Raw genomic sequence first — 57,671 nt, forward strand, 5'->3', positions numbered from 1 at the left:
TACTTCATATGAAATCTTATGTTTATCTAGACTCTTCTTAAGTCTCGGTAATGTTGCTTTTTCTTGCTCTCCATGAACAACAATATTTACCTTTCCTTTAAGTTTAAACTCTTCTTGTGATTTATACTCTATCTTCTGAGGCAATGGATATATATCAAGTTTTTTATTAACTATATCCACAGGTTCTTTAGTTGCTGTCATCCCATAAGCTAATGGTGTTGCAAAAGTAGTAATTCCAAGTGATAAAAAGCATGTAGTTGCTACCCCTATCTTCAAAGCTTTTTTCTTTTTATTTCTAAGCATATTATTTCTCCTTAAATTTATTATTTTATAAAACTATAAAATTAACTATTACAATTTATTTATACAATATTTTCCATTAATTTCATATAGAATATTTTTACTTATATTGCACTTTATTTCAAAATTATTATTAATTTAAATTTAGTATTATATATGCTCACAAAAAAAGGTTAAGACTATGTTATCAATAACATAGTCTTAACCTTTAACATCTCTTTAGTTTTTTCTAATTACTTATCAAATAAGCCTCCACCATTACCAGTTTTAACACCCTTAGAAGCTATATTTCCTATACTCTTTTTAGCTTTCATACTATTTTTAGTACTAGAACTTTTCTTCTTCTTTTCTTCTATAAGCTTTTTCATCATTTCTATATTTTTATTCATACTATATATCCTCTTTTATAAATACCTAATACTAGTGAGTATTGCTTGCACCAGCACTTTGCTTTCCGTATCTATCTGGTATTTTCTTTCCTGATTTTTTGGTTACCTTTGCTTTCTTTTCTTCTAAAAGCTTTTTCATCATCTCTACATTTTTATTCATTATAAAATCCTTCTTTCAATGTAGTCTTCTACATCATCTTATTTTACTTGTCTTTTATTTTAAATAAATGATATCATACATTATATTTACTTAAATCAACGAAAATCAATTCATCTAAACACTTCTAATATATTTAGTGGTATCTAAATATATTAATTATAATCATATTACTATAAATGAGTATCAATGTATAGTTTAACCTAAACTAAGAGTTACATATATGAGTAGTTATTCTTATATCTAAATATTTTATATATTATTATTAAGTACTAATGTACCATCATTTATTATTGCTGGTTTGGTATAGAAAAATGATGATGTAATCATATTTTTATTTACTTCTCCATTTGCAGTTATAGTCCATGTACCACCTTCACAAGCACTAAGTATAATCCCTTTAGATTTATTTATTTTTATATCTCCATCATAAAATTGACATCCTACAAACATATATCCAACATCAACATTATTGCATACAAGAGACTCATCTAAATTATGATTAAATTGACATGAAACAGCGCTACCATGTGAATTGTTTGGATAATCAGAACCCCCAACTACATACATACCTGATTTATTTCTATTAAAAGAACAGTTAGAAAACATATTATTTCCTCCAGCATTTACGCATCCTATATTATTCTTAGCTGAAGTTATATTTGTAAACTGAACATATTCAGCTCTTTTATCTAATGTTACTCCATAACTATTCTTTTCAAATCTACAATCTCTAACATGTAGATTCTTATAATACTGTGATATATTATTATATCCTATTTCAGTACAATACAACCCACTTTTATCAAAACCTTCAACTAAAATATTATCTAATAATACTCTTTCACATTTCTTAACATATATCCCTATATGTTCTCCTCTATTTGGACAGTATTCTTCCATATTAAATCCCTTTACTTTTATATTACTTATAATAGCATTTACACCATCTCCTATAAATAGACAATGCTTATTTATAATATCTTCATTTAATATTATAGTTGAACCTAAAGTGCCTACTATATGGGTATTATTCCTTATAATCAAACTTTCAGTTAAAAACTCTCCCTTAGGTATAAATACTATCTCACCCTTATCTGCACATTCATCAATTATTGATTGTAATTTAGTATTTAGTGTGACTCCATCTCCTATACATCCTCTTTCTATTATGTCTACAAAACCCTTTTTTAAATTTTTCATCTTTATTACCTCTCTATCATAAAATTTCTAAGAGACATAGCTCTCATCTTTTATATATGCATGAAGATGAATTTACTAAAAAATAAATAAAGAAAAACCCAAATATATTTTCATACTTGGATTTTTCTTTAATAAGCTAATTATTTATAGCTTAATTTCCTTTACTTTTATTATCCCTTATTTAATCTTTGTTCCACAATAAGGACAATATTTAAAATCTCCTTCTAACGTTCTTCCACATGAAGGACATATATTCTTAGGTGAGTAATAGTGGTTATCAGAATGTCCATTATCTATTTCATTTAAATCCCAATATGTTATATCTACATCCTCACCATTTTCAATTTTCTTTCCTTTATCCTTTGGAATTTCATATATAGTACTACATCTATTACACTTGATATAATACATCTCATTCCATTTAAATATGGGTATAAAGAAAAACTGAAACAAACTAAATGTTTTTATAAGTTGTCCAGTAGTATTAAAATTACAAACCTTACAGGATATATTATTTAATGTTTTTATTTCTTTCTGACCACTCTCTATTCCAAATATGCCTATAAAAAACATAATTTCATCTCCATATTAAAATATTTATATAAAATAATTTTATCATAAAAATAAAAGATATAATAATTTAATATCATACCTCTTATTTCTAAATTCCATTCTATATAATTCTCAATTCAAATTATTATACTCTATATAAAATTACATACCTCTTAGATTCTTCATACTTATATCTAGTACTTTAAATGAATGAGTTAGAGCACCTGTAGATATAAAGTCCAATCCAGTTTCTGCAATATCAGTTATTGTATCTAATGTAATATTCCCTGATGCCTCTATCATAGCTCTATTATTTATAATTTTTACTGATTCTCTTAAAGTTTCTAAATCCATATTATCAAGCATAATAATATCTGCTCCAGCTTCTAGTGCTTCATTAACTTGATCTATAGTTTCTACCTCAACTTCTATCTTCCTAACAAATGGAGCTTTTTCTCTTATTAGATCGACTGCATTTCTAACTCCACCAGCAGCTGCAATATGATTATCTTTTATTAATACTCCATCATTTAGTCCAAATCTATGGTTATTTCCTCCCCCTATTGTTACTGCATATTTTTCAAATATCCTCATATTTGGAGTAGTCTTTCTAGTATCTAAAAGTTTTACTTTACTTCCTTCTAACTTATCCACAAACTCCCTTGTAAGAGTCGCTATCCCACTCATTCTTTGAATAAAGTTTAAAGCTGTTCTCTCTCCAATTAATAGATTTTTAGTGAGTCCTAGAACCTCCCCAAATCTTTCGCCTGATTTAACTCTATCTCCATCCTTTACATACAAGTTCACTTGTACATCCCCAAGAATATTAAAAACCATTTTAAATACTTCAAGTCCAGCTATTATCCCATCTTCCTTAGCTATTAAATCTACTATAGCCCTGTCTTTATCATTCAGTATAGCTTCTGTTGTTATATCTCCATATTGTAAATCTTCATTAAGAGCTCTTTTTACAATATCCTCTACTAATAACCAATTCATCTCTTATATCCCCTCTTAATTCATAAATTGTTTTAGTCAAAATTCTACTATTTAAGCCTCTATAATAATCTATATCAACATACGATTTTTTTACTTTAATTGTTTTAACACCTTTTATTTCATTATTAATTTTTTTAGCACCTCTTCTTGAAAATACTAGAGCTTCTAATAATGAGTTACTAGCTAATCTATTAGCACCATGAACTCCAGTACAACTGACTTCCCCAAAAGCATATAAATTTTTCATAGATGTTTGTCCATATAAATCAACGTCTATTCCCCCCATAAAATAATGCTGAGTTGGAGCTACTGGAATAGGCGCTTTACATATATCTATTCCTCTCTCTAAACATTTCTTATATATATTAGGAAATCTATTTATTATAAAATCCCTATCCATAAAACTAATATCAAGATATACATTTTCTGAATTATTCATTCTCATTTCTTCATATATACACTTAGTCACAACATCCCTTGGAAGTAATTCATCTACAAATCTCTTACCTTTATTATTTATTAATTTTCCTCCTTCACCTCTTAATGACTCTGAAATTAAAAACTTTTTACTTCTAGATTTACCATCGAAAAGTGCTGTAGGATGAAATTGAATATAATCTAATCTGCTAACTTTTATTTCATTTCTTATTGCTACACCTATACTATCTCCTGTAAGTATTCTTTCGTTAGTAGAGTTTTTGAATATACCTCCAATACCTCCAGTAGCTAATATGGTCGTTCTAGCATATATATTTATTACTTCATTATCTTTAACACAAACTATACCAACACAAGTATTATTTACTTTTAATATATCTATCATTTCACAGTTTTCATATAAATTTATATTATCTCTAATTATCACGTTATTTAGAAGTGTATCCTCTACTTTTTTACCTGTTATATCTTCATAATAAACAATCCTATTTATGCTGTGAGCTCCCTCACGAGTAAATAATAACTCTCCATTACTCTTCTCAAACTCCATACCTAATGTTGATAATTTATTTATATTATCTATAGATTCTTCTGCCAATATTCTAACTGAATCAATATTATTTTCATACTTTCCAGCCTTTAAAGTATCATTAATAAATGAATCAATATCATCTTCTCCTCTAGCTACAGCTATCCCCCCCTGAGCTAGAGATGTATTACATTCATCTAATTTTCCTTTTGAAATCATAGTTATATTTAAATTTTGACTTAGATTTAAAGCAGTATATAACCCTGATACTCCAGTCCCAACTATCAAAATATCAGTAACCATATCCATAATAGATTTAACCTCCAAGCTTATGCATATTTTTTAAAGCAGTACTTGCTTTTATTCTTATATCTTCTTTAAGTTCTATTTTATTTTTCATATTTAAAAGACTATTATATACATCCTCTAATCTTGTCTTTTTCATATTAACGCACACCATACTTCCACCTGGCATATAAAACTCCTTATTATCTTTAGAATCCATTTGATGAAGAACTCCTTCCTCTGTTACAATAAGGAATTTCTTATTAGAGCTTGTATTAACAAAATTTATAATCTCTCCAGTACTTCCAATAAAATCTGATTCATCTCTAATTTCCTTTTCGCATTCTGGATGTGTAACTATTACCATATCCTTATGTATATCCTTAGCTTGTATAATTTCTTTATGCCTAACCCTTTTATGAGTTATACAGAATCCGTTCCATATAATAAATTTCTTTTCAGGAACTTGTTCTTGTATATATTCTCCTAAATTTTTATCTGGCAAGAATATTATCTCTTCCTCATCTATATTTCTTATAATATTCAATGCATTAGATGACGTACAACATACATCTGATAGTGCTTTTACTTCTGCTGAAGAATTTATATAACATACAACCTTTGCTTTAGGATGTTTTTTCTTTAATTCCTCTACCTCATGTCCTTCTGCCATATCTGCCATTGGACATCCTGCATCCATTACTGGTAGTATAACTGTTTTTTCTGGTGAAAGTATCTTTGCACTTTCAGCCATAAATTTAACTCCACAAAATACTATTACCTGCTCATTGCAATCTTTAGCTACTTTGCTAAGATAGTAAGAATCTCCAACTGCATCAGCTATATCTTGAATTTCACCCCTTTGATAATAATGAGCTAATATTTTAGCCCCTCTTTTCTTTTTTAGCTGTAATATTTTATCTTTTAAATTATTCTCCATATTATCCCCCATAAGCTAAACACTTTATATATACATTTATTTTTACAAGTGTATATACACCTATTGTATATACTATATCATCAAACTTATGGTATATCAACTCAATAATTCCTAATCTTTCTAATATTCATATCATTTACTTTAAAGTAATCTCTATTAACTATATAAATTTATACAAAATTTAAAAGCACCAATTTATATTAATCGGTGCTTTACTATATATATCAAACATTTTATTCAAAAAATTCTTTAGCATAGATAACTTCTCCACTAACATCCTTCAATCCATTATCTATAAGTTCAATTGCCATAAAGTTTTCATCTGGTACTTCAAAAGGGGCTTTTATTCTCCATTTACTGGCAGCTACATATCCAAAACGTGAATAATAATTAGGATCTCCAAGTATAATTACACTACTATATCCTAAATCCTTTGCTATTTTATGACCTTCTAAAATCAGCTCTCTTCCTATTCCCATTCCATGGTACTTAGGTAATACTGAAAGTGGAGCAAGAGCTAGTGATGTATGTTCACCTATTTTTATTTTAGTAATCATAATATGACCTATTATCTTTTCATCACCTTCTACAACAAGTGATAACTCTTTAATAAAAGCATCACTATTTCTTAATCTATTTACAAGGTTATGCTCATTATGATCTGTATGCTCTGCATTTTCAAATGCTAATCTAACAACATCATAAACCTCATTAAAATCTTTATTATTTTCTTCTCTAATCATTATATCCATTAAATTTACCTCCCATAACTACTTAAGAAATCATTTAATTCTCAATTATGTATTTGGATCCAAAACTATACTGATTATCTTGTTAGGAATTAAATATACAATTTCTCCGTTTTTTCTCCTTTAAACTCTATTCCTTTTGATGTTTCCTTTATTAATTATACTATAATTTAACATAATGATATAAGGAATAAAAATGATGTGAGTTTAATATTACTCTATAATTAGTACTTTTAAATTCTTTAATTAGTAAAAATAGAATAATTAAAGCTGATTTCTGTTTAATACAGAAACCAGCTTTTTAGGCATAAATAAATATATAATTTTATTATTTTTCTTCAATCTTTTCAACTTCTTCAACAACTACATTATTAGTAGTTACTTTTGATTTATTACTATCTAACTTTTGTAGTATGATTCCTAATGAAACTAAAACAATTGCATAGAATCCATATTGAGCACAATTTGTCATATAATAACTTATGATATTAAATGCATTCCCTTCCTTTACCAATGCACCTTGTGCAACCATTTGCGAAATATATTCGTGACAACTTACTATTGCCCAAACCATATAGATAAGTACTATTACAGCTATTATATATAGTATAATGCTTGCTATATTTATTTTTTTCTTCTTCATAATTCCTATCATCCTTTCAAATAATTTATTACTTAATAAAAAAATATATTATGTTTTATATTATTTATTATATCAAAAATATCCTATATTTAGTGTGAATTAAAATTCACATAGACTTTTTTATAAGTTTTAATATAATATTATAAATATTCTAACTTTACTCTAATAATTTTTGAATCTCTTCTTCCATTAAATGCCTATACTTACCTTTTTCTAATGTCTTATCTAATACTACATCACCAATTGCAACTCTTTTTAAGTACATTACATAGCATCCTACTGCCTTTAGCATACGTTTAACTTGATGTTTTCTGCCTTCTGATATAGTAAGATAGCACGCCACAACAGGTTGATTGTATTTACTCTCATCTACGTTACATAAGTTATCAATTTTTTCTTTAAGATCTTTATAAAATCCTGAATTTACAACTTTTATTTTAGCAGGCTTAGTTAATATCTCCCCTTTATTAATGTAAACTCCTTCTTCTAATTTCTTTATTTCTTCTCCACTTAGAGAACCTAAAGCCCAAAAGAAATAAGTCTTTTCCATATGCTTTTCTGGATACATTAATTTATGCTCAAATTCACCATCATTAGTAAATAACAATAATCCCTCTGTATCTTTGTCTAATCTACCAACGTGGAATATACCTTTTTTATCTGACTCATCAAATAAATCAAATACAGTTTTATTCTCTATATCGCTCTTTGCAGTGATATATCCTGCTGGTTTATTAAGCATGTAATATACTTTTTCAGCATAATATACTCTCTCATCAAGATATTCAATAACATCTAATTTCTCATCTATATCTATTGCAGGTATTATTACCACTTCTCCATTAACCTTAACTTTACCTTCTTTAATATAAATCCTAACTTCTTTACGCTTTCCAATAGATGCTTGTGCTAAAAATTTATCTAATCTCATATTTATCACTTCTTTTCCTTTGAATAATAATTTATATCTGACTTTATTAGATATATCCCTGAAATATAAGAAAATATTAGTTATCTATACAGTCTTTACTTAGGCTTCTTCTAACCTTCCAAAAATTCATTTAAAAATTAAACCACAAACTTCCAAAATATTTTCAACCTACAAAAACTCACTAAAAAAGATGAGTGGTAATAATATTAATCACTCATCTTTAAAATAATTATTTTCTAACAAGTCTTGCTACATTTTCTATATGCGCAGTTTGAGGGAACATATCAACCGGTTGAACCTTCTCTGTTCTATATCCAAGCTCATCTAATATCTTTAAATCTCTAGCTAATGTACTTGGATCACAAGATACATATACTACTCTCTCTGGCTTAGTTTCACCTATAGCTTTTAATAACTTAATATCGCAGCCTTTTCTTGGCGGGTCAACAACTATTACGTCAGCCTTAACCCCTTCCTTTATAAGCTTTGGAATAACCTCTTCTGATTTTCCTACAAAGAATTCTGCATTAGATACACAATTCATCTTAGCATTTTCCCTTGCATTTACTATAGCAGGTTCTACAATCTCAACTCCATAAACCTTCTTCGCCTTTTGTGATAGGAATAATGTTATTGAACCTGTTCCGCAATAAGCATCAAATACAGTTTCTTCTCCTGCAAGCTCTGCATATTCTAAAGTCTTTCCATATAACACTTCAGTTTGTTCAGGATTTACTTGGAAGAATGAAAGTGGTGATATATTAAACTTAAACTCTCCAATATAATCTTTTATATAATCTTCTCCCCATAATGTGTAGAATTCTGGTGTAAGTATCACGTTCGTATCTCTAGAGTTAATGTTAAGTATTATGCTCTTTAAACCTTCAATATGGAATTCAAGCTTTCTAATAAGCTCGTTCATATGAGTTAAATCTTTTCTAGTTGCAATTATAACTACCATTACTTCACCAGTTTTAAAGCCTTTTCTAATCATTACATGTCTAAGAAGTCCTTTTTTATTAAATTTACCATCAACAAAAGCTGGCATTATGTTAAATTCTTCAATCCATTCTCTTGTTATCTTGCTTATTTTATTTGCATCTTCCTCTTGGATTAAGCACTCTTCTATATCTATAATATCATGGCTCCTTGGTGCATAGAAACCTAGTGCTGGTTTACCTTTAACCATACCTATAGGCAATTGAACTTTGTTTCTATATTCATATGGCTTCTCTTCCATACCAATTGGATATTCAACTAACTCTTCTGAAAGCCCACCTATCTTCTTAATGCAATCTTTCACTCGCTCCCATTTAAAATCTAATTGAGTTTTATAGTCCATATGTTGCAATTTACATCCACCACATCTTTTAAAATACTCACATTTAGGCTCTACTCTACCCTCTGACTTTTCTATAACCTCTAAAAGTTTTCCATATGCAAAATTTTTATTTACCTTAACTACTTTAACTTTTACCTTTTCGCCCTTTAAAGCACCTTCTATAAAAATAGGATATCCATCAACCTTAGCTATTCCTTCACCTTCATAACCCTGAGATACTATATCTAAAATGTATTCCGTGTTTTTTACAACCATTTTAATCCACCTTTTTCTTACGATTTAATATTGATTAATTATATCATAATTTTAGCATATATTGTGAGTAGCATTTACTTCTTACTTTTTAATTTAAATTTATTATAATAAATAACCTACAATAAGTTTTTAATGTAATAAAAAAGACTACTGATTTAAATCAGTAGTCAAATTTTAAACGATTACTTATGCTTTTCTAACCTTTGATGAAAGTAATATTAATCCTCCAACACTTACAAGTACAGCAGCACCTACTCCTAGTATTTTTGTAGTATTTTTCTTGTTACAAGATACTAAAGCTTTAAAATCTTTCATATTGCTACACCTCACCTTAAAATTATTCTTTCGGTAAATATGTTCTTAGTTTATATTATGATTTTACCCTCTTATTGCTTTCTTAATCTACAATTTTTATAATTTTTAAGGTTAATTTAATATGACTCTATAAAAGTTTCGCACTGAGTCTCTGCACTTTCTCTTGGCATATTACCAACTATTATTAAGTTTCTTGCTTCACACTTTCCATCACCATTATAAAAACACTTTCTAGCGCTGCAAGATACATTAGGTGAGAATTTCACTTCACCCGGTCCACTTAAAATTTGCATTATTTCACCAAAGAAATCTGTATTAGTAACAGCTTTCACTTCATTTGCAATTGTATCTATCCTAAAATTACTACAATATGTTTGGCTGGATGTATATGCACTGTCACCTTCTACTAATATATATTCTGCACCACATAATCCACCTTCATTATTAACACAATTATGTGCTGTGCATCCCAATGTATTCATTAATAATCACACTCCCTTTTACAATATATTATTAACAAAGTAAGTGTGATTATTCATTATTACATTCTATTTCTCATCTGCTGATCTATCATGTACATTCCAAGTGAATGCGAAGAATACTATTGCAAATATACATGAAGCCATAAGCATAACAAATCCACCATTCCAGCTAAATTTATCTACAACTGCTCCCATTGCCACTTCTGCAAATACTTGACCTCCCATATATCCAAAAAGGCCAGTAAATCCTGCCGCTGTTCCTGCTGCTTTCTTTGGAACAAGGTCTAATGCACTTACTCCAATTAACATAACAGGTCCATATATTAATGCTCCAATTGATGCTAAAGCACAATCTATAATAAGTGGATTTGCACTCTTCCAATATACAAAGACTGCTATGAAAACTCCAATCATACAGAAGATTCCAAGAGGGGCTCTTCTTCCATGGAATACCTTATCACTAAGCCATCCAATTATTATTGTTCCTGGTATTGCTGCATATTCAAATAATGCAAATGCAACTGAAGATTCTTTCATACTAAAATTTCTAACTTCTTCTAAATATGTAGGTACCCAATTTATTACTCCATACCTAACTAAGTAAACGAACACATTAGCTAGTGCAATAAACCATAAGTATTTATTGTTAAATACATATTTAAACAATATTTCTTTTCCTGTTAATTCTCTTTCTCTATCATCAACAGCAACCTCTGGATAATCATCCTTATATTCTTCAATTGGTGGTAACCCAACTGATTGAGGTGTATCTTTAGCAAATATCATATATAATATACCGATTATAATTGCAATTATTCCTGGTAAATAGAAAATTCCTTTCCAACTACCAAATATTGATACTCCAAGTACTGCTATTGTAGCTATAAGTCCGCCCCCAACATTGTGAGCTGTGTTCCAAATAGACATCTTTACGCCACGCTCTTTATCAGAAAACCAGTGAGTTATTGTTCTACCACATGGTGGCCATCCCATTCCTTGGAACCATCCATTTAAAAGCATTAATATAAACATTAATGTTATACTACTTGTCAGTGGGAAGAATAAATTAACTACCCCTGATGCTATAAGCCCTATAGCTAAGAAAAATCTAGGATTAGATCTATCTGAAACATTTCCCATAACAAACTTACTAATTCCATAAGCTATTCCTAGTGCTGATGCTACAAATCCAAGCTGCATCTTTGTAAAGCCTTGATCTACAAGATATGCCTTTGCAAGTGAAAAGTTACTTCTTACAAAATAATATGTTAAGTATCCAATGTATATACTTATGAAAACTTGTATTCTATATCTTTTGTATGTAGAGTCTATCTTATCTTTCGGTAGCCTCTCTATATGTTTTGCTGGCTCTAAAAACTTTAACAATTTTTCCATCCCCTTATGTCTTTCTCCTCTAGTGCTTAAAAAAACCACAAAAAGGCATATCTTAAATTATGCTTTTTTGCGGTTATTCTCTATATCTCTACACCTAAGTTTATTCAATTTTCCATTTTTATAAATAGCGCTATTTCCTTTTTTATAATACATTTTTCAGTAAACATTTACAAGAATTTTCACTTTTATACTATCATTTTTTACCATTTGTTCACTTTATTTAATTTTTATTTTTATTTATTGTGAGAAAGAATAAAAAAAATAGCACCACAAAGGGTGCAATAGAATCAGTTGCCAATACTAATCTTTCAAATAAACGTATAAAACGTACATCTTATAATTTTAACACATGTCACAAATAATATACAATATTTTTTTAATTTTTTTAAAATTAATGTTAATATCTAAATCCAAGCAAAAATATATAAAAATAACTCTTAGAGAATACTCTCTAAGAGTTATTATGTATTTAAAGTATTAAACTATTTTACAACACTTACTTTCATTAAGTTAGTTGCTCCAACTTCTCCAACTGGTACTCCAGCAGCTATAACTACAGTGTCTCCGTTTTGAACGAATCCATTTTCTTTAGCTATTTCTACTGATTTATCCATCATTTCATCAGTTGATTCTAATCTGTCTGAAACGATTGAGTATACACCCCATGAGAATGCTAATTGCTTAGCAACTGTTTCATCTGGAGTTACAGCTATGATTGGACACTCTGGTCTACATTGTGATAATCTCTTAGCAGTTGCTCCACTTTGAGTTGATGAAACGATAGCTGATGCATGTAATTCGCTAGCAGCATTACAAGTAGCTCTACTTATTACTCCTGAGATTGCTGGAATATGGCTAGTTGCTTGTGATACAGCAACTTCATATTTTAATTGCTTTTCAGCTTCTTCAGCGATTTTAGCCATTGTTTGAACAGCTTCTACTGGGTAGCTTCCGTTAGCACTTTCACCTGATAACATGATTGCATCTGTTCCATCTAATATAGCGTTAGCTACGTCTGAAACTTCTGCTCTTGTTGGTCTTGGGTTTCTGATCATTGAATCTAACATTTGAGTTGCAGTAACAACTGGGATTCCAGCTTTGTTACATTTTTGTATTATCATCTTTTGAACAGCTGGTACGTTTTCTATTGGAATTTCAACACCAAGGTCTCCTCTAGCTACCATAATAGCATCTGATTCAGCTATTATTGAATCTATGTTATCAACACCTTCTTGGTTTTCTATCTTAGGACAGATAAGTATGTTTTCTCCACCATTTTCATCTAAAACTTTTCTTATAGCTCTTACGTCTTCAACTTTTCTTACGAATGATGCAGCTATCATGTTTACTCCGATTTCACAACCGAATTTTAAGTCTGATTCGTCTTTTGCAGTTAAAGCTGGTAATTTTATTGAAACACCAGGAACGTTAACTCCTTTGTGGCTTCCAACTAATCCTGTGTTCATAACTTCACAGATTACCTTGTTTCCTTCTACTCTTCTAACTTCTAATCCAACTAAACCATCATCTATTAATATAGTGTTTCCTGGTTTAACATCGTTAGCTAATCCATCATAGCTTACTGAACATTTAGTTGCATCTCCAACTACTTCTTCACCAACATATATAGTGAATTCTGAACCCTTTTGTAATTCAAGCTTACTTGGTTCAAAGTTTCCAGTTCTTATTTCTGGTCCTTTTGTATCTAAAACTATAGCAATTTCTTTATTGAATTTCTTTGCTAATTCTTTAACCTTTCTAATTCTTCCACCATGTTCTTCATGGTCACCATGTGAAAAATTATGTCTTGAAGCATTCATTCCTGCTTCTATAATTTTTGATAGTATTTCTTCATTTTCACTTGCTGGTCCGATTGTACAGATCATTTTAGTTTTTTTCATTCGAAATAACACTCCTCTTTATTTATAATTAACCCAAAATCTATATATAAATATTATTTATAGCTACTATTTTGATAAGATTTCTGCTATTCTGTAAGTTTCTTCATCAAACTTTCTTTCAACTGCTAAAGCTTCATCTATATCCATATCAATTATCTTATTATCTACTGTTCCTATAACTCTTGAAGTTTTTCCTTCTTGTAAAACTTCTACAGCTTTTGCTCCCATTTTTGAAGCTAGTACTGTATCAAATGCACTTGGACTTCCACCTCTTTGGATATGTCCTAATACAGTTGCTCTTGTTTCTATTCCAGTAATTTCTTCTACTTCTTCAGCAAGCTCAAATGCTCCGCCTACTCCTTCAGCTAAAAGTACAAGATTATGCATCTTTCCTTTTTGCTTTCCTTCTAAAATAGTTTTACATAATTCGTTTTTATCGAATCCTTTTTCTGGTGTTATGATAGCTTCTGCTCCACCTGCTAAACCTGCATATAAAGCTATATCTCCACAATTTCTTCCCATAACTTCAACTATTGATACTCTTTCATGTGATGTTGAAGTATCTCTAATTTTGTTAATTGCATCTAATACTGTATTTAATGCTGTATCAAATCCTATAGTATAGTCTGTATAAGCTAAATCGTTATCGATAGTTCCTGGTAATCCGACAGTCTTAACTCCTAATTTTGAAAGAAGTTTAGCTCCTGTAAATGATCCATCTCCTCCGATTACAACTAAAGCATCTACTCCATAAGCTTTTAATATTTTAACAGCTTTTTTTCTTACTTCTTCTTGCTTAAACTCTGGACATCTAGCTGTTCTTAAGATTGTTCCACCTCTTTGGATTATATCTGAAACAGAACTTCTATCCATTGTGAATAATTCTCCGTTTATTAATCCGCTGTAACCTCTTTGGACTCCCATTACTTCTATCCCAGCTGCTATAGCAGTTCTAGTTACTGCTCTAAGTGCAGCATTCATTCCTGGTGCATCTCCACCACTAGTTAAAATAGCTATCTTTTTCATGATTACTCCTCCTTCTACCGCCGGGACATGGCTAGTCCCACTGGTAACAAAACTTCCCACGTTTATATGACCGATTATAATTGTACATAAATTGTTGAAATTTATCAACGTAATTTCTTCAACTTTTTTCAATATACTTCTATATATAATAAGTTATTCTTTATTTATCTAAATTTTTCGCTATGTTCTGATAATTTTTAATAATATTACAATTAATATTATACCCTATGAATATTAAAATTATATACAAAATAAATGATTTTTAGGAATTAATTTTTGTAAAAATTTTCATTTACATTTCATTCAATATTATTCATATTTATTAACCATTTTTCATAATTTTAATCACTTTATTGAAAATTTATTAAATAAATATTGCACTAATTAATCATTTATAGGATATTTATATAACTTTTCTTAATTATTCTAATACAATTATCTACTTATTTCGATAAAATTTCAATACTAAATAGTAATTTTTCAGTATTTTTAGATTATTTCCACAAAAAATAAGTATGATGCATTAATTATGCATCATACTTTAATGTTTTAGGAAGATATTACCTTGATATTATCTTCACCATATTTATCTTTAAGCACTGTAATTATATCTGTATCCAGATTAATCCAAGCCTCTCTAGCTAATCTGTAACTTTTGTTATTAGAAGCATTAAATACATATATTGCTGCCTCACCCTTATATTCTTCAAAACCTGTTCTAAGTTCATAATTAGCCTTTTTAACTTCTTCTTCATCATTTACTCTAATATAAATCTTATTAGAATCAACCTTCTCTAAACCTTCAATCTTTTCACATATAAGCTTTGGTGGCTCATCTTCCTTTAGACTAATTCTTCCTTTTATAGTAACTAAAGCATCCTCTGAAATACTCTCTCTTACTCTATCTAATGTTCTTGGAAATACTATAACTTCTATCTCACCACTTAAGTCTTCAAGTTTTAAAAATGCCATAATAGTATTATTTCTAGTAACTTTTTGATTTACTTCTGTAAGTATTCCTCCAAGTATTACTGTCTGATTATCTTTAATAGGCATTTGATCAATTATATCTTCTATATTTATACCTTTTGAAATATTTTCTTCAATTGCTTTATGAACTTTAAAAATACTAATTACTGAAGTGGTTGTTTGCATATCTAAACTTTTTGCATATTCATCTAATGGATGACCTGATAGATACATACCTGTCATTTCCTTTTCCATTGATAAAAGATTCCTTTTATTAAATTCTTTTATATTCGGATAGTTAATTTCCGGCATACTTATCTCTTCTTCAACTGCAAAAAGACTTATTTGTCCATCGATATTTCTCTTTTTGTCTCCAGCTACTCCATCCATTAACTTTTCATATACTGCAAGCAGCTTAGATCTAAATACTTTAAAAGAATCAAAAGTTCCAGCCTTTATTAAGCTTTCGACAGCTCTTTTATTTATTGTTCCAAGATCTAACTTGTTTATAAAATCCATTATTGAGGTAAATTCACCTTTACCTTCTCTAGCTTTAACTATTCCTTCAACTACATTTACTCCAACATTTCTTATTGCAGCTAATCCGAATATTATCTTGTCACCTTCAACTGTAAATTTTGAATAACTTTTATTTATATCTGGTGGAACAACTTGTATACCAAGGCTTTCTGCAAACTTTATATATCCTGCAACTTTTTCATTTATTCCCATTACTGAATTAAGCATGGCTGCAATCATCTCAACTGGATAATACTTCATTAGATATGCAGTTTGATATCCAACTACCCCGTAAGCCGCAGCATGTGATTTATTAAATGCATAGGATGCAAAGTCCATCATCATGTCGTATATTTTATTTGCTATCTCTTCTGATATTCCATTTCTTAAGCATCCAGGTACTTCAATATTTCCATCACTATCTTCTATTCCATATATGAAGTTCTTTCTTTCTTCTTCCATGACCTTATGCTTTTTCTTAGACATAGCTCTTCTAACAAGGTCACTTCTTCCCATAGAGTATCCAGCTAACTTTCTAACTATCTCCATAACCTGTTCCTGGTAGACCATAACTCCATAAGTAACATTTAGTATATCTTCAAGTTCTGGAGTTAAATATTCAACCTTATCTGGATTTTTCTTTCTTTCAATATATCTTGGTATTTCTGCCATTGGACCTGGTCTATATAAAGATATACCCGCAATAATATCTTCTAATGAATCTGGTTTAAGTTCCTTCATGAAAGATACCATTCCAGCTGACTCTAATTGGAATACTCCAGCTGTTTTACCTTCACCAATCATCTTATAAACTTCTCTATCATCAAAATCTATCTTATCTAAATCAATGTCTACCCCTCTATTGTATTTAATCATTCTAAGGGCATCATTCATAACTGTAAGAGTACGAAGTCCTAGGAAGTCCATTTTTAAGAGACCAAGTTCTTCTAATGTATTCATACCAAATTGAGTTACTATCATATCTTCATTCTTTTGAAGTGGTACATACTCAACTAAAGGCTTTGATGCAATAACTACACCAGCAGCATGAGTTGATGAATGTCTTGGAAGACCTTCTAAATCTTTACTAACATCTATAAGATTTTGCACCCTCATATCTGTATCATAAGCTGTCTTAAGTTCTGGATTTAAGTCAAGCGCCTTCTCTATAGTTATTCCAAGCATTGTAGGTATCATCTTAGCTATTCTATCAACCTCTGCATAGGAATAGTTCATCGCTCTACCAACATCTCTTATACATGCTCTTGCAGCCATTGTACCAAAGGTTATAATTTGAGATACATTGTTTTCTCCATACTTTTCAACAACATAATCTATTACCTCTTGTCTTCTTTCATAACAGAAATCAGAATCTATATCAGGCATACTTACTCTCTCTGGATTTAGAAATCTTTCAAAGAGCAAACTATACTTTATAGGATCTATCTTTGTTATTCCTAAAGTAAATGCAACTATTGACCCTGCTGCTGATCCTCTACCTGGTCCTGTTGGTATCCCCTGTTCATTTGAGTATCTTATAAAATCCCAAACTATAAGAAAATAATCAACATATCCCATTTGATTAATTACTCCAAGTTCATAATCAAGTCTATCAATAAGTACTTTAGCTTCCTCATTTTCTTCTCTCATTTTGAATATCTTATCGTAATTATATTCTTCATTCTTTATATCATCAAATACTCTATATCTCTCTAAAAGTCCCTTAAAGCATGTATCTCTTAAATATATATAAGGATCATCTTCATCTGTTGGAAGCGGAAATTTAGGAAGCTTAGATACATGGAATTCATAATCAAAGTTACACTGATCCGCAATTTTTATTGTGTTCTCTAAAGCTTCTTTAACATATGAGAACATATCATACATTTCATCAGCTGATTTTAAGTAGAACTGATCTGATGGATATCTTCTTCTATCTGGATCTTCAACTGTTTTACCAGTTTGAATACACATTAATATATCATGAGACTTTGAATCTCTTTGCTCTATGTAATGAACATCATTTGTTGCAACTAATGGAATTCCTGTTTCTTTAGATAATTTTATATTAAGTTCATTTACTTTTCTTTGTTCTTCCATCCCATGATTTTGAAGCTCTAAATAGAAACCTTCTTTAAATATATCTTTATAAGTTAAAGCAATATCTTTTGCCTTTTCATAGTTTTCGTTAAGAAGAGCCTTCTGCACCTCTCCCCCAAGGCATGCACTTAATGCAATAAGCCCTTCACTATGATCTCTTAAATAGTCATGGTCAACTCTAGGTTTATAATAGAATCCATCAATAGATGCTGCTGACACTATCTTCATAAGATTCTCATATCCAGTTTCATTCTTAACTAAAAGAACTAAATGATTTGTACCATTATCTTTATCTACATTTTTTATAAGCATAGACTTACTGGCTACATAAACTTCACAGCCAAGTATCGGTTTAATTCCCTCTTCCTTAGCTGCCTTATAAAAATCTACACAACCATACATAACTCCATGATCTGTAATAGCCATGCTTTCCATACCTAGCTCTTTTGCCTTTTTTACAAGATTTTTAATTTTACCTGATCCATCTAGAAGGCTATACTCTGTGTGAAGGTGTAAATGACAAAACTTTTTATTTTCCACTTAGTCACACTCCTTTCTATATAAGAGAAAGGCCATTAGTATGTACCTGACCTTACCTCTTCTGCTATCTTTTCAATTTTTCTTAATCTATGATTAACTCCTGACTTTCCAACTGGTGGATCTAGCATTTCTCCTAACTCCTTTAACGATTCTTCTGGATATTGAAGTCTAAGCTCCGCTATCTCCTGAAGATTTTTTGGTAGTCTTTGAAGTCCTATATTATTCTGAATAAGTCTAATACTTTCAACTTGCCTAACAGCTGCATTAACTGTTTTTGAAAGATTAGCTGTTTCGCAGTTAACTAATCTATTAACGTTATTTCTCATTTCTTTTTTTATTCTTATATTTTCTAGTTCAAGTAAGCATGTATGAGCTCCAAGTATATTAAGTAAATCTACTATTTGCTCTCCTTCTTTAATATAAATAATAAAACTATTCTTTCTTTGAATAACTTTAGAATTAAGTCCACAACTATTTATAAGTGCACATAAATCATTTGCATACTCTTCACTATGAGTAACAAACTCTAAATGATAAGTTTTTTCTGGATTACTTATACTTCCTCCACCCAAGAAAGCTCCTCTTATATATGCCTTCTTAGTTTCATCAGTTTTTACCATTTCAGGGTCTATTGTATAATCTAAACTCATTACACCTTCTACTTCCTTAAGTATTCCAGTCTCTTCTAAAAGTCCACGAACTCCCATCTCTTCATCTATAACAACCATATATATGTTATTTTTTTTAAGAGAATTACTTTTCTTAACCATTAATTTAGAGTGAATATTAAAATGCTCTTTTAATAAAGTAAATATAAGTCTTGCACTTGCAGGATTCTCAGTAGTAATCCTAAATGCTAAACCTTTTCCAGTAAATGCAATGGTACCACTTACTTTCATTATTGCTGAAATTTCTGCTAAAGTCTCCTCTTTGCTTATATCACTGTATCTACAGATTTCTCCTTTAACTTTTGATGAAAACGACATTTATTGCTCTCCTTCTATATATATTAATTAAAATATATCTAACTATATACAATACTTAATTATAACATAAAACTCCCTAAATAATTACTTTAATATACGTATATAATATACATTATCCTTAGAATTTTAGGAAATATATTCTGCATTAATCTTAGTAAAATTTCAAACTTTAATCTCATACTTATTATACAAAATATTTATAATATAATATTCATAAATGTTTTGTATATTTCTTATCCTTTTATATACTTACAGGCTTTTTTCTTACATTGTTACCATTAACTTAAATCGATAAACCAATAGTTCTACAATGATAGTATATTAACCTAATTATTGCTTAACTGCCCAATTTTCTTTTACAATATAAATTCAGTCAGATACTTAATATATTAAATAATAAAAACCAGCAAAGTACTTTGCTGGTTTTTATTATTTATTTGAATTATCTTTATTTGAACTATCTCTTTTAAACTTCTTTTCAGTCTTATCTCTTTCCTTTATACGTTGAGAAAGATACATATACTCAATAATCTTTCTTCTATCATAAAGAAGCTTCTTCTCCATAATAGTTTCAACTAAAACTTGAGCTAAATAATCAGAGTCATGCTTAATAGTACCTTTACTTACTCTTACAAGATTCTTTTCTACTATATCAATTCCAAGATCTTTAATATTCTTTCTATCAATGTTAACAATCTCTGATCCTTTATCCTTATACTTTTCTTTCATATCATCACTGATACTTCCAACATTTGCAATTACACAGTTGACTATATCTTTTCCACCATATTTCCTTAATACATTGATATGATCAGTTACTTTGAATCCATCCGTCTCTCCTGGTTGAGTCATAACATTTGAAATATATATTTTAAATGCACTACTCTTTTTTATTTCACCTACAATACCATTAACTAAAAGATTAGGAAGTACACTAGTATAAAGACTACCAGGTCCCATTACTATAGCATCTGCATCTCTTATAGCTTCTAATGCTTCTTCTAATGGTTTTGCATCACTAGGTTCAATAGATAATTTTTTTATTCTAGATTTTTGTCTTAAAGCTTCTTCCGGAATATCTGATTCACCTTCAACAATATTACCATTTTCTAATTTAGCTACTAGTTTCATGTCATCTAGAGTAACTGGAAGTACCTTTCCAGTTACTGCAAGAACAGAACTCATTTGTTGAACTGCATCAACAAAATTTCCAGAAACTCCATCCATAGCAGCTAAAAATAAATTACCAAAGCTTTGCCCCTTAAGCCTTCCGTCAGTAAATCTATATTGAAGTAAGTCTTCCATTAATGGTTCCATATCTGCTAATGCTAAAATACAGTTTCTTATATCTCCAGGTGGAAGCATCCCAAGGTCCTCTCTTAAAGCACCTGATCCTCCACCATCATCGCCCACTGTAACTATTGCAGTTATATTAGATGTATAGTACTTAAGTCCTCTAAGCATAGTAGATAGACCTGTCCCCCCTCCTATAACAACTATTTTAGGACCTTTAACTAAAAGTCTCTTTTCTGTTATAAGAGTCTCTATCTTCTTACTATCTAAGGACATTCTTATATAACCCTTATTCATAAGTGCAATTACCGATTTAATTCCTTCTGTAATTGATATATATATTACAAATACTCCTGTTACATTAAGACATATATAAAATAATTTATAATAAATATCATAAACTCTATGGGTAACAAGTTCATTAAATCCAAATGCAATTAACAAAATCCCAAAAAGTCCAAATGCAATCCACCTCTTAACTTTAATACCCGGTTTAAACCAATCAGAAAGCCTCATAGCTTCTTTTCTCCCTTATTAACGTCTTCAGATATATCTCTATGCTCTATACCTGTTTTATATCCTTCCAATGAAAGAAGTTCATGTATTCTATTTGCTATGGTAACTGATCTGTGTCTTCCTCCTGTACATCCTATTGATATTATAAGTTGTCTCTTTCCTTCTTTAATATAATTTGGAATTAAGAATTTAAGCATATCTTTAAGCTTATCTACAAACTCTACTGTTTCTGTTTGTTCTAAAACATACTTTTTAACAGGTTCATCATTACCTGAGTATTGTTTAAGCTCTGGGATGTAGAATGGATTTGGAATAAATCTTACATCAAATACTAAATCTGAATCTACAGGTATTCCATACTTAAATCCAAAACTTAGTACAGTTACTGATAATTCCTTATCTGGTTCTTCACTTGAACCATAGTAACTATTCATTTTTTCTCTTAAGTCTCTAATTGCATATTTTGATGTGTCTATTATAACATCTGCTCTATCTTTAACTTCTCTTAACTTATTTCTCTCTTCAGTAATTCCTGTAAGAACACGAGATTTTGGTGAAAGAGGATGACTTCTTCTAGCTTCTTTAAATCTCTTAACTAAAACTTCATTTGATGCTTCTAAAAATAATATTTCATACTTAAAATCGTTGCTCTTTAAGTATACTAAGCTTTCAAATAAATCATCAAAGAATACTCCACCTCTTATATCTGTAACAATTGCTACTTTTTCAATGCTTCCATTATTACATGCTTCAGCAAACTTAGGTATTAATTGTGGTGGTAAATTATCTACACAAAAGTACCCTAAATCCTCTAAACTTCTAGTTGCTTCTGTCTTTCCAGCTCCTGATAATCCTGTGACTATTACAAATCTCATAACCTACTCCTCCTTTTACGATTAATTTATCTCATTATATCATATATGCAAATTACGATATACTATTTACAACTTGCAATGATAGATAAAAATCCTTAATAATTTTTAACGTAATCTTTATATTAATTTACTCTCTACTTATTGTCAATTGCAAATTTTACATAACTTTCAATAGATTAAAAAAGCGTTATGTATAACATAACGCCTATATTCATTAATTATTATTTCTATACTCTATTGCCTCCTCTAGAAGTTCAATAAATTCTCTATTATCCCCTTCTAGACCTATTGATACTCTTATCCATCCTGGCATACCAAGTAAAAATCCAGGTCTTATTATAAAACCCTTAGATAATAAGTACTCATGTATCTTTTTGTCATCGCCATTTACATTTACCATAATAAAATTAGCATGAGTATCCAAATATTTAAGCCCTAGTTTTTTAAACTCCCTCTTTAAATATTCTCTTTGAATCTCATTATTATCAATTACATATTTTAAGAATTCTTTATCTTTTAAAGCTTCTGTAGCAGCTTTCTGTCCATATAAATTTGAATCAAATGCATTAATAACTCGATTTAAGTACTGAACAAAGTTAATTTCACCTATTCCATATCCAATTCTTAAAGATGCTAATCCATAAGCTTTAGAAAATGTCTTTAATAAAATAATATTATTATGAGCCTTCATAAGTTCTAATGTATTTGGAAATTTATCTGATTGAACAAACTCTTCATAAGCTTCATCCATAACTATCAATACACTTCTAGGTATTCTATCAATAAGTGTAAGAAATTCTTCTTCTGTAAATATTGTTCCTGTAGGATTATTAGGATTACAAAACCAAATTACCTTTGTCTTATCAGTTATAGCATCTACCATACCTTGTATATCTAACTTATTATCCTTCATTGGAATTTTAATAGGCTTTGCTCCCATTAATAAAGTATTTGATTCATATCTTGGAAAAGTAATTTCACCCATGATACTTTCATCACCTTCATTTAATATAGTAAGACATATATCTTTGATTAAAGAGTCTGATCCTGCCCCACAGAATACCATATCTTTATCTACATTAAATGTTTTAGCTATCTCTTCTTTAAGGTCATGTGATGCTGCATCTGGATATAAACTAGTCTCATCAACTAATTCATTAATCACTCTCTTAACTGCCTGAGAGCATCCATATGGGTTCTCATTTGACGCAAGTTTAACTACTCGCTCAATTCCATATTCCCTTTTAACTTCATCTATAGGTTTCCCTGCTACATATGGTGAAAGGGATTTCACTTCTTTTCTTATTAAATTTTCCATATTTTCCTTCCCTAACTAGGAAGTCCCCCCTTTTTAATATACTTTAGTATATATTTATTTTATCATTTATTCTATTGCTTAATGGCAAATAAACTATTGCTAGAATAGCAATAAATTAAATTCTTATATAATTTTTAATCTTTAATGCGAAATAAATAATAATATTGTAAAAAAATACTAATGCTATAAATATAATATTATACTATTCCCATAAATTTAACAAATCAAACTTACTCTAAGCACTCTCTATCTACTATAATTTCCCCAAAATAAAATGAGCCTATGAAAAATAGGCTCATTTTATATATAAAAATTTCTAATTTTTTTCTTCTCCAATTATCCTAACTTCTGGATGAAGTTCAACTCCAAATTGATTTTTAACCTCAGATTGTATGTGTGCTATAAGATCAAGTATATCTTTTGCAGTTGCACCACCCTTATTTATAACGAAACCTGAGTGCTTTTGTGAAACAGCAGCTCCCCCTATTGAGTAACCTTTAAGACCTGCATCTTGAATAAGTTTACCTGCAAAATGTCCTTCTGGTCTTTTAAAAGTACTTCCCGCTGAAGGATATTCAAGAGGTTGTTTTGATTCTCTCTTTTCAGTTAAATCATCAACTCTAGCTTTTATCTTTTCATGCTCTCCACCTTGAAGAGCAAATACAGCTTCTAATACTATTGCCTTCTCTTCCATTACTCTTGATGTTCTATATCCTAAATTTAATTCTTCTTTAGTATAATTTATAATCTTTCCATCCTCTGTTAGCACTTCAGCACTTTCAATTACATCTGCAATCTCTCCATTGTAAGCTCCTGCATTCATAAATACAGCTCCTCCAATAGACCCAGGTATACCACAGGCAAACTCTAATCCAGTCATATTATGCTCTAATGCTATTTTAGAAGCATCTTTTAATAATGCTCCTGTTTCTGCTATTACCTTGCCTTCTGATATATCTATGTTATTAAGTTCTGTAAGCTTTATAACAACACCTCTTATACCACCATCTTTAACAAGTAAATTTGAACCATTTCCTATAACATAATAAGGTATATTATTTTCCTTACAAACCTTTATAGTCCTAACAATTTGTTCTTTTGCCTTTGGTATAAGTAATACGTCGGCAGGTCCTCCGACCTTGAAATATATATGTTCGCTCATATTAGCGTTAAATTCTATTTGATTTTCTGAATATATGTCCTTGAATAATTCTCTATATTTATTCATCCATAAAAACTCCTTGAAATATATTTTTTACAATTATTTAGTATATTCTAAATTGGAAATTAAAACAAGTACTTAAAATTTACATTTGTTTTAATTTTGCTTATTTTCATCACCTTTAAAGTATTCTATTATACTTTCAGCAGCTTTATTGTTAATGCCTGGAACATCTAGTAACTCTTCCAAGCTTGCATTTTTCACCTTATCAACACTTCCAAATTTCATAAGAAGCTCTTTTCTTCTCTTAGCTCCAATATTCGGTATATCATCTAATATTGAATGAAGTGTTCTTTTATCTCTAAGAGATCTATGATAGGTAATAGCGAATCTATGAACTTCATCTTGAATTCTTCTTATAAGCTGCATGAGATTTGAGCTTCTATTTATTATTAACTCTTCATTCTTATATATAATTCCTCTAGTTTGGTGCTTATCATCTTTTACAAGACCACAAACTGGAATCTCTATATCAAGCTTTCTTAGAACCTCTAATGCAATATTAACCTGTCCTTTTCCACCATCCATCATTATAAGGTCTGGAAAATTTGAAAACTTTCCTTTTGAAAATGTAAGTTGTCTCTCTTGTATCTCCTTAATCTCTTTTAATCCATGAGAGAACCTTCTCTCTAATATTTCTCTCATACTATCATAATCATTGGCACCTTTTACAGTTTTTATTCTAAATCTTCTATAATCACTGTTTTTTGCTTTACCATCTTCAAAAACAATCATACTTCCAACAGAATCTACTCCCTGTATATTAGATATATCATAGGCTTCTATTCTACGTGGCATATCATCTAATGAAAGTAAATTTGCAAGTTCACTTAAGGAAATTCTATTTATTTCTTTTTCTTTTAATATCTTATCCTTAAATTGTTCTAAAGTTATCTTAGCATTTTCCTTAACCATTTCTAGCATGCTCTTTTTTTCTCCCTTTTGAGGAGTCTTAATCCAAACTTTAGAGCCTCTCTTTATTGTTAATAACTCCTCTAGTACATCCCTATCCGAAACTTCTGGGCAATATATATTCTTTGCAACTTTAGCTACCCCACTATAAAAGTTAACTATAAATTTAGCTAGAACCTCATTCGCTTCCTCTTCCGCGGTATTTTCTATCATAAAATGTTCTCTTCCTGTGATCTTTCCATCTCTTGAGAAGAATACTTGAATACAGCTATCTTTTTCATCACTATATATATTTATGAAATCTTCATCCTCATCTGTTACTTTAAACATCTTTTGTTTTTGAACTAATGCATCTATTGCTAAAATTTTATCTCTATAAGAAGCTGCCTTTTCAAACTCAAAATCTTCCGCTGCTTTCTCCATGTTCTTTTTAAGTTCACCAGTTACATCTTTATCCTTGCCATTTAAAATATCTATAACTGAAGCAATCATCTTTCCATACTCTTCTTTAGATACATATCCACCACAAGGTCCGTTACACTTATTAATATGGAAATTCAAACATGGTCTTGTAAGTTCACCACCTTCTTTTATAGCTCTTTTACAAGTTCTAATAGGAAATACCTTTCTTATTAGATTTATTGTTTCATATACTGCCGCACCGTTTGTATATGGCCCAAAATATTTATTTCCATCCTTTGCAAAATTTCTTGTTACAAATACTCTAGGAAAGTCCTCATTTGCAGTTATCTTTATAAAAGGATAAAATTTATCATCCTTTAATGAAATATTATATTTAGGACTATACTTTTTTATTAAATTACACTCTAAAATTAAAGCTTCCATCTCAGAGTCTGTTATTATATATTCAAATTCAGCTATATTCTTAACCATTGCTCTTACTTTCTCTGAATGATTCTTAGAATTTCTGAAATATTGTCTTACTCTATTTTTTAAAACCTTAGCCTTACCAACATATATTACTTCTCCTAATGAATTTTTCATTAAGTAGACTCCAGGCTTATCAGGTAATATTTTTAATTGATATTCAAAATCGAAAATTTTAACCTCCTCCTAATCTTTTGTTTAATTACATTTATATACTAATTATATCATCTAATGCAACTCTATTTCTTTCCTTTTTCTTCAAACTCTTTAATCATAAAGTGCTTAAATATTTTAAAATATCCGTATCCATTTTCTTTTGCTTTATACATAGCTATATCTGAATATCTAATAACAGATTTTATATCCTTATTATCATCTGGATATATACTAATTCCAACACTAACTTCTATCTTATAACTACTATCCTTTGATGAAAAATCTTTTTTAAATAGACTTATAATCTTATCACCATATTTATGTATATCTTCTTTATTCTCTTTTTCCTTTATTATTATAAATTCATCTCCGCCAACCCTAAAAATATTTGTCTTTGAATTTATTAAAGTAATTAGTCTATTTGAGACTTCAAGTAATAAATCATCTCCTACTTCATGACCTAATGTATCATTAATATGCTTAAATTTATTTATATCCATAAGTGCTACAATAAATGTCTTATCACATTCTATTTCTATTTCATCTAAGTACTTCTTTAAACTTAATCTATTTTTAAGCCCTGTTAATGAATCTGTATATGCTTGCTTCTCTAGAAGCTTATTTAATTCTTCACTTATATGTAAAACACATCTAAATCTATAAACCATTAATTCAAAGTCGCATATAATCATATTGATTTCTTCTATACTACTTTTTGACCATTCAATGATTTCCCCTTGACTTAAATTATTAGGTGTGTTTCCTATTATTAACAGCAGATTTCCTATATCTTTTATCAGTATTTTTTTTATGTATTTAATTAAAGCATATATAATTAATACTATAATTACTAAAAACTTAATTTTAATAATTTCTTCATCTAAGATTATCGATCTTTCTCTATTAATATCAAAACTATAATCTATAGTTTGCATAATATTTATATTCAATTCCTTATATACATTTCTGCAACTCAATACAAAATCAAAAACAAATGGAATAACTATAGAAATACATACAATATGAAAAATAATATCTTTAGCTCTTATTGTATAATTTTTATTTTCTCCTGTAATAAGATTAATCGATACGTAAGTTATAACTATATCCGTAATTAAAGCATTCATTAATCCGTTTATAACAATATTTAGAATAATAAATTTTGATGATATATTTAGATTTATATATAATAGATTTAATCTTGATGATATAAAGATCATTGATAGAAAGATTATCCAATAGGCTATATCTTTAAAAAACACTCTTTTCAATACACCTATTTTATTTAGAATTCCTATAAATATAATTTCAAATACCATTAATAATTTATAAGTCTCAATATCTCCAGTAAAATAAGTAATTGTTAATATTGATATAATAACAATTCCAGTATATTTAAATCCATAAAGATTTAATATGATAAGTAGTACACATGATAATATACTAATATTAATACCATAGATATTTAAATTTATTATATTTGATATAAATGCTAAAATACTTAATAAAATTATTAATATTATCTTTATTAAAGTGTTTTTTCCATTAAACTCTACTCTATTATTTATCATAATAATCAATCCCTGCATAAAATACTTCTATCATAGTATTTGCACTCTTAGTACTTTATATAAACTCAGATCAACTTTCTTTATAATAAAATAGGGATATCTTTAAAAGATATCCCTATTCTCATAATTATTTATTTAATTTTGCATTTATAACTTTTCCTGCAACATCTGCAGCTTTACCGGCTCCATATCCTCCATTTTCAACAATTACAGCAATTGCAATTTGAGGGTCATCAGCTGGTGCAAAACTTACAAACCATGAATGTGGCTTTGCAGGTTTCCCATTTACATTATGATCTGCTGTACCAGTTTTGGCGGCTGCATTAGTTCCTTTTAAGTAACTCCATACACCATTTTTTATATTTTTTTCAACTAAGCCTTGCATATATCCTTTAATAGTATTAGCATCACTTTCACTCATAGCTTTGCTAAACTCTTTTGGCTTAATAGTTTCTACTACATTACCATCTTGATCTAATACCTTACTTACAAGATCTGGTTGCATTATAACTCCTTTATTAGCTACAGCACATGTTGCTAAAGCCATTTGTATTGGAGTTGCAAGAATTTCACTTTGCCCTATTCCTGTTCTTGCTAAATCCCCTGGATTAATTACCTTAGGGAATGTACTTTTCTTTATTGTAAAACCATTTGCTGGAATATCCCTATTAAATCCAAAAGCTTCTGAAGTTTTCATAAGTTTTTCATTGCCAAGATCCATTGCAAGTGTTCCAAATACTACATTACTTGAAACTATAAATGCTTTTCTTAAATCTATATTTCCATAAGATGCACCTTCTGAGTTGCTCATACTACTTCCATCTTTAAATTGAATACTTCCAGTATCATTAAATGTTTTATTTTGAATTCCTGGTATGTTTTCAAGAGCACTTGTAGCTGTAATGATTTTAAATGTTGATCCTGGTGGATATTGTCCAATGGTAGCCCTATTTATTAACGGACTATTTTCAGCGGTTCCAGCATGAGCTTTTTCCATTTCCTCTTTTAGATTATTTGGGTTAAAACTTGGCTTAGATGCCATTGCTAAAACTGCTCCTGTTTTAGGATCAAGTGCAACTACAGCACCTCTATTATTACCTAGTGCATCATACGCTATCTTTTGAAGATTAGTATCTAAAGTTGTTACAACGGTGTTCCCAACTTTTGGTTTATCTTCTCTAGTAAAGAAAGCATTCTTTAAATTTTCTATACTAGGATCACTTAATAACTTTTTAAATCCCACTGACGCATTATTGCTTGTAGTTAGTTGCTTATCATAAGCAGCTTCAAGACCTGATTCTCCATATACATTACTAACATATCCTATTGGATGTGCATATAAAGAATTCATTTCATACTCTCTATTTTGAACATTATTCTTCCCTCTAACACTCTTAGCTATTACTTTTCCACTACTATCTAATATTTCTCCTCTTAAGACCTCATTTTTCTTAGCCCAAGCTCTTTGATTTCCTGACATTTCTGCAATCTTAGGAGCCTTAAATACTTGGAAATAAGCTATATATGAAATAAGAGCTACAAGGCAAAATAAAAATACAATCATTACTTTTTTTACACTATCTTTAATATCACCTTTCATCCTAGCCCTCCTCTGAAATCTTCTGTAATATACCTAATGCAAAGAACATTGTAATCATTGATGAACCACCATAACTTATAAGTGGTAGTGCTATACCTGTTAAAGGAATTACTGCAAATATTCCTCCAATTATAACTAATACCTGACAAACTAGCATAGCGCTAAATCCAACTGCATTAAGCTGAAGGAATTCATCATCTGTAACAAAGGCTGTTCTTATACATCTATAGAATAATAAGAAATATACAATCATTATACCTATTCCAAAGATTATACCAAACTCTTCACATATTATTGCAAAAATATAATCTGTTGTATTTACTGGTACAAATCCTGGATAACCTTGACCAAGTCCTGACCCAAACATTCCACCTGATGAAATTGAATAAAGCCCTTGAACTATTTGATAACCTTGATCTTGTGCATACTTCCAAGGATTTTGCCATATCTCAACTCTCTGTCTTACGTGTCCAAACATCTTAAATGCAGCGACTGAACCTACAGCTGAAAGTGCTAAACAACTAAGAATATATTTTAGTTTTCCTGTTGCAATATATAACATAGTTATTGATATTCCAAAGAATATTAAAGCTGATCCTAAATCTCTTTGAAGCACCATACATCCTAAACTAAACATCACTATTAATGCTGGCTGAATAAGATTTTTTATATTATTCTTAGAATTATCCCCTGACTTATATTCTCTAAGGGCTGATGATAGATATAATACTAGAGCTATCTTACCAAACTCTGACGGTTGGAAACTTACGGGTCCAATTATAACCCAGTTCTTTGCTCCATAGACTTCTGTACCAATTATAAGAGCCATTGGCATAAAGATTATAACCGCTAACATATATAAGTTTTTATACTTAGCAAACTTTCTAAAGTCTGGAAATGCCTTTAATATTATCATATAAATAACTATACCTAATAAAAACCATACAAGCTGTTTCTCTGCAACTTTAGGGTCTATTCTATATAACATAGCTATCCCTATAACAACTAAGACACATGAAAATGTAAGAATAAATTTATCACCATCTGGATAGAACTTCCTTACAACAAAATGTGCAATAAAAATAACTACACATAATATTCCACCAAAATATAGTGCATTCTTGTCTATTGGATCTTTTATGATAGCTAAATTTGTGAACAGAGCTATACATAGTAAATATGTTAAGACTAGCATTGTGGTTTCTTTCTTACCTTTAAACATTAAATCACCTCACGCCATTTAAGACAGTACTTTAAATACTGCTGTTCCTATAGCTATTTGATCCTTTGTAAATAGCTTAACTCTTCCGCTTATCTTTTCACCATTTAAGAAAGTTCCATTTGTACTTCCTAAATCTTCTAATATTAGCGCATTATTTTTTACCATTATTTTGGCATGATTACCTGATACATATTGATCTGATAACACTACTGTGTTATTACCTCTTCTCCCTATTGTAGTTACATCCCTAATCGGTATTACCGAGCCTACCTTTAATGCCGTATTATCCCCTATTTCTATTATCTCTATCCCATGATGTCTTCGTTTTGAAGGAATAGGTCTTTTACTATTACTATTGCTTTTAGCATTAGTTGGTGCATTCCCTCCACTCTTAACATCTTTGGCCATTATTTTTAAGGCATAAATTATTATAAAGTATAATAGTACGATAAAAATTATTCCAAATACGACTGCAATAAATTTTGAAAAATCCATCTTTTCACCTCGAAAAATTACTTTATCTTTTTGATTATACACCAAAATAATATTAAATTCCTACATTTATATTACAATTATTGCTTGTATGAGTAATTAACTAGCTTTCTTAGTAAACTTTTCTAAAAGCTAGTTAATTAATTTATAATATTTTGTTTTCTTTGTTTACTTTAATATTTTACGTAGATAATATCCAGTATATGAATCCTTTATTTCACATATTTTTTCCGGTGTTCCTGTACCTATAATTGTACCACCTTTATCTCCACCTTCTGGGCCTAAATCTATGATATAATCAGCACACTTTATCATATCTAAATTATGTTCTATTACTACAACTGAATTACCAGCATCCACTAATCTTTGTAATATTTGAACAAGCCTATTTACATCATCTATATGAAGTCCTGTTGTTGGCTCATCTAAGATATACAATGTTTTACCTGTACTTCTCTTTGAAAGCTCAAATGCAAGCTTTATTCTTTGAGCCTCACCACCTGATAACTGAGTTGATGGTTGACCTAATCTTATATATCCAAGCCCTACATCATAAAGTGTTTGAAGTTTATTTTTAATTCTTGGTATATGTTCAAAGAATTCTAAAGCCTCTTCTACTGTCATATTTAAAATATCATCTATATTTTTACCTTTATACTTAACTTCTAATGTTTCTCTGTTGTACCTTTTTCCCTTACAAACTTCACATGGAACATATACATCTGATAAGAATTGCATTTCTATCTTTATTATTCCATCTCCAGAACACGCCTCACATCTTCCACCTTTAACATTAAAACTAAATCTTCCCGGCTTATATCCTCTCATTTTAGCTTCTGGTGTTTGTGAGAATAATTCTCTTATTATATCAAATGTTCCAGTGTATGTTGCTGGATTTGATCTTGGAGTTCTTCCAATTGGACTTTGATCTATATCGATTATCTTATCAATATTTTCATATCCTTTAATTTCTTTATGAGCTCCAACTGGGTTTTTACTCTTATTTACTAATTTATTTAATCCCTTATAAAGAATTTCATTTACTAAAGTACTCTTTCCAGATCCAGATACTCCTGTAACCATAGTAAGCATTCCAAGCGGAAAATCTACTGTAACATTTTTTAAATTATTTTCCTTTGCTTTAGAAACAGTAATCTTATTGCCATTTCCTTTTCTTCTTTCACTTGGTACTTCTATTTTCTTCTCTCCAGTTAAGTACTGTGCAGTTATGGATTCCTTACATTTTTTAATTTCTTCCATTGGACCTGCTGCAACAATATTTCCACCATGCTCACCTGCCCCTGGTCCAATATCAACAACATAATCAGCTTCTCTTATAGTATCTTCATCATGTTCTACGACTATAACAGTATTACCTACATCTCTTAAATGTTTTAATGTCTTAATTAATCTATCATTATCTCTTTGATGAAGTCCTATACTAGGTTCATCTAAAATATATAAAACCCCCATAAGTGCAGAACCTATTTGAGTTGCAAGTCTTATTCTTTGAGATTCCCCACCAGATAAAGTTCCTGAACTTCTTGATAGATTTAAATAATCTAATCCTACATTCACTAAGAACTCTAATCTACTTACTATCTCTTTTACTATTTGCTCGCTTATTATTTTGTTCTTTTCTGAGAATTCAACACTATTTATAAAATCTAACTCTTCTTGTATTGAAAGCTCAGTAAATTCATAAATATTTTTATCTCCAACAGTTACAGCAAGAGCTTCTTTATTAAGTCTTGCACCTTTACACTTAGGACAGTGCTTATTACTCATATATTGTTCTATTTCACCTTTTATAAGATCAGAGTTAGTTTCTCTATATCTTCTTTGAAGAGCATTGATTTCGCCTTCCCATACTGAATTATAGGTAGCTCTGACTCCTTCTTTTACGTAATCTACTTTTAATCTCTTTCCTTCTGTTCCATATAAAAGTACTTTTACTATATCTTTTGGCAAATCCTTTATTGGAGTGTTTAAATCAAACTCATATTCTTTGCTTAATGCTTTCAGGAATGAGAATGTCCATGAATCATCTTTTAATCTTCCTTCACCCCAACAAGCAATTGCACCTTCCATAATACTTAAATCTTTATTTGGAATAACTAAATCTTCATCGATCTCTATTAATGTTCCAAGACCATCACAATAGTCACACTTACCAAATGGTGAATTAAATGAGAACATTCTTGGTGCTAATTCTTCTATACTTATTCCACAATCAGGACATGAGAATTTTTCGCTATATAAAGTATCTTCTCCACCCATTTCATTTATTATAATTAAGCCTTCTCCTAGCTTTAAACCAGTTTCTATAGAGTCTGTAAGTCTTCCTTCTATACCTTCTTTAATAACTAACCTATCTACTACTGCTTCTATACTATGTTTTTTGTTCTTTTCAAGCTTTATATCTTCCTCAGTAAGGTCATATATTTCTCCATCTATTCTTGCTCTAACAAAACCATTCTTTTTAATATTTTCTAATATCTTTTCATGAGTTCCTTTTCTACCTCTTACAACTGGAGCTAGAATTTGTATCTTTGTTCTCTCTTCAAGTTCCATTACTTTATCTATAATTTGATCTACTGATTGTTGACTTATTACTTTTCCGCATTTAGGACAATGTGGTATTCCTACTCTGGCATAAAGAAGTCTTAAATAATCATATATTTCTGTTATTGTACCCACAGTAGACCTTGGATTCTTACTTGTTGTTTTTTGATCTATTGAAATCGCTGGAGATAATCCTTCTATATATTCAACATCAGGCTTGTTCATTTGACCAAGGAACTGTCTTGCATATGCTGATAATGATTCAACGTATCTTCTTTGTCCTTCAGCATAAAGAGTATCAAATGCTAATGATGATTTACCTGAACCTGAAAGTCCAGTAAATACTACTAACTTATCTCTTGGTATTTCTAAGCTAACATTCTTTAAATTATGTACTTTAGCTCCTTTTATTATGATTTTATCCTTCATATTATTGTTACCTCTCTTTTAACTTATAGCTTTATTTTAGACTTATATTTACTAATTAATTCTCGAACATAAGTTCCCATAAGTTAATTTTAAATTTATCTCATCTTATTGTCAATTATATCACTTGTCTTTCCTATTATTAAGTAACAAGTAGAATTACTAAGTAATTTTTAAGAATTGTTAAAATTATAATAAATTCTCTCATATTTAGAAGGTGTGTAGCTTAAAGGTATAGCCATTTATACGCTGCTTATATGAATCATAATAATATTTTAGTTTCTTTTTTATTCTCTTATCTAAGTAATACTACATTCCATTTAGATACTTTATTTCCATTAAACCACCTATATATTTTGATTATTATAAAAAAAGAAAGATTAGTCTTCTCTAATCTTTCTTTATATGTATTATAGATTCTTTTCTCTTATAATTATCTTAGCTGCCTCTTCAGCCATATCTCCTGTAAATCTCACGCACTGATCCTTATGTTCTGGTGAACCCATAGTTAATCCTTTAGTTAGAATTCTACAACAAGTTACTCTATTAGCTTCTCTAAACTTATCATGTAACTCTTTAGATAATTGAAGTGTCTTGTCTACTTCCTTTCCAGCAGCTTCGCTTCTACCAAACATCATTCCAATTGACATAACAGCTCCTGCTAATGCTCCACATGTACATCCTGATCTTCCTATCCCAACTGGGAATCCTGATGCAAATTTAACAACATCATCACTTAACTCTGGCATGAACTCATCCTTTAAAGTCTTAACTATAGCCTCTGAACAAAAGAAACTACCTACTCTATAATAATTTTCAGCAGTTTCTCTAATTCTTTTAATATCTTCATTAGTCAAACTAAATCCCTCCTTAATTATATACATTATAATTTTAACATATATAATTGAAAGTCTTAGTTATTCTCTACAAACTTAACATTTCTCTTAGCTACATTACGTAATTTCCCTAATAGCTTGTCTGCACTCACTATGATAAATGACATACCTATAAATGCTATAACTAAAAATACTAGATAATTTAAAAATTCCTTAAATGTTATAGTATTTAAATCTAAGAATGGATATGGGTATGATCCTATAATATTTCCTATAAATAACGCCCAAAATAAATATACTATAGGGAATATTATCCACATACTAATATCTTTATAATTATAGTTTCCTCCTCTGCTTAAAAGTAACCAATCTAAAATAAAGGCAATTGGTGAAAATCCATGTAGTATATAACTTTGAATCTTCTCAATACCTTGCTGATCCCAAGCTGAATTTAAAACAAAGAAAAATACTATTCCTGCTATACATATGTAAAGTGTTATTGCACCTCTTACACTATCTTTATTTAAGAATTGTATTCTTTCTCCTAAAAAAGCTTTATTTATAAACCAAAGCATTACTAATATGTTACTGTATTCTGTAAAATATGAGAAAAATCCTAGTACTCTTCCCATATATGTTGGTATTTCACTAACTAATATTTGATTAGTAAATGATCCTAATATAGCTAATAATATAATAATTCCAGCTATTCCTCTCCAAATTTTATGTACTTTATTCATTTATTCACCTCGTATTGTTTAATTCTCTTTATAATTATATAAAATTTATTTTGACTGTCAAATATTTTAATAATTAAACTATGTTATAGGATTTCATTTAAACTATTATAAGAAAAAGAAAGTAATTACTATCAAAATAGTAATTACTTTCTTTTTCTAAAACTTAATGGACATATAGCAATCCAATAGTAAGAGGTCCCATTATGGTAATCAAAATATTACCTACTGCATAGGAAGGTGTATAACTTAACGCAAATATACTACTTCCATTTTCTTCAGTTATAGCATTTAATGCAGCTGTTATTGTACCTGCACCACAAAGTGAACCTATTATATCTACTGGTTCTAATTTTAGTGCATATTTTCCAAAGTACAATGAAAGTACATGTGGAATTAGGCATACCAATATACCTATTATTAATACTGCAAATCCCATTGATTTTAATGCAGGAATAAATGCGCTTCCAGCTTGTAATCCAACTACAGCAATAAATAAATTTAAACCTACACTCTTTAAGAACCAACGTGTTGATGATGGTATTTCTCCAAAATGTGGATGTTTATTTTGATACCATCCAAATAATAGACCTGAGAATAATGCACCACCACCACTTCCAAGAGTTAATGGAACATCATGAATTGTTAATGCTAATGTTCCTATTAAAACACCTACTATAATCCCAAATGTTAAATAACTAACATCTGTTGAAGTACCATTATCTTTAACATATCCAAATTCTTTTATTATTTTAGATATAGCATGTTTAGGTCCTATAAGTGTTAATATATCTCCATTTCTCATTTCTGTTTCGTCTTCTAATTTTTTTCCGTTTCTTTTAACTGATTCTAACATAATGTTATTGCTATATAAGTCTTTTAAATTTTTTATATTGAATTCTTTAGTTAACATTATTTCTGATTTTTCTAAAGATACATTCATATACTTTTCATCAGATGTTTCTACTAAATCATCAGTTTCAGCTTCTACAATATCTGTAAGATTACCTATTATAGTAATATAGTCACCTGAAGCTATAACTGTACTTTGATCAAAATTAGTATCTTCACCATTTTTGAATATTTTTTCAAAAGTAACTTTATTTTTAAAGCCCTTTTCAATATCAGATACTGATTTACCTACATATGATGAACCTTCATTAACTAAGAAAGCACGCATCTTTATATTATTCACTATGCTTGAATTATCTGATGCATCTCCCTTAAAATGAATCTTTTCAATCATCCTTTTTGTTTCTTCTTTTAGATTTACTCCTAAAAGCATAGGTGCAATGTTTTTTAAGAAAATAAGTATCCCAACTGTTCCAAAAACATATGTTATTGCATATGCAATTGCAACTTTAGATTCCATAGCTGATTTTACAGCCGCTGTTGCATTTAGTCCATTTATAGCTGATGCTGATGTTCCTATAACAGCTGATTGTGTAAGAGAACCTGCAATTATTCCAGCACCCTCCCCTGCATCTACATGGAATACTTTGAAACAAATCATAGCAACTATAAAAGCAACTACACTAAAAAATACTGAGTGAATAACTAGTTTTACACCTGATTTTTTCAAACTATTTACAAAAGCAGGTCCAACTTCATATCCTATTGTGAATATGAAAAAGCTAAAGAATATATTTTTTACTATTGGTGATACGTGAAACACTCCAAACTGTCCTATAATCAATCCAATTATAAGTGTTCCAACAGTTGAACCTAGACTAAATGATTTATACTTAAACTTACCTATTAAGTATCCAAGTGCTAAACAAAAGAATATTGCTACACTTGGATTCTTTTCTAAAAAGTCAATAATCACCTTCATACCAAATCACCTTCTGTTTCTAATAAATGTTTTTGTTTTACTTATTATTTTTGTTGCTCATAATCACTGTAGTACTCAGAAAGTAATTCTAACACTTGTTTTGCTATTTTTTTATATGCGTCATCTGGTAAATTAGCTTCAGATACTCTTAATGTTCCAGGTGTTGCTCCAAAGCATACCCCCTCCATTAATACTACTCCATTCTTTTCTGCTAATTTTAATAAAAAATCAATTGGTTCAAATCCATTTTCTAAATATTTTCTAAAGTCGCTATTATAGTGACCTTCTGCTAGAGCATATATATCTATCAATGAATAGTATTTTGCATTTTCCTTGCTATTATCTTCATCAATTCCTAATGTAGAGAATAAATCGTGATATCTTGAAGCTACTAATTTTTTAGAACTTTCAATATATGGATCTTTTTCTTTTGTAAGTAAAGCTGTTGATGCAAATAATGCCATCATAACTTGTTGAGGTGTAGATAATCCTGATGTATGATAAAGTCCAATTGAACGACTATCTGCAACTAAACGATCTATGAATTTTAATTTACGTGGTTCTAAAGTTACAAGTCCATACCTTTCATCAAGTTTCTTTAATTCTTCTTCTGGAAGTTTTTCTATTAAGCTATCAAATACATTTTTTTCATTTGCAGCTATTAAACCAATTCTCCATCCTGTTGCTCCATATAATTTTGAGAATGAATATACAAGTAAAGTATTATGTGGTGCAACACTATATATTGTTTGGAATCCATTTACAAATGTTCCGTAAACATCATCAGTTATAATAATTAAATCCTTACGTTTTTGAACAATCTTAGCTATTGCATCTAAAGCTTGATTATCTAATGCTTTTGATCCTGGATTTGAAGGATTTACGAAGAATAACGCTTTGATACTTTCATCTTCTAATTTTGATAATTCATTTGATGATATAACCCATTTATTTTCTTCTTTAGATCTTAAATCTATTTCTATCATTTCATAATCATCAAGTTCTGGAATTTGTAGATATGGTGTAAATATTGGTGTATTAATTGCAATTTTATCTCCTGGTTTTATTAACTTATTTTCTTTAAGTGAATTAAAGATATAGCAAATTGCAGCTGTTCCACCTTCTGTTGGGAATACTGATGTTTTATCTTTAAGATCTACTCCATTATATAATTCCTTTTGTAGATACATATTTAAAATCTTCTCTATATTAACTAAGCAACGACTTGGAACTGGATAGTTATTAGCAACTGCCCCATCAACCAACTCTTTTACTAATTGATCTCCATCTATACTTAATTCATTTGTATAATATTCAATTATATTTCTTAAGAACTTATCTATATCTTTACTATCATCTAAGAATGATTCAAACCTTCCTCTAATTCCATCTAAGATTGTATAACCAGCTAAATTTCCATCATGCATTGTCCTTTGAGATTCTAACACTCCAAATTCAACAATTCTTGCAAAAGCCAATCTTGCCTCAGTATTAATCCAATTAGGATTTCCTCTTCCCGCATTTAAGAACACGTTATGCTTTTCATTATTTTTAGCAAGCTTTAGCATATTATGACTGACTTCAAATGCTCCTAAACTTTCTAATTTTTTTTCCTCTTCTCTTGTAATCATATTGATCACTCCTTTTAATATTTAAAGCTTCTCCCCTAATTTAAATATTAATTTTTTATATACACTTATTACCTATAAATACATACTTTTAATATCAATTTACAATTACTATATTAACTATAGTAATAATTTTTTAAAGCTTTTCATTCTACATATCTTATAATTAATAACCATTAATTTGATAAATATTATATTTTTTCCTGGATGATTTTATAGCCTACACTTATCATTCTGTCTTTTTCTTCATTTTTTGTAATTTTTGAATAATTATGTTTATATTCTGTGACATATTCAAACTTATTTAATCTTCTTATATCTATATGTATTATATAACTCACTATAATCCTATGCTTAAATTCCATATACTACATATATAGACGCTTTTAACGAACCTATATATAAATCAATTATATTGACTTAATCTACTATATATATTCATAAATCTTCTACCTAATAAAAAAAAGACTAGAGAATTATATCTCTAATCTTTTGTAATATTTATTTTATTTTTTATCCTTCAATTTCTTAATCATATCCCTAAGTTCAGCTGCCCTTTCAAATTGAAGATTCTTTGAAGCATCCATCATTTCGTCTGTATACTCTTTAATTAATTTTTCTCTTTCCTTCTTTGTAAGCTTCTTAGGTTGATTTTCTATTTCGTACTTAGTCTCTTCCTCTGCTACCTTTGTTGCTTCAATTACTTCTCTCACATCTTTAATAATTGTTTGAGGTGTAATGTTATGTTCTTTATTATATGCTTCCTGAATAACTCTTCTTCTTTCAGTTTCTTTAATAGCTCTGTCCATTGAACCAGTTATTCTATCTGCATACATTATAACCTTACTTTCTGAGTTTCTTGCAGCTCTTCCTATCGTTTGAATAAGTGAGGTTTCTGATCTTAAGAAACCTTCTTTATCTGCATCTAATATTGCAACCAACGCAACTTCTGGAATGTCTAAACCTTCTCTTAAAAGATTAATTCCAACTAATACATCAAACTCACCAGTTCTTAAATCTCTTATAATCCTCATTCTTTCAAGTGTATCTATATCAGAATGCATGTAGGTAGTTTTTACTCCAAGTTCTGTTAGATACTTTGTTAAATCTTCCGCCATCTTTTTTGTTAAAGTTGTTATAAGAGTTCTAAAACCTCGTTTTGTTGTTTCTCCTATTTCTCCGTATAAATCATCAATCTGACCATTAACTGGCTTTATAATTATTTGTGGATCTAATAATCCTGTAGGTCTTATAATCTGCTCTGCAATAACAGTTGCATGTTCTTCTTCATATTTTGCTGGTGTTGCACTTACGAATACAACTTGATTTATTTTCTTTTCAAACTCTTGGAATTTTAAAGGTCTATTATCATATGCACATGGAAGTCTAAATCCATATTCAACTAATGAATCTTTTCTTGATCTATCACCTGCATACATCGCTCTAACCTGTGGTAGTGTTACGTGGCTTTCATCTATAAACATTAAGTATTCATCTTTTGGGAAGTAATCAAGTAGTGTTTTAGGTGGAGTTCCTGGTGCTCTTCCATCTAATATTCTAGAGTAATTCTCTATACCACTACAATATCCCATCTCTCTTATCATTTCGATATCAAAGTTAGTTCTTTGCCTTAATCTCTGAGCTTCTAATAATTTATCCTCAGCATTTAAAACTCTTAACCTCTCTTCAAGCTCTTCTTCAATTACTGAAATTGATCTTTCTAATACTTCTTTTGAAGCAGCAAAGTGAGATGCTGGATATATTTGAGCATGATTTCTTTCCCCAAGTATTTTTCCTGTTAAAACATCAAACTCTCTTATTCTATCAATTTCATCTCCAAAGAATTCAACTCTTATTCCTTTATTTGAAGATGATGCTGGAATAATATCTAAAGAATCTCCTCTAACTCTAAATGTTCCTCTTGAGAAATCAATATCATTTCGTTCATATTGAATTTCTATAAGTTTCTTTATTATCTCATCTCTATCTTTTTGCATTCCAGTTCTAAGACTTATTGTAAGTTTCTTATATTCATCTGGATTACCAAGACCATATATGCATGATACAGATGCAACTATAATAACGTCTTTTCTTTCAAAAAGTGCTGATGTAGCTGAGTGACGAAGCTTATCTATCTCATCATTTATTGAAGCATCCTTTTCTATAAATGTATCTGTTTGTGGCACATACGCTTCTGGCTGATAGTAATCATAGTAAGAAACGAAATATTCTACTATACTATCTGGAAAAAACTCTTTAAACTCTGAACAAAGTTGTGCTGCTAGAGTTTTATTATGTGCTAATATAATAGTTGGTTTTTGAGTTCTTTCTATTATATTTGCCATAGTAAATGTCTTTCCTGATCCAGTAACTCCTAAAAGTGTCTGAAACTCATTACCTGCATTTATAGATTCTACTAATTTATCTATAGCTTTCGGTTGATCTCCCGTAGGCTTAAATTTAGACTTTATCTTAAATTCTCCCATTATTTCACCTCAATTTCATGTATAATATAAATTTCAAAGTATATCATACCTCATTAATTCTTTACTAAATTCAATCTTATTTATACATTATCCCAAAATTTATTCTTTTGCAAATAGTATTTGTTTTGCTAAAATATCTTGTAATATAAAGAAGCTTCCTATATCTATTTCTATTAATTAAAGTAATAAAAATTATATATAGGAAACCTCTTTGTTCTAATTATGAGCTTTTTTGTTCATCTTTTATTTTTTCTAATATTTCATTTATTCTTTTCTTATTTATTTCTATCTTTTTGTCTTCATCTACAAATCTAGGTACAAGAAGCATTCCTGCCCCTTTTCCTTTTCCAACCCGTACTTTCTTTCTACTTTCTGATTTACTCTTTATTTCAAGTTCTACATCGAAATGATTATCCTTCAGAGCTTGATATATTTGTTTCTCACTTTCTATATCCTTGCCTTCAATAGATATTATCCTATCTCCAACTTTTATTCCAGCAGAATAAGCTTTTGAAAATGGTAAAACCTCTAGCACACAAATACTATGCTCATCACTATAAAAGATAGGTTCTTTTTTATCTTCCATCATTCTTTCGAATCTAATAACAGCTATATAAAGTAATGGCACTAATATTATTGCTATTATTTTACCTGCTAGTCCAATTTCTGCTATGATAGATATTAAAGATATAACAATACCATAAATAACAATGTATATTCCTGAACTTATGCTTTTTCCTCTCTTCGTCTTAGTGAATGTCGCTGTATTATAGCTTACCAATCCAAACAAAGGTATCATTCCTAATATTGCAGTACTTATTAAATTTAATGTACTACTATTTGAAAATATAGGCCACCATCCTGGTGTACTTATATTGTTATTAATTATATCCATATTCATATTACTAGATAATGCTATAAATAAAGTAATTGGTATTGCCCAAGACCTATTTAAAACATACCCACCAATTAATCTATTATTCTTTTTAGAAAAGGCAGGTATTGCACCTTTACTTCCATCAAGCATAATCAGAAATCCTTGGATTATATGTATAATTCCAATAACTATTATAAGTGACGATATATCTAATTTTAAGAAACTATTACTATCTCCACCTATATTAAAATATGTAACTACTATACTTAAAGCACCAATAATTACTCCTGCATATGCAAAGCTCGTTAATTTTGTTTTAAAGAATATTGATATTATTGATATAATAAACAGTAATTCAATTCCTGAGTTCTCTTTAAATACTACTCCTAATATGCTAAGCATTAAACTTGCAAAGATTCCTCCAATTAATCCTAATGTTATTTGGGATAATGTAAGTTCTAGGGGAGAGTTAATACTCTCCCCTGTAACCATTTTTTGCATAAAAGCAAGTTTTTTATTTTTTAAATAAAACATTACGCCAAGTATAACTAAAATTAATAATAGAGAAGGTTCGATAATTATATATGCTAATGATCTTAATGTGTATAAAACTAAATCCATTGCTCCTCCTAAATCTACTACTTATTTATTTTGTTATCTATGACCTCCAAAGCTTTCTTAAGTTGATTATCTTTATCTTTACTGTAAGGCTTATTTAAAAGCTCTTTAGGAATTTCTACAACATCGTCTGGCTTTATTCCTTTATGATGGATATTTTCTCCATTTGGAGTGTAATACTTTGATATAGTAACTTTTAAAGCACTTCCATCATCAAACTGAACTGGTGCCTGAACTATTCCTTTACCGAAAGTATTAGTTCCTACTATAGTTGCGGCCTTATAATCTCTTAAAGCACCTGTAACAACCTCTGAAGCGCTTGCACTTCCTCCATCAACAAGAACAACTAATGGCATACCTTCAGCTATTCCTCCTTTTGAAACTTCTTCAGTTTTATTATCGTATTTATCTACTGTATATGTTATTAGTTTACCCTTAGGAATGAATTGTGATGCAACCCCAACTGCTTCTGACAGATATCCACCTGGATTTCCTCTTAAATCCAATATCATTCCCTTCATTCCTTTTGATTTTAAAGCTTCTATTTCCTTTTTGAAATCTTCTGTAACATTAGCATTGAATGATGTAATTTGGATATATCCTACATCTTTTTGGATCATTTCACCCTTTACTGAATCAGTCTTTATAGTATCCCTCATAACTTTAACATCAAATGGTGATTCTTTTCCCCTTTGAATAGTCAATGTTATTTCTTCTTTCTTTTTACCAGTAATTAGAGATGTTGCTTTTTCTACATCAGCTCCAACCTTTTCACCATTTACTGCAATTATGACATCATCACTCTTAATTCCGGCTTTTGCAGCTGGTGATCCATCTATAGGTGATATTACAGTTACTTTGCCATCTTTAACACCTACATAAACACCTATTCCCATATATTCACCTGAATTTTGTTCATTAAACTTTTTAAACTCATTTTTATTCATATAGACTGTATATGGATCACCCAAAGAATTTACCATACCTTTTATTGCACCTTCTAATGCTACTTCATCATTAATTTCACCATCATAATTTTTTACTAATGCATCCCTAACTTGGAATAACTCTTTATACTTATTTACGTCGTTAAATTCTTTAAATGTACTATTTACTTTAGAATTTGTTGATGCAAGTACTACACCCTTTGTTGCAAAAATATTCCCTACATAAAAACTTCCCAAACACAAACAAACAACAAAAAGCACTCCTACTATTATGTAGACTAACCTCTTGTTGTTTTTATTACTATTTTGCTTCATTAAAACAACATCCTTTCTAAACTCTCAATGCTATATAATTAAATAGTATAAAGCATAATACCCAATTTTTCCATATTAAACTAAACTCAGTAGGAATAAATTCCTACTGAGTTTATCATAGTTATATTCTATTCAATTTAATAAATTTTATACTATTAAGAATTTTCTTAATGAAGCGTAACTTGAAACTCCTCCAATTATTAATCCGCCTAAAGCAAATTGCCATAATAAAGTTGTTCCTACATAACTTACTGGTACTAATGAAACATATAACATCTTACCAGCTACCCAGCTAACAGCTCCGTTATATAATAAGGCTACTAATCCAATTGATAGTAAAGAACCTATAAGCCCTATTATCATACCTTCAATTATAAACGGCCATCTGATAAACCAATCTGTAGCACCAACGAATTTCATTATACCAACTTCTCTTCTTCTTGAGTAAACTGTTAGTTTTGTTGTATTCATTATTAAGAATACTGCAACACCAACTAGTATAACAAATAGTACTCCACCTATTACTTTAACACCATTTACAACCTTAGTTATTGTATTTATAAGGTCTTGTTGATTACCTATACTTTCAACTCCTGGTAAGCTTTTAACTGCATCAGTTACTGATTTTGCATAGTCTGCATTATCTAATTTAACTACAAACGATGCTGGGAATGGATTTTTATCTAGGCTATATCCTTCTAATAATCCCTTGTTGTCTTTTGTGCTTTCTTGGAAGTTCTTAAAAGCTTCTTCTTTTGATTCGTAATGTATTTCCTTAACTCCTGGAAGTTCATTTAATTTAATTTCTACTTCTCTTTGTTCAATTAACTTAATGTCATCTTTTAAGAATACCTTAAGTTCCACTTTTGATTGAACATCATTAAGTGCTAATCCTACGTTCTTGCTCATAAGTACAAATATACCTAACACGAAGAATGTAATAAGTACTGTAATAATTGAAGCAAAACAAATTGTCTTATTTCTTTTTAAGCTTTTAAAAGCATCAGAAATAAAATGATTTACCGTATTAATTTTCATCGTTGTACCTACCTCTCTTCTCGTCTCTTACAATTTCTCCTTTTTCAATAGCTATAACTCTCTTTTTCATGTCATTAACTATTTCTTGAGCATGTGTTGCCATAAGAACTGTTGTACCTGCTTTATTTATATCATCTAATAATCCCATTATTTCTTTTGCTGTTTCAGGGTCTAAGTTTCCTGTAGGCTCATCAGCAATTAGAACTGTTGGATTATTAACTATAGCTCTAGCTAGTGATACTCTTTGTTGCTCCCCTCCTGATAATTCATGTGGGAACATCTTATACTTATGTGATAACCCAACTAATGATAATACCATTGGAACTCTTCTTCTTATTTCCTTTGGAGTAGCTTCAACTACTTTCATAGCAAATGCTACATTTTCATAAACATTTAAGTTAGGTATTAATCTGAAATCTTGAAACACCATTCCTATTTTTCTTCTATAGTAAGGCGTTTGCTTTCTTTTTATTTCTGATAAATCTTTTCCAGCTACTATTAATTGTCCTGAACTAGGATCTATCTCTTTTAATATCATTTTTATAAAAGTTGATTTACCAGCTCCAGATGGACCAACTAAAAATACGAATTCTCCTGACTCTATTTCTAAGTTAACATCTGATAGAGCTTTTACATTATTATCGTAAATTTTAGATACATTCTTAAATTCTATCATCTCTAAACACTCCTTATAGATTTGGACCCACTCCATAAACCCCTTGTCCATTATACAAAATCATTATATCACATGTCTTACGACATATAATATAAGATTTTATTAAGTTTTTAATATTATTCCCAAATACGACAAAACACTTTATCATATTTTGTAATATTATGGGTGGTAAAGTTCTGTGAATCCTTCTCCTAAAACCTCATGAACATCTCCAACAGTAATAAACGCTTTACTATCAACTTCCTTAATGTGATTTTTCAGCTTTATGAACTCATTTCTATTTAATACTGTATATATTATAAAGTTCTCTTTCTTAGAGAATCCACCAACGCCTTTCAGGCAGGTGCACCCTCTCTCAAGCTCATCTAAAATAAATTTACTTATTTTTTCAGTATGTTCACTTATTATAATTATTTGTTTACAAGCGTTAAATCCTTCGATAAATTTATCAACTGTAATACCAAGTATAATTACACTTAACATTGAATAGAATCCTAAATCTAATCCAAATACATAAGCCCCTGAAAGTGTAATTATAAGATCCACTATTAAAAGTGCTTTCCCAATATCCATGTGACTAAATTTATTAAGTAACTTTGCTAATATGTCTGTTCCTCCTGTTGAGGCATTTTTATTAAATACTAATGCCATCCCAAATGCAGAAATTAAAGTTCCAAAAACAGTTGCTATTACTAAATCTTTTGTTATTGCGAATGGATTTAAAAATCTCTCTATAATCCACATTACTAATGATAAGATTAAACTTGCGTATATTGTTCTTCCCCCAAAGTTTCCACCAATAAACATAAATGCAACTCCGAATAATATTACATTTATAATTAATGTAATGATTCCAACTCCAATTGAAGGGAAGAAATCATTTATAACAATTGCAAGCCCAGTAACTCCACCTGCTGCTAATTCATTTGGTGCAAAGAAATACTCTACAGAAATAGCAACAAGAATAATTCCGAAAGTTATTAATGCATATTCTTTTATTGTACCTTTTTTCATATTAACACCCCAATTTATATAGTTTTATTTATGATATTATCTTTCCTAAATTTAGAGATACTATTCTATATCACCAAAGCCTTTCCCTAAAACGTCATGAGCTTCATTTACTATAACAAAAGCATCCGGTTCATTATCACTTATAAACTTTCTTATTTTCATAAGCTGAGATCTTCCAACAACACAGTATAGAACATCCTTCTCTTTGTCTGTATATCCTCCTTTCCCTTTGAATACAGTACATCCTCTATCAATGTCTTTAATTATGTACCCTTTTAATATATCTATTTTTTCTGTAAATATGACTACCTGATGACATGTATTAAAACCTGATATTACCTTATCTATAACAATTCCATTTAATAAAACACAAATAGCCGCATATATACCTTTTTCAACACCAAAAGTTACAGCACTCAATAATACAACTATAATATCAACCATTTGCATTCCTTTTCCCATATCAATATGGAAAAATTTATTTAAAATTTTTGCTATTATATCAGTTCCGCCTGTTGATGCATTTTGAGTAAATACTACTCCAAGTCCTATTCCTAATAAAACTGTTCCTGCTATAGTTGCAAGCATAGGATTGTCCGGAATACCCACTGGCTTAATAAAACTTTCTGAGAACCAATTTATAAAGGATAATCCCATGGCTGCATAAATTGTCTTTCCTCCAAAACCTTTGCCTATAAATATAAACGCAATTATAAATAAAAATATATTCATAACCGCCATTAATGTTCCAAGATTAGCACCTGGTATATAATGATTAACTACTAATGCAATACCAGTAACTCCGCCTCCTGTTATGTTATTTGGGACATAAAAAAACTGAATAGCTATTCCTACTAGTATTATTCCTATCGTTATTATCCCATACTCTTTAATTTTCCCTTTCATTTTTACCTCCTATTTTTATAGTAAAATTATTGTTTTTTATAAAAAATAACAGTATAGTACCTCTACTATACTGTTATATCATATTTAAACTTTATTTATAACAAATTTTGTTATTATTTTTTACAGTTTATTGCTTTTTTCGCTTTTTCAGCTATATTTTCAGCTGTTAATCCATAAGCTTCTAATAATTCGTTTGGCTTTCCGCTTTCACCAAATTTATCTTGAACACCAACTTTTAATACTGGCACTGGATACTCTTCAGTTAAAACCTCTGATACAGCTGATCCTAAACCACCTATAACACTGTGTTCTTCAGCAGTTACTAAAGCACCTGTTTCTTTAGCAGCTTTAACTAATAACTCTCTATCTATTGGCTTAATTGTATGTATGTTAATTACTCTAGCTGATACTCCATCTTTAGCTAACATTTCTGCTGCTTCTAAAGCTGCATCAACCATTATACCAGTTGCAACTATTGTTAAGTCATTACCTTCTCTTAAAGTAACACCTTTTCCAAGTTCAAATTTATAAGTGTCTTTATCATTTATTACATTTACAGCAGCTCTTCCAAGTCTTACATAGCAAGGTCCATCTATTTCTGCAATAGCCTTTATTACTGCATCAGTTTCAACAGCATCAGCTGGGTTTATAACTGTCATATTTGGTATACTTCTCATTAATGATAAATCTTCAATTGCTTGGTGAGATGCACCATCTTCTCCAACAGTTAATCCTGCATGAGTTGCACAAACTTTTACATTTAATCTTGGGTAACAGATTGAGTTTCTTATTTGTTCGAAAGCTCTTCCAGCTGCAAACATTGCAAAAGTACTTACATAAGGAATTTTTCCGCAAGTTGACATACCAGCAGCTACTCCCATCATGTTAGCTTCAGCTATCCCCATATTAAAGAATCTTTCTGGTGCAACAGCCTTAAAGTCTGCAGTTTTTGTTGATTTTGAAAGGTCAGCATCTAATACAACTACGTTTTTGTTCATTGATGCTAAATCTTTTAATGCTTTTCCATATGCTTCTCTTGTTGCGATCTTATTACTCATATTATTCTTCCCCTCCAATTTCTTTTAAAGCTTCTTCACATTGCTCTTTACTTGGAGCTGTTCCATGCCAGCTTGCTTGATTTTCCATAAATGAAACGCCTTTTCCTTTTACAGTTTTACAAACTATAGCTGTTGGCTGTCCTTTATGATTCTTAGCTTTTTCAATTGCTTCTAAAATTTCATCATAGTTATGTCCGTCTATAACTAATACATTCCATCCGAAAGCTTCGAATTTCTTATCTATTGGAGAAGGATTCATTACTTTTGTAATATCTCCATCAATTTGTAGACCATTGAAATCTATAAATATTGTTAAATTATCTAATTTATAATGAGCTCCTGCCATAGCAGCTTCCCATACTTGACCTTCTTCTAGTTCACCATCTCCAAGTAATGAATAAACTCTATAATTTTTATCATCAGTCTTTCCAGCTAAAGCCATACCTACAGCTGCTGATATTCCTTGACCTAATGAACCTGTTGACATATCAATTCCTGGTAGATCATTCATGTTAGGATGTCCTTGAAGATTTGATCCAATTTTTCTTAGTGTTTTTAATTCCTTAGGATCAAAGAACCCTCTTCTTGCTAGAGCACTATATAATACTGGTGCTGCATGACCCTTTGATAAAACAAATCTATCTCTATCTTCCATTTTAGGATTTTTTGGGTCTATGTTCATTTCATTAAAGAACAATGTAGTTACGATATCAGTTGCAGATAGTGATCCGCCTGGATGTCCTGAAGCTGATTCTGTTAGCATTGATACTATATCTTTTCTTATAATTTTAGCCATATCCATTAGCTCTTGTTTATTCTTTTTCATTTCATATCCTCCCAGTTTAATTTAACATTTTATAGATTTAGTTTTCCGTTATTTACAGATTTTATTTTACCACACAATTTATTCTTTGTATACACTATAATATACGCTATTTCCTAATAGTATTACACATTTGTCCATATAGAGTATACTATTTCTAATAGTGTATCATTTTTCGATATTTATCTAGCTTTTTCTTCAATTTAATAAATATTATAAAACAATAAAAGCTACGCCAATGTAAACATTTGCGTAGCTTATTTAAAAACTTTTTTTAAAGTAAATTTAGACTTATTAGTAAAGCCTTATTAACTTTTTTCATATCTTCTTCAGTCATATGTCCTATTTTTTCTTTTAATCTTCTCTTATCTAAAGTTCTAACCTGCTCCAATAAAACAACAGAATCTCTGTTTAAACCATATTCTTCCGAAGATATTTCAACATGAGTAGGTAATTTTGCTTTATTAATTTGAGATGTTATAGCCGCAATAATAACAGTTGGACTATACCTATTACCTATATCATTTTGAACAATTATCACAGGTCTTATGCCACCTTGCTCCGATCCTATAACCGGGCTTAAATCGGCATAAAATATATCGCCTCTTTTTACTACCATAGTCGTCATAAGAATTATCACTCTCCGCAAAGCCATGTCTCATAATCATTAACATCAACTAGTTCATGTTCTGTCATCAAAGCTAACTGTAAATTTAGAAAAGCCATTTCTTGATAACCTTTTTTCATAAGCTTTTCTGTTTCCTTACTAATTTCTCTATCTATATATACTATTAGATTATCACTATTATATTTACAATTATTTTTTTCTAGATACATTTTTTCTAATTCCTTTTGACATGACATGATAATTCCTCCCTATTTACCAAAGAGTTTTTATGTATATTTAAATTATATATAAAAATATGTCATTGTGTCAAAGGATTTGTCACATTTGTTTAAATTTGTTCTAATTTGTCTTAATTTATAAATACTTTTTAGTGATTGTTACTTGTCCATTTTATATACACGCTTATATTCTATCAATGGCACCTATAACTTCATAACTAATAATATTTAATTCATTAGCTATATCATTAACCTTATTTTTATTTTCTCTAATAACATAACCCTGTTTTCAATTTTAATCTTTGAAATATCTGCTACTTAAACCATACATTGATCCATACAACCATTACCTAAAACAATTTATAGTATATTTTCTACAAGTACTTTTTCTTTTCATTTAAATTTTTAACATAAACATCTGCATATCATCTAGATAATATTGCGATCATTTGTGTATCAACAGTTTCATAACATTTTCAATAACTTATGTACGTTCCTTCTCCGACTTCTCTAAGATGAACTACATTGCTTTTAATGTTAATACCGGCCTTATTTTTTATTTTATTAAACTGATAATATCCTTAAAGTATTACCACTAGTTTTACAGTATCAAAATGGCATTCTTCTAAATTACTTATAGAAAGCTATTTGATACATATTTAATTCCAAATTTACTCTTCTACGCTTTTGTCTGTTTATAAAAAACTATATGTTATATACCAGTATCTAGCGCTATATGTACTTTTACAATATTTTTATTTAATATTGCAATATCTGAGAGTTTATTTGCATATTCTAAAGAATATACTTTCTTTATTAATATCGTATTTTAAAATCTCATCATTAAAACTTATTAGTGTATATCCTAATATTATTATCCTTTGTAATCATCTTACTTATCTTATGTTATTTGAAATTACATCTGAATTAGTTCATTAAATTCCATGTCTAATACTATTTATATTTAACTCATTCTTTAATATACTAATTAACTGCAAAGTCTTCTTCACTACATTCTTTATTTTTATTAAACTCTCTATACTCTATTTTAACTCTTTCTTTGCCTTCATTATCAAAAATTTTTATTAACAATGGCTCTTTTTTAGACTTATTTATATATAGAGTAGCTTTATCCATATGATTATTGTTAGTTATTAGATCAAAATCAACCTTTAAGTATTTTAAATCTCCCCATTCTTCCTGACCTTCTGATACCTCTACAACAGGGTTCTTAAAAATTTCACTCATTACTCCTAATGGATATAAATTATCTAGATCTCTTTTTATCTCATATTTTTCATTCTTTTTGTTATACACCATAGTTACTTTATCTTCATTATAAAATTTAGTAAGTTCTTCTCCAAAATCTATTCTGATTCCATGATCATCACAGAATAAAACTTTAGTTTTCTCATTATATGTTCCTCTAGTATTAGTTATAGTGTATTCAGCAATTGTATCATATCTTTTCATATTTTTTACATGTTCTAATATTTCTTCATTTGTTGGATCTGTAACATGTCTAAATGATATTACTAATATTATAGATATAAACGGTATTATCATTAATAATACAGCTAATATTTTTTTCTTTATATTGCTTTTTTCTGTCTTTATGTTCTTATTTTTTTTATTTTTTATACTTTTAAATTTTTCTAAAAACTTCATGATCCCTCCACTGTTTAATTACTCATTAATACTAATATTAAACTTGGAAGAATTTTATTCTAGTTTTCACATAATTTTTCTATTGTTTTAGGTAGTTCTTCTATTATATCCCTTGCATTTACACTATACATATTTCTTGATAATTCATCTCCTATATACCCATGAACATATGCACCTAAAAGAGTTCCTTCTATTATATTGAGATTTTGTCCTATAAAAGAAGCTATAATTCCAGTTAAACAATCACCCATTCCCCCTGAAGCCATCTTGCTATTTCCAGTAGTATTTATAAATACATCAATACCGTCTGTAATAACTGTATGATAACCTTTTAGTAAGACTGTAATATTATGTTCTTTTGCAAATTTCTTTGCAATCTCAATTCTATCTTTCTCAACTTCACTTATAGTCTTATCTACTAATCTGGCCATTTCTCCTGGATGAGGTGTTATTATTGTTCTACCTTTTAACCCTTTAATTAGATCATTATTTTTACTTATTATATTAAGAGCATCTGCATCTAAGACTAATTTGCAATCAGTCTCCTCTATAATCTTTTTTAAAATAATTTTACTATTTTCAGCTTTACTAAATCCTGGCCCACAAGCTATAACATCAAATTCACCTAAAGTATCTATATCCTCATAACTTGAATATTCTCGTATCATAGCTTCAGTAAGTCTGCCTTTTAATGCACTTGATACATCTTTATGTGTCAATAAAGTCACTAGCCCACTTCCAGTTCTAACGCAAGCTTCTGTAGTTATAAATGCTGCTCCACAATATTTTTCACTACCTGCAACTATCAATATCTTTCCATAATTCCCTTTATGTCCTGCTTTCTTTCTTATAGGAATCATTTTCTTATATTTATCTTTTGATAGTATGTAAGTTCTTTCACTATTTTGTTTTTTTATATAACCTGGTATATCTATATTAACTATTTTTATATCTCCAGTTAACTCTATAGCATTAGTAGACATAAATCCTCTTTTCATCACTTCAACTGTACATGTAATATCTGCCTTTATAGCATCTCCAAGTGCTTCTCCTGTATCAGAATCCATTCCAGATGGTATATCTACCGCTATCGTAAATTTAGAATATTTATTTATTATTTCTATTGCATGTTTATAAATACCAGATACATCCCTATTTAACCCAATTCCAAATATAGAGTCTACTATATAATCGGCCCCTGCTACTTTTTCTATTATAATGTTTTTTATATCTTCTTCTCTTTCTACATTTATAATAGGAATGTTTAAATTTTTAATTATCTTCAAATTCAAATTGCAATCATTGCTTATTTTCTTTATATCTCCAACTAAAATTACATCTACATCTTTATTTAATAGATGTAATTTCCTTGCTATTGCTAATCCATCTCCCCCATTATTCCCTATTCCACAGAAAACAACTATTTTATTCCCCATGTCTTTAATAATATCAATTATTCCATTTGCTGCATTTTCCATTAAGACTATTGATGGAATTCCTACTTTATTAATTGTTTCATTATCTATATTTCTACAACCTTGTCTACTTAAAATTTCCATTCAGTTATGCCTCCTCAATTACAACAAAAGCGATGGCAGTATCTAAATTATGAGATATACTAGCATGAATATTAACTGAATTAATATTTAAATTATTTATTATTTTTTCACTTAAAGTAACTTCTGGTTTACCTAATAAGTCTCTTAATACTTCAATATCATTAAAAGCAAATCCCCTTATTCCAGTGCCTAAAGCTTTACTGACTGCTTCTTTTACTGCAAAAGATCCAGCTACAGTTTCCCCTTTAAAGTTTCTGCTTCTTAAAAACTCTATTTCTCTTTCAGTAAACATTTTTTCTAAGAATTTAGAATTTCTATCTATTGCTTTTTCAACCCTAGCTATTTCAATAATGTCAGTTCCTATACCAATTATCATCTTAATTCATCCTTCCCTGTAACATATCATATATATTACATTTTACTATAAATCAAAGATGTTTGTTTTTTTATACCACCACTATACTTGTACTTCTAAACTTATCTTATCAAAATCACTAACGTACTCATCAGCGTAAGGTCCTATTATATCAATTAAATGAATTGGTGATACTTGATTTTCATAAAGCATCTTTAATAATGCATTAACTTTTTCTTCTATTGGTGAAATTAAATCTATTGAATCTTTAAATGAATCTATAATTAAATCCCCTTTAATATCAATTCTTTCTATTTCTATACCAAATACCTCTTCTTCTCCCATTAAACTCTTTATAAGCTTGTACTTATATTTCCTTTCAATTCCGTTTGTTATTCTTGAAAATACAAATTTTTCTTTAACCATGATAATCCCCCTCTATATGCCATAAATATGCCTTCTAGTAAAATATATCATAGGTATGTCGTGAAATATGTCAAAGGGTGTTCTTGTAAATATTTTTTTATTGACATGTTTCGTACTTTTCTAGGTGTATATCTATATTTCAACAGTCAAAGTGAGCAATAATTAACTTAAAAATACTTTTCTTGTCGACTATTGTTTAATTTAATTTATAATTATTCTCCATGGAAATTAATTCCTATTTAATGTAAACTTTTACCACCCTTATCATTTGTATTTTTTTGGATATATATGCATAAAAAAAAAGAGCTCCCTAGCTCTTTTTTTCTCTCTCATATCCCCTAAACAACCATAATTGAAACGTGAATACGTTACCATTACCGATATTTTTATTATAACATATAATTCTTTAAAGTTACAATATATTCTAGCATATTTTTTAAAAGTTATAGATTAGTATATACTAATCTATAACTTTATTACACTCTTCATGTATAATATCAGCCTCACTTCTTCTTCTACCAACAAATTTAAAATCTTCTAAAGAAACTTCAGCTATATATTTCTTAGTTCCATCTTTATCTTCATAACTTCCTGTTCTAAGTCTTCCACTTAAACTTATGTAATCACCTTTTCTAAGATACTTACATATTACCTCCGCTTTCTTTCCCCATACAGTTATAGGTATTAAATCTGATTTTCTTGTACCATCTAAAGACTTAAAACTTCTTTCTACTGCAATAATAAATTTCGAATTTACCTTTTCACTACTTTCTAGGTATCTAAGTTCAGGGTCCCTTATTAATTTTCCTAATAATACTATTTTATTCATTCTTATACCTCCTGAGCAATTATACCTAAAAGTATTTCCTTAATTGTAAATATTATTCAAGTTACAGTATTATATTTGTATAATTTTGATGGTATAATTATTATGATGGTAAATTAAGCTATAAATTATAATTGGAGGGATTACATGTCAATATTAGTTTGCGGAGGCGCTGGGTACATTGGAAGCCATATGGTTGCTGAATTATTAGAAAACGGAAATGAAGTTGTTATATTAGACAATCTTGAAAAAGGACATGAAGATGCACTTCTTGGTGGAAAATTATACATTGGTGATTTAAGAGATAGAAAGATACTAGATAAAATATTTAGTGAAAATAATATAGAAGCTGTAATTGATTTTGCTGCTTATTCTTTAGTTGGAGAAAGTATGACTGAACCACTAAAATATTTTAACAATAATGTTTATGGAACTATAAATCTTCTTGAGGCAATGAGAGATTATAATGTAAAACATATAGTATTCTCATCAACAGCTGCTACTTATGGAGAACCTGACGAAATTCCAATATTAGAAGAAAGTAAGACTATACCAACAAATGCTTATGGTGAGTCAAAACTTATTGTTGAAAAAATATTAAATTGGTGCGATCATGCTTATGGAATAAAGTATACTACTCTTAGATACTTTAATGCAGCTGGTGCTCATATAAATGGAAAAATAGGTGAAGATCATTCTCCTGAAACTCATTTAATTCCACTTATCTTAGATGTTGCTTTAGGTAAGCGTGATAAAATAATGATATTCGGTGATGATTATAACACTGAAGATGGAAGTTGTGTAAGAGACTATATACATGTGTCAGACTTAGCTTCTGCTCACTCCCTTGCCCTTGAAAGATTAATGGGTGGTGGAGAAAGTAGAATCTATAATTTAGGAAATGGAACTGGCTTCTCAGTTAAAGAAATGATTGAAATCGCAAGAAAAGTTACTGGACATCCTATACCAGCTGAGGTGGCCCCTCGTAGAGCTGGAGATCCAGCAGTCCTTATCGCTTCAAGTGATAAAGCTGTAGAAGAGCTTCATTGGATGCCTCAATTCAATAGCGTTGAAACAATAATAGAAACCGCTTGGAAATGGCATAAAAATCACCCTAACGGATATTCAAAATAAATTTCTAAATTTAAAACAAGATTCTTAGAGAAGAAAGGGGATATATTTTTAATATATCCCCTT

General features: G+C 29.4%; 51 protein-coding genes (2 of these 51 cut by a window edge). 1 reads left to right on the plus strand and 50 read right to left on the minus strand.

Features of this window, described 5'->3' with window-relative positions:
- From K5V21_RS15030 to K5V21_RS15260, 49 genes are all read right to left on the minus strand, one after another.
- On the minus strand, positions 1-303 hold the start of the coding sequence (locus K5V21_RS15030; protein ID WP_221861979.1) for a beta-N-acetylglucosaminidase domain-containing protein. Its footprint begins 3,237 nt before the window's first position; only the first 303 of its 3,540 coding nucleotides appear in the window; the start codon lies at positions 301-303; the stop codon falls past the left edge of the window.
- A gap of 230 nt (positions 304-533) precedes the next feature.
- Entirely contained in the window at positions 534-689 is a 156-nt protein-coding gene (locus K5V21_RS15035) for a hypothetical protein (protein WP_221861980.1), read from the minus strand.
- A 31-nt stretch (positions 690-720) separates the two neighbouring features.
- A complete protein-coding gene (locus tag K5V21_RS19570) occupies positions 721-849 on the minus strand; it encodes a hypothetical protein (protein ID WP_279381499.1) in 129 nt (42 codons plus the stop codon).
- A 249-nt stretch (positions 850-1,098) separates the two neighbouring features.
- Positions 1,099-2,049, minus strand: coding sequence for a glycoside hydrolase family 55 protein (locus tag K5V21_RS15040; RefSeq protein WP_221861981.1), 951 nt, complete (start codon positions 2,047-2,049; stop codon positions 1,099-1,101).
- Between the two features lie 177 nt (positions 2,050-2,226).
- Entirely contained in the window at positions 2,227-2,622 is a 396-nt protein-coding gene (locus tag K5V21_RS15045; protein WP_221861982.1) for a zinc ribbon domain-containing protein, read from the minus strand.
- Positions 2,623-2,763: 141 nt separating this feature from the next.
- Complete coding sequence (gene nadC, locus K5V21_RS15050) at positions 2,764-3,600, minus strand: carboxylating nicotinate-nucleotide diphosphorylase (RefSeq protein ID WP_221861983.1); 837 nt, start codon at positions 3,598-3,600, stop codon at positions 2,764-2,766.
- Positions 3,557-4,876: an L-aspartate oxidase gene (locus K5V21_RS15055; RefSeq protein WP_221861984.1), complete on the minus strand. Its 1,320-nt coding sequence runs from the start codon at positions 4,874-4,876 to the stop codon at positions 3,557-3,559. The genes nadC and K5V21_RS15055 overlap by 44 nt, the downstream gene beginning before the upstream one ends.
- Positions 4,877-4,883: 7 nt before the next feature.
- On the minus strand, positions 4,884-5,792 hold the full coding sequence (nadA, locus tag K5V21_RS15060; RefSeq protein WP_221861985.1) for a quinolinate synthase NadA: 909 nt from the start codon (positions 5,790-5,792) through the stop codon (positions 4,884-4,886).
- 233 nt (positions 5,793-6,025) lie between these two features.
- Positions 6,026-6,544, minus strand: coding sequence for a GNAT family N-acetyltransferase (locus K5V21_RS15065; RefSeq protein ID WP_221861987.1), 519 nt, complete (start codon positions 6,542-6,544; stop codon positions 6,026-6,028).
- A gap of 325 nt (positions 6,545-6,869) precedes the next feature.
- Complete coding sequence (locus K5V21_RS15070) at positions 6,870-7,184, minus strand: hypothetical protein (protein ID WP_221861988.1); 315 nt, start codon at positions 7,182-7,184, stop codon at positions 6,870-6,872.
- 157 nt (positions 7,185-7,341) lie between these two features.
- The gene (locus tag K5V21_RS15075) at positions 7,342-8,115 is read right to left on the minus strand and encodes a pseudouridine synthase (RefSeq protein WP_221861989.1); all 774 of its coding nucleotides are present in this window, start codon (positions 8,113-8,115) and stop codon (positions 7,342-7,344) included.
- 229 nt (positions 8,116-8,344) lie between these two features.
- Complete coding sequence (rlmD, locus tag K5V21_RS15080; protein ID WP_221861991.1) at positions 8,345-9,712, minus strand: 23S rRNA (uracil(1939)-C(5))-methyltransferase RlmD; 1,368 nt, start codon at positions 9,710-9,712, stop codon at positions 8,345-8,347.
- 186 nt (positions 9,713-9,898) lie between these two features.
- Entirely contained in the window at positions 9,899-10,027 is a 129-nt protein-coding gene (locus K5V21_RS19575; RefSeq protein ID WP_279381500.1) for a hypothetical protein, read from the minus strand.
- Positions 10,028-10,143: 116 nt separating this feature from the next.
- A complete protein-coding gene (locus tag K5V21_RS15085; protein ID WP_221861992.1) occupies positions 10,144-10,509 on the minus strand; it encodes a DUF1540 domain-containing protein in 366 nt (121 codons plus the stop codon).
- Between the two features lie 66 nt (positions 10,510-10,575).
- Positions 10,576-11,895: a glycerol-3-phosphate transporter gene (glpT, locus tag K5V21_RS15090; protein WP_221861993.1), complete on the minus strand. Its 1,320-nt coding sequence runs from the start codon at positions 11,893-11,895 to the stop codon at positions 10,576-10,578.
- 491 nt (positions 11,896-12,386) lie between these two features.
- Positions 12,387-13,805: a pyruvate kinase gene (gene pyk, locus K5V21_RS15095; RefSeq protein WP_204594017.1), complete on the minus strand. Its 1,419-nt coding sequence runs from the start codon at positions 13,803-13,805 to the stop codon at positions 12,387-12,389.
- Between the two features lie 66 nt (positions 13,806-13,871).
- Complete coding sequence (gene pfkA / locus K5V21_RS15100) at positions 13,872-14,831, minus strand: 6-phosphofructokinase (RefSeq protein ID WP_204594018.1); 960 nt, start codon at positions 14,829-14,831, stop codon at positions 13,872-13,874.
- A gap of 549 nt (positions 14,832-15,380) precedes the next feature.
- Positions 15,381-18,959, minus strand: a complete 3,579-nt coding sequence (locus K5V21_RS15105; protein WP_221861994.1) for a DNA polymerase III subunit alpha — start codon at positions 18,957-18,959, stop codon at positions 15,381-15,383.
- Between the two features lie 35 nt (positions 18,960-18,994).
- Positions 18,995-19,945: a DNA-binding protein WhiA gene (gene whiA / locus K5V21_RS15110; protein WP_204594020.1), complete on the minus strand. Its 951-nt coding sequence runs from the start codon at positions 19,943-19,945 to the stop codon at positions 18,995-18,997.
- A gap of 429 nt (positions 19,946-20,374) precedes the next feature.
- A complete protein-coding gene (locus K5V21_RS15115; protein WP_221861995.1) occupies positions 20,375-21,754 on the minus strand; it encodes a gluconeogenesis factor YvcK family protein in 1,380 nt (459 codons plus the stop codon).
- Entirely contained in the window at positions 21,751-22,629 is an 879-nt protein-coding gene (gene rapZ / locus K5V21_RS15120; protein WP_204594022.1) for an RNase adapter RapZ, read from the minus strand. Before rapZ ends, K5V21_RS15115 begins: the two co-directional genes overlap by 4 nt.
- A gap of 214 nt (positions 22,630-22,843) precedes the next feature.
- A complete protein-coding gene (hisC, locus tag K5V21_RS15125) occupies positions 22,844-23,947 on the minus strand; it encodes a histidinol-phosphate transaminase (protein WP_221861996.1) in 1,104 nt (367 codons plus the stop codon).
- A 316-nt stretch (positions 23,948-24,263) separates the two neighbouring features.
- The gene (gene murB / locus K5V21_RS15130; protein ID WP_204594024.1) at positions 24,264-25,175 is read right to left on the minus strand and encodes a UDP-N-acetylmuramate dehydrogenase; all 912 of its coding nucleotides are present in this window, start codon (positions 25,173-25,175) and stop codon (positions 24,264-24,266) included.
- Between the two features lie 90 nt (positions 25,176-25,265).
- Positions 25,266-27,143, minus strand: a complete 1,878-nt coding sequence (uvrC, locus tag K5V21_RS15135; protein ID WP_221862036.1) for an excinuclease ABC subunit UvrC — start codon at positions 27,141-27,143, stop codon at positions 25,266-25,268.
- A gap of 65 nt (positions 27,144-27,208) precedes the next feature.
- Complete coding sequence (locus K5V21_RS15140; RefSeq protein WP_221861997.1) at positions 27,209-28,696, minus strand: GGDEF domain-containing protein; 1,488 nt, start codon at positions 28,694-28,696, stop codon at positions 27,209-27,211.
- A 127-nt stretch (positions 28,697-28,823) separates the two neighbouring features.
- The gene (locus K5V21_RS15145; RefSeq protein ID WP_221861998.1) at positions 28,824-30,296 is read right to left on the minus strand and encodes a peptidoglycan D,D-transpeptidase FtsI family protein; all 1,473 of its coding nucleotides are present in this window, start codon (positions 30,294-30,296) and stop codon (positions 28,824-28,826) included.
- A gap of 1 nt (position 30,297) precedes the next feature.
- Positions 30,298-31,518, minus strand: coding sequence for an FtsW/RodA/SpoVE family cell cycle protein (locus K5V21_RS15150; protein WP_221861999.1), 1,221 nt, complete (start codon positions 31,516-31,518; stop codon positions 30,298-30,300).
- 18 nt (positions 31,519-31,536) lie between these two features.
- Complete coding sequence (locus tag K5V21_RS15155; protein WP_221862000.1) at positions 31,537-32,013, minus strand: FHA domain-containing protein; 477 nt, start codon at positions 32,011-32,013, stop codon at positions 31,537-31,539.
- 165 nt (positions 32,014-32,178) lie between these two features.
- A complete protein-coding gene (gene uvrA, locus K5V21_RS15160) occupies positions 32,179-35,004 on the minus strand; it encodes an excinuclease ABC subunit UvrA (RefSeq protein WP_221862001.1) in 2,826 nt (941 codons plus the stop codon).
- Between the two features lie 407 nt (positions 35,005-35,411).
- Entirely contained in the window at positions 35,412-35,858 is a 447-nt protein-coding gene (locus K5V21_RS15165; protein WP_407927731.1) for a C-GCAxxG-C-C family (seleno)protein, read from the minus strand.
- 56 nt (positions 35,859-35,914) lie between these two features.
- On the minus strand, positions 35,915-36,577 hold the full coding sequence (locus tag K5V21_RS15170) for a Pr6Pr family membrane protein (protein WP_221862003.1): 663 nt from the start codon (positions 36,575-36,577) through the stop codon (positions 35,915-35,917).
- 163 nt (positions 36,578-36,740) lie between these two features.
- A complete protein-coding gene (gene aspT / locus K5V21_RS15175) occupies positions 36,741-38,408 on the minus strand; it encodes an aspartate-alanine antiporter (RefSeq protein ID WP_221862004.1) in 1,668 nt (555 codons plus the stop codon).
- Between the two features lie 44 nt (positions 38,409-38,452).
- Entirely contained in the window at positions 38,453-40,039 is a 1,587-nt protein-coding gene (locus tag K5V21_RS15180; RefSeq protein ID WP_221862005.1) for a bifunctional aspartate transaminase/aspartate 4-decarboxylase, read from the minus strand.
- A gap of 503 nt (positions 40,040-40,542) precedes the next feature.
- Positions 40,543-42,522 (minus strand): excinuclease ABC subunit UvrB, encoded by a 1,980-nt coding sequence (uvrB, locus tag K5V21_RS15185; RefSeq protein ID WP_204594034.1) that lies wholly within the window; start codon positions 42,520-42,522, stop codon positions 40,543-40,545.
- Positions 42,523-42,742: 220 nt separating this feature from the next.
- Complete coding sequence (locus K5V21_RS15190; RefSeq protein WP_221862006.1) at positions 42,743-44,020, minus strand: PDZ domain-containing protein; 1,278 nt, start codon at positions 44,018-44,020, stop codon at positions 42,743-42,745.
- 17 nt (positions 44,021-44,037) lie between these two features.
- The gene (locus tag K5V21_RS15195) at positions 44,038-45,279 is read right to left on the minus strand and encodes a S41 family peptidase (protein ID WP_221862007.1); all 1,242 of its coding nucleotides are present in this window, start codon (positions 45,277-45,279) and stop codon (positions 44,038-44,040) included.
- 147 nt (positions 45,280-45,426) lie between these two features.
- The gene (ftsX, locus tag K5V21_RS15200) at positions 45,427-46,317 is read right to left on the minus strand and encodes a permease-like cell division protein FtsX (protein WP_204594037.1); all 891 of its coding nucleotides are present in this window, start codon (positions 46,315-46,317) and stop codon (positions 45,427-45,429) included.
- Positions 46,307-46,993, minus strand: a complete 687-nt coding sequence (gene ftsE / locus K5V21_RS15205; RefSeq protein ID WP_204594038.1) for a cell division ATP-binding protein FtsE — start codon at positions 46,991-46,993, stop codon at positions 46,307-46,309. The genes ftsX and ftsE overlap by 11 nt, the downstream gene beginning before the upstream one ends.
- A 159-nt stretch (positions 46,994-47,152) precedes the next feature.
- On the minus strand, positions 47,153-48,007 hold the full coding sequence (locus K5V21_RS15210) for a YitT family protein (RefSeq protein ID WP_204594039.1): 855 nt from the start codon (positions 48,005-48,007) through the stop codon (positions 47,153-47,155).
- A gap of 60 nt (positions 48,008-48,067) precedes the next feature.
- Positions 48,068-48,913, minus strand: coding sequence for a YitT family protein (locus tag K5V21_RS15215; protein WP_221862008.1), 846 nt, complete (start codon positions 48,911-48,913; stop codon positions 48,068-48,070).
- A gap of 113 nt (positions 48,914-49,026) precedes the next feature.
- Positions 49,027-49,971 carry a transketolase family protein gene (locus K5V21_RS15220; protein WP_221862009.1) on the minus strand — a complete coding sequence of 315 codons (945 nt, stop codon included), beginning with the start codon at positions 49,969-49,971 and terminating at the stop codon, positions 49,027-49,029.
- A gap of 1 nt (position 49,972) precedes the next feature.
- On the minus strand, positions 49,973-50,797 hold the full coding sequence (locus K5V21_RS15225; RefSeq protein ID WP_221862011.1) for a transketolase: 825 nt from the start codon (positions 50,795-50,797) through the stop codon (positions 49,973-49,975).
- Positions 50,798-51,068: 271 nt separating this feature from the next.
- The gene (locus K5V21_RS15230) at positions 51,069-51,422 is read right to left on the minus strand and encodes a type II toxin-antitoxin system PemK/MazF family toxin (protein WP_279381501.1); all 354 of its coding nucleotides are present in this window, start codon (positions 51,420-51,422) and stop codon (positions 51,069-51,071) included.
- An 8-nt stretch (positions 51,423-51,430) separates the two neighbouring features.
- The gene (locus K5V21_RS15235) at positions 51,431-51,658 is read right to left on the minus strand and encodes a hypothetical protein (RefSeq protein WP_204594043.1); all 228 of its coding nucleotides are present in this window, start codon (positions 51,656-51,658) and stop codon (positions 51,431-51,433) included.
- A gap of 966 nt (positions 51,659-52,624) precedes the next feature.
- Positions 52,625-53,308 carry a germination lipoprotein GerS-related protein gene (locus tag K5V21_RS15240; RefSeq protein ID WP_221862012.1) on the minus strand — a complete coding sequence of 228 codons (684 nt, stop codon included), beginning with the start codon at positions 53,306-53,308 and terminating at the stop codon, positions 52,625-52,627.
- Positions 53,309-53,367: 59 nt separating this feature from the next.
- A complete protein-coding gene (locus K5V21_RS15245; protein WP_221862013.1) occupies positions 53,368-54,867 on the minus strand; it encodes an NAD(P)H-hydrate dehydratase in 1,500 nt (499 codons plus the stop codon).
- Positions 54,868-54,871: 4 nt separating this feature from the next.
- The gene (acpS, locus tag K5V21_RS15250; protein WP_221862014.1) at positions 54,872-55,243 is read right to left on the minus strand and encodes a holo-ACP synthase; all 372 of its coding nucleotides are present in this window, start codon (positions 55,241-55,243) and stop codon (positions 54,872-54,874) included.
- A gap of 81 nt (positions 55,244-55,324) precedes the next feature.
- Positions 55,325-55,648, minus strand: coding sequence for a DUF6514 family protein (locus K5V21_RS15255; protein WP_221862015.1), 324 nt, complete (start codon positions 55,646-55,648; stop codon positions 55,325-55,327).
- 460 nt (positions 55,649-56,108) lie between these two features.
- The gene (locus tag K5V21_RS15260; protein ID WP_221862016.1) at positions 56,109-56,477 is read right to left on the minus strand and encodes a single-stranded DNA-binding protein; all 369 of its coding nucleotides are present in this window, start codon (positions 56,475-56,477) and stop codon (positions 56,109-56,111) included.
- A 144-nt stretch (positions 56,478-56,621) separates the two neighbouring features.
- Here K5V21_RS15260 and galE point away from each other — a divergent pair, with 144 nt between their 5' ends.
- Positions 56,622-57,608 carry a UDP-glucose 4-epimerase GalE gene (gene galE, locus K5V21_RS15265; RefSeq protein ID WP_221862018.1) on the plus strand — a complete coding sequence of 329 codons (987 nt, stop codon included), beginning with the start codon at positions 56,622-56,624 and terminating at the stop codon, positions 57,606-57,608.
- Between the two features lie 48 nt (positions 57,609-57,656).
- Here galE and K5V21_RS15270 read toward each other — a convergent pair whose 3' ends face one another.
- Positions 57,657-57,671 carry the 3' portion of a YihY/virulence factor BrkB family protein gene (locus K5V21_RS15270; protein WP_221862019.1) on the minus strand. 834 nt of this gene lie beyond the right edge of the window, so only the last 15 of its 849 coding nucleotides appear in the window; the start codon falls outside the window, past its right edge; it ends in the stop codon at positions 57,657-57,659.

It is taken from the genome of Clostridium sardiniense (genome assembly GCF_019753795.1).
In the GTDB taxonomy this organism is placed as follows: domain Bacteria; phylum Bacillota; class Clostridia; order Clostridiales; family Clostridiaceae; genus Clostridium; species Clostridium sardiniense.

What these genes read in the sequence shown, in the direction of transcription:
- K5V21_RS15155 (WP_221862000.1), bottom strand. Translation starts at nt 32,013, where the DNA reads ATGGATTTTTCAAAATTTATTGCAGTCGTATTTGGAATAATTTTTATC.
- K5V21_RS15235 (WP_204594043.1), bottom strand. Translation starts at nt 51,658, where the DNA reads ATGTCATGTCAAAAGGAATTAGAAAAAATGTATCTAGAAAAAAATAAT.
- K5V21_RS15055 (WP_221861984.1), bottom strand. Translation starts at nt 4,876, where the DNA reads ATGGATATGGTTACTGATATTTTGATAGTTGGGACTGGAGTATCAGGG.
- K5V21_RS15070 (WP_221861988.1), bottom strand. Translation starts at nt 7,184, where the DNA reads ATGAAGAAGAAAAAAATAAATATAGCAAGCATTATACTATATATAATA.
- K5V21_RS15145 (WP_221861998.1), bottom strand. Translation starts at nt 30,296, where the DNA reads ATGAAAGGTGATATTAAAGATAGTGTAAAAAAAGTAATGATTGTATTT.
- K5V21_RS15190 (WP_221862006.1), bottom strand. Translation starts at nt 44,020, where the DNA reads ATGGATTTAGTTTTATACACATTAAGATCATTAGCATATATAATTATC.
- K5V21_RS15075 (WP_221861989.1), bottom strand. Translation starts at nt 8,115, where the DNA reads ATGAGATTAGATAAATTTTTAGCACAAGCATCTATTGGAAAGCGTAAA.
- aspT (WP_221862004.1), bottom strand. Translation starts at nt 38,408, where the DNA reads ATGAAGGTGATTATTGACTTTTTAGAAAAGAATCCAAGTGTAGCAATA.
- murB (WP_204594024.1), bottom strand. Translation starts at nt 25,175, where the DNA reads ATGAATAAATATAGAGAATTATTCAAGGACATATATTCAGAAAATCAA.
- K5V21_RS19575 (WP_279381500.1), bottom strand. Translation starts at nt 10,027, where the DNA reads ATGAAAGATTTTAAAGCTTTAGTATCTTGTAACAAGAAAAATACTACA.
- K5V21_RS15195 (WP_221862007.1), bottom strand. Translation starts at nt 45,279, where the DNA reads ATGAAGCAAAATAGTAATAAAAACAACAAGAGGTTAGTCTACATAATA.
- K5V21_RS15115 (WP_221861995.1), bottom strand. Translation starts at nt 21,754, where the DNA reads ATGAGGCTTTCTGATTGGTTTAAACCGGGTATTAAAGTTAAGAGGTGG.
- K5V21_RS15040 (WP_221861981.1), bottom strand. Translation starts at nt 2,049, where the DNA reads ATGAAAAATTTAAAAAAGGGTTTTGTAGACATAATAGAAAGAGGATGT.
- K5V21_RS15140 (WP_221861997.1), bottom strand. Translation starts at nt 28,696, where the DNA reads ATGATAAATAATAGAGTAGAGTTTAATGGAAAAAACACTTTAATAAAG.
- acpS (WP_221862014.1), bottom strand. Translation starts at nt 55,243, where the DNA reads ATGATAATTGGTATAGGAACTGACATTATTGAAATAGCTAGGGTTGAA.
- K5V21_RS15260 (WP_221862016.1), bottom strand. Translation starts at nt 56,477, where the DNA reads ATGAATAAAATAGTATTATTAGGAAAATTAATAAGGGACCCTGAACTT.
- uvrB (WP_204594034.1), bottom strand. Translation starts at nt 42,522, where the DNA reads ATGGGAGAATTTAAGATAAAGTCTAAATTTAAGCCTACGGGAGATCAA.
- K5V21_RS15065 (WP_221861987.1), bottom strand. Translation starts at nt 6,544, where the DNA reads ATGGATATAATGATTAGAGAAGAAAATAATAAAGATTTTAATGAGGTT.
- rlmD (WP_221861991.1), bottom strand. Translation starts at nt 9,712, where the DNA reads ATGGTTGTAAAAAACACGGAATACATTTTAGATATAGTATCTCAGGGT.
- K5V21_RS15255 (WP_221862015.1), bottom strand. Translation starts at nt 55,648, where the DNA reads ATGGTTAAAGAAAAATTTGTATTTTCAAGAATAACAAACGGAATTGAA.
- pyk (WP_204594017.1), bottom strand. Translation starts at nt 13,805, where the DNA reads ATGAAAAAAACTAAAATGATCTGTACAATCGGACCAGCAAGTGAAAAT.
- K5V21_RS15240 (WP_221862012.1), bottom strand. Translation starts at nt 53,308, where the DNA reads ATGAAGTTTTTAGAAAAATTTAAAAGTATAAAAAATAAAAAAAATAAG.
- rapZ (WP_204594022.1), bottom strand. Translation starts at nt 22,629, where the DNA reads ATGAGATTTGTAATAGTCACAGGATTATCAGGAGCTGGAAAGACAGAA.
- K5V21_RS15215 (WP_221862008.1), bottom strand. Translation starts at nt 48,913, where the DNA reads ATGAAAGGGAAAATTAAAGAGTATGGGATAATAACGATAGGAATAATA.
- whiA (WP_204594020.1), bottom strand. Translation starts at nt 19,945, where the DNA reads ATGTCGTTTTCATCAAAAGTTAAAGGAGAAATCTGTAGATACAGTGAT.
- pfkA (WP_204594018.1), bottom strand. Translation starts at nt 14,831, where the DNA reads ATGAAAAAGATAGCTATTTTAACTAGTGGTGGAGATGCACCAGGAATG.
- K5V21_RS15045 (WP_221861982.1), bottom strand. Translation starts at nt 2,622, where the DNA reads ATGTTTTTTATAGGCATATTTGGAATAGAGAGTGGTCAGAAAGAAATA.
- K5V21_RS15170 (WP_221862003.1), bottom strand. Translation starts at nt 36,577, where the DNA reads ATGAATAAAGTACATAAAATTTGGAGAGGAATAGCTGGAATTATTATA.
- nadA (WP_221861985.1), bottom strand. Translation starts at nt 5,792, where the DNA reads ATGGAGAATAATTTAAAAGATAAAATATTACAGCTAAAAAAGAAAAGA.
- K5V21_RS15245 (WP_221862013.1), bottom strand. Translation starts at nt 54,867, where the DNA reads ATGGAAATTTTAAGTAGACAAGGTTGTAGAAATATAGATAATGAAACA.
- K5V21_RS15225 (WP_221862011.1), bottom strand. Translation starts at nt 50,797, where the DNA reads ATGAAAAAGAATAAACAAGAGCTAATGGATATGGCTAAAATTATAAGA.
- K5V21_RS15210 (WP_204594039.1), bottom strand. Translation starts at nt 48,007, where the DNA reads ATGAAAAAAGGTACAATAAAAGAATATGCATTAATAACTTTCGGAATT.
- uvrA (WP_221862001.1), bottom strand. Translation starts at nt 35,004, where the DNA reads ATGAAGGATAAAATCATAATAAAAGGAGCTAAAGTACATAATTTAAAG.
- hisC (WP_221861996.1), bottom strand. Translation starts at nt 23,947, where the DNA reads ATGGAAAATTTAATAAGAAAAGAAGTGAAATCCCTTTCACCATATGTA.
- ftsE (WP_204594038.1), bottom strand. Translation starts at nt 46,993, where the DNA reads ATGATAGAATTTAAGAATGTATCTAAAATTTACGATAATAATGTAAAA.
- K5V21_RS15220 (WP_221862009.1), bottom strand. Translation starts at nt 49,971, where the DNA reads ATGAGTAATAAGATCGCAACAAGAGAAGCATATGGAAAAGCATTAAAA.
- ftsX (WP_204594037.1), bottom strand. Translation starts at nt 46,317, where the DNA reads ATGAAAATTAATACGGTAAATCATTTTATTTCTGATGCTTTTAAAAGC.
- K5V21_RS15180 (WP_221862005.1), bottom strand. Translation starts at nt 40,039, where the DNA reads ATGATTACAAGAGAAGAGGAAAAAAAATTAGAAAGTTTAGGAGCATTT.
- K5V21_RS19570 (WP_279381499.1), bottom strand. Translation starts at nt 849, where the DNA reads ATGAATAAAAATGTAGAGATGATGAAAAAGCTTTTAGAAGAAAAGAAA.
- K5V21_RS15230 (WP_279381501.1), bottom strand. Translation starts at nt 51,422, where the DNA reads ATGACGACTATGGTAGTAAAAAGAGGCGATATATTTTATGCCGATTTA.
- K5V21_RS15150 (WP_221861999.1), bottom strand. Translation starts at nt 31,518, where the DNA reads ATGTTTAAAGGTAAGAAAGAAACCACAATGCTAGTCTTAACATATTTA.
- K5V21_RS15085 (WP_221861992.1), bottom strand. Translation starts at nt 10,509, where the DNA reads ATGAATACATTGGGATGCACAGCACATAATTGTGTTAATAATGAAGGT.
- nadC (WP_221861983.1), bottom strand. Translation starts at nt 3,600, where the DNA reads ATGAATTGGTTATTAGTAGAGGATATTGTAAAAAGAGCTCTTAATGAA.
- K5V21_RS15035 (WP_221861980.1), bottom strand. Translation starts at nt 689, where the DNA reads ATGAATAAAAATATAGAAATGATGAAAAAGCTTATAGAAGAAAAGAAG.
- galE (WP_221862018.1), top strand. Translation starts at nt 56,622, where the DNA reads ATGTCAATATTAGTTTGCGGAGGCGCTGGGTACATTGGAAGCCATATG.